At 70.4% G+C, this 56,254-nt stretch carries 52 protein-coding genes, 2 tRNA genes, 1 pseudogene and 2 riboswitches (1 of these 57 cut by a window edge); of the genes and pseudogenes, 38 read left to right on the top strand and 17 right to left on the bottom strand.

Features of this window, described 5'->3' with window-relative positions; translation table 11 throughout:
* From CU044_RS15070 to CU044_RS15045, 6 genes are all read left to right on the top strand, one after another.
* A protein-coding gene (locus CU044_RS15070; RefSeq protein WP_129769089.1) for an FAD binding domain-containing protein crosses the window boundary here: on the top strand, positions 1–477 show its 3' portion. The gene continues 420 nt to the left of window position 1, outside the view; 477 of the gene's 897 nt are visible here — the last part of the coding sequence; the start codon falls outside the window, past its left edge; it ends in the stop codon at positions 475–477.
* The gene (locus CU044_RS15065; protein WP_129769088.1) at positions 474–2,129 is read left to right on the top strand and encodes a 2Fe-2S iron-sulfur cluster-binding protein; all 1,656 of its coding nucleotides are present in this window, start codon (positions 474–476) and stop codon (positions 2,127–2,129) included. Before CU044_RS15070 ends, CU044_RS15065 begins: the two co-directional genes overlap by 4 nt.
* A complete protein-coding gene (locus CU044_RS15060; RefSeq protein ID WP_129769087.1) occupies positions 2,126–4,441 on the top strand; it encodes a molybdopterin cofactor-binding domain-containing protein in 2,316 nt (771 codons plus the stop codon). Before CU044_RS15065 ends, CU044_RS15060 begins: the two co-directional genes overlap by 4 nt.
* 252 nt (positions 4,442–4,693) lie before the next feature.
* Entirely contained in the window at positions 4,694–5,137 is a 444-nt protein-coding gene (locus CU044_RS15055) for a hypothetical protein (protein WP_129769086.1), read from the top strand.
* A 13-nt stretch (positions 5,138–5,150) separates the two neighbouring features.
* Positions 5,151–7,511, top strand: a complete 2,361-nt coding sequence (locus CU044_RS15050; protein ID WP_129769085.1) for a hypothetical protein — start codon at positions 5,151–5,153, stop codon at positions 7,509–7,511.
* 20 nt (positions 7,512–7,531) lie between these two features.
* Complete coding sequence (locus CU044_RS15045) at positions 7,532–8,239, top strand: hypothetical protein (protein ID WP_129769084.1); 708 nt, start codon at positions 7,532–7,534, stop codon at positions 8,237–8,239.
* Between the two features lie 60 nt (positions 8,240–8,299).
* On the opposite strand, the gene CU044_RS15040 is transcribed toward CU044_RS15045, so the two are convergent.
* Positions 8,300–8,374, bottom strand: a tRNA-Cys gene (locus CU044_RS15040).
* A 196-nt stretch (positions 8,375–8,570) separates the two neighbouring features.
* Here CU044_RS15040 and CU044_RS15035 point away from each other — a divergent pair.
* From CU044_RS15035 to CU044_RS15010, 5 genes are all read left to right on the top strand, one after another.
* Positions 8,571–10,070 carry an MFS transporter gene (locus tag CU044_RS15035; protein ID WP_129769083.1) on the top strand — a complete coding sequence of 500 codons (1,500 nt, stop codon included), beginning with the start codon at positions 8,571–8,573 and terminating at the stop codon, positions 10,068–10,070.
* 133 nt (positions 10,071–10,203) lie between these two features.
* On the top strand, positions 10,204–11,079 hold the full coding sequence (locus CU044_RS15030) for an aldo/keto reductase (RefSeq protein WP_129769082.1): 876 nt from the start codon (positions 10,204–10,206) through the stop codon (positions 11,077–11,079).
* Between the two features lie 478 nt (positions 11,080–11,557).
* Entirely contained in the window at positions 11,558–13,345 is a 1,788-nt protein-coding gene (locus CU044_RS15020) for a DEAD/DEAH box helicase (protein WP_129769081.1), read from the top strand.
* A gap of 387 nt (positions 13,346–13,732) precedes the next feature.
* Entirely contained in the window at positions 13,733–14,374 is a 642-nt protein-coding gene (locus CU044_RS15015) for a helix-turn-helix domain-containing protein (RefSeq protein ID WP_030355108.1), read from the top strand.
* A gap of 190 nt (positions 14,375–14,564) precedes the next feature.
* The gene (locus CU044_RS15010) at positions 14,565–15,359 is read left to right on the top strand and encodes a S16 family serine protease (RefSeq protein ID WP_129769080.1); all 795 of its coding nucleotides are present in this window, start codon (positions 14,565–14,567) and stop codon (positions 15,357–15,359) included.
* Here the strand turns inward: CU044_RS15010 and CU044_RS15005 are convergent.
* The 4 genes from CU044_RS15005 to CU044_RS14990 form a co-directional block, all read right to left on the bottom strand.
* Complete coding sequence (locus CU044_RS15005) at positions 15,313–16,641, bottom strand: MFS transporter (RefSeq protein WP_129769079.1); 1,329 nt, start codon at positions 16,639–16,641, stop codon at positions 15,313–15,315. The two genes, CU044_RS15010 and CU044_RS15005, sit on opposite strands and share 47 nt — an antisense overlap.
* Positions 16,638–16,847: a hypothetical protein gene (locus tag CU044_RS15000; protein ID WP_129769078.1), complete on the bottom strand. Its 210-nt coding sequence runs from the start codon at positions 16,845–16,847 to the stop codon at positions 16,638–16,640. Before CU044_RS15000 ends, CU044_RS15005 begins: the two co-directional genes overlap by 4 nt.
* A 12-nt stretch (positions 16,848–16,859) precedes the next feature.
* Positions 16,860–17,531 carry a winged helix-turn-helix domain-containing protein gene (locus CU044_RS14995; RefSeq protein WP_129769077.1) on the bottom strand — a complete coding sequence of 224 codons (672 nt, stop codon included), beginning with the start codon at positions 17,529–17,531 and terminating at the stop codon, positions 16,860–16,862.
* A gap of 150 nt (positions 17,532–17,681) precedes the next feature.
* Complete coding sequence (locus CU044_RS14990) at positions 17,682–18,518, bottom strand: NAD(P)-binding domain-containing protein (RefSeq protein ID WP_240045609.1); 837 nt, start codon at positions 18,516–18,518, stop codon at positions 17,682–17,684.
* A gap of 240 nt (positions 18,519–18,758) precedes the next feature.
* On the opposite strand from CU044_RS14990, the gene CU044_RS14985 reads away from it, so the two are divergent.
* On the top strand, positions 18,759–19,121 hold the full coding sequence (locus tag CU044_RS14985; RefSeq protein ID WP_129769075.1) for a helix-turn-helix domain-containing protein: 363 nt from the start codon (positions 18,759–18,761) through the stop codon (positions 19,119–19,121).
* A 51-nt stretch (positions 19,122–19,172) separates the two neighbouring features.
* On the opposite strand, the gene CU044_RS14980 is transcribed toward CU044_RS14985, so the two are convergent.
* Positions 19,173–19,664 (bottom strand): Lrp/AsnC family transcriptional regulator, encoded by a 492-nt coding sequence (locus CU044_RS14980; RefSeq protein WP_129769074.1) that lies wholly within the window; start codon positions 19,662–19,664, stop codon positions 19,173–19,175.
* 141 nt (positions 19,665–19,805) lie between these two features.
* Here CU044_RS14980 and hppD point away from each other — a divergent pair, with 141 nt between their 5' ends.
* Entirely contained in the window at positions 19,806–20,960 is a 1,155-nt protein-coding gene (gene hppD / locus CU044_RS14975) for a 4-hydroxyphenylpyruvate dioxygenase (protein WP_129769073.1), read from the top strand.
* Positions 20,961–21,104: 144 nt separating this feature from the next.
* On the opposite strand, the gene CU044_RS14970 is transcribed toward hppD, so the two are convergent.
* A complete protein-coding gene (locus CU044_RS14970; RefSeq protein WP_240045607.1) occupies positions 21,105–22,679 on the bottom strand; it encodes a tetratricopeptide repeat protein in 1,575 nt (524 codons plus the stop codon).
* 98 nt (positions 22,680–22,777) lie between these two features.
* Here CU044_RS14970 and CU044_RS14965 point away from each other — a divergent pair, with 98 nt between their 5' ends.
* Complete coding sequence (locus CU044_RS14965) at positions 22,778–24,145, top strand: FAD-linked oxidase C-terminal domain-containing protein (RefSeq protein WP_129769072.1); 1,368 nt, start codon at positions 22,778–22,780, stop codon at positions 24,143–24,145.
* On the opposite strand, the gene CU044_RS14960 is transcribed toward CU044_RS14965, so the two are convergent.
* Positions 24,142–24,618, bottom strand: coding sequence for an SsgA family sporulation/cell division regulator (locus CU044_RS14960; RefSeq protein WP_129769071.1), 477 nt, complete (start codon positions 24,616–24,618; stop codon positions 24,142–24,144). The genes CU044_RS14965 and CU044_RS14960 overlap by 4 nt on opposite strands.
* Before the next feature lie 369 nt (positions 24,619–24,987).
* On the opposite strand from CU044_RS14960, the gene CU044_RS14955 reads away from it, so the two are divergent.
* Together CU044_RS14955 and CU044_RS14950 are read left to right on the top strand one after the other, a co-directional pair.
* Positions 24,988–26,541 carry an RDD family protein gene (locus tag CU044_RS14955; protein WP_129769070.1) on the top strand — a complete coding sequence of 518 codons (1,554 nt, stop codon included), beginning with the start codon at positions 24,988–24,990 and terminating at the stop codon, positions 26,539–26,541.
* Positions 26,542–26,705: 164 nt separating this feature from the next.
* Positions 26,706–27,446, top strand: coding sequence for an RDD family protein (locus CU044_RS14950; RefSeq protein ID WP_129769069.1), 741 nt, complete (start codon positions 26,706–26,708; stop codon positions 27,444–27,446).
* Here the strand turns inward: CU044_RS14950 and CU044_RS14945 are convergent.
* Positions 27,432–27,758, bottom strand: coding sequence for a hypothetical protein (locus tag CU044_RS14945; RefSeq protein WP_129769068.1), 327 nt, complete (start codon positions 27,756–27,758; stop codon positions 27,432–27,434). The two genes, CU044_RS14950 and CU044_RS14945, sit on opposite strands and share 15 nt — an antisense overlap.
* A gap of 415 nt (positions 27,759–28,173) precedes the next feature.
* On the opposite strand from CU044_RS14945, the gene CU044_RS14940 reads away from it, so the two are divergent.
* Positions 28,174–30,588: an immune inhibitor A domain-containing protein gene (locus CU044_RS14940; RefSeq protein ID WP_129769067.1), complete on the top strand. Its 2,415-nt coding sequence runs from the start codon at positions 28,174–28,176 to the stop codon at positions 30,586–30,588.
* Positions 30,589–30,712: 124 nt separating this feature from the next.
* Positions 30,713–31,033: a hypothetical protein gene (locus CU044_RS14935; protein WP_129769066.1), complete on the top strand. Its 321-nt coding sequence runs from the start codon at positions 30,713–30,715 to the stop codon at positions 31,031–31,033.
* Between the two features lie 128 nt (positions 31,034–31,161).
* Here the strand turns inward: CU044_RS14935 and CU044_RS14930 are convergent, their stop codons facing one another.
* Positions 31,162–31,764: an isochorismatase family protein gene (locus tag CU044_RS14930; RefSeq protein WP_129769065.1), complete on the bottom strand. Its 603-nt coding sequence runs from the start codon at positions 31,762–31,764 to the stop codon at positions 31,162–31,164.
* 207 nt (positions 31,765–31,971) lie between these two features.
* Positions 31,972–33,225, bottom strand: a complete 1,254-nt coding sequence (locus CU044_RS14925) for a nicotinate phosphoribosyltransferase (protein WP_240045615.1) — start codon at positions 33,223–33,225, stop codon at positions 31,972–31,974.
* Between the two features lie 266 nt (positions 33,226–33,491).
* Between CU044_RS14925 and clpS the strand changes: the two genes are divergently transcribed.
* The 11 genes from clpS (at position 33,492) to CU044_RS14875 (ending at position 42,766) form a co-directional block, all read left to right on the top strand.
* On the top strand, positions 33,492–33,797 hold the full coding sequence (gene clpS / locus CU044_RS14920; RefSeq protein WP_030355090.1) for an ATP-dependent Clp protease adapter ClpS: 306 nt from the start codon (positions 33,492–33,494) through the stop codon (positions 33,795–33,797).
* Positions 33,797–34,375 carry a DUF2017 domain-containing protein gene (locus CU044_RS14915; RefSeq protein WP_129769063.1) on the top strand — a complete coding sequence of 193 codons (579 nt, stop codon included), beginning with the start codon at positions 33,797–33,799 and terminating at the stop codon, positions 34,373–34,375. Before clpS ends, CU044_RS14915 begins: the two co-directional genes overlap by 1 nt.
* A gap of 334 nt (positions 34,376–34,709) precedes the next feature.
* Positions 34,710–36,173 carry an amino acid permease gene (locus CU044_RS14910; protein ID WP_129769062.1) on the top strand — a complete coding sequence of 488 codons (1,464 nt, stop codon included), beginning with the start codon at positions 34,710–34,712 and terminating at the stop codon, positions 36,171–36,173.
* Positions 36,174–36,269: 96 nt separating this feature from the next.
* On the top strand, positions 36,270–36,683 hold the full coding sequence (locus CU044_RS14905) for a M67 family metallopeptidase (RefSeq protein ID WP_129769061.1): 414 nt from the start codon (positions 36,270–36,272) through the stop codon (positions 36,681–36,683).
* Between the two features lie 36 nt (positions 36,684–36,719).
* Positions 36,720–36,852: riboswitch (cobalamin riboswitch) on the top strand.
* Positions 36,853–36,900: 48 nt separating this feature from the next.
* Entirely contained in the window at positions 36,901–37,899 is a 999-nt protein-coding gene (locus tag CU044_RS14900; RefSeq protein WP_129769118.1) for an ABC transporter substrate-binding protein, read from the top strand.
* Positions 37,900–37,907: 8 nt separating this feature from the next.
* Complete coding sequence (locus CU044_RS14895) at positions 37,908–38,948, top strand: iron ABC transporter permease (protein ID WP_129769060.1); 1,041 nt, start codon at positions 37,908–37,910, stop codon at positions 38,946–38,948.
* Entirely contained in the window at positions 38,945–39,721 is a 777-nt protein-coding gene (locus CU044_RS14890) for an ABC transporter ATP-binding protein (protein WP_129769059.1), read from the top strand. Before CU044_RS14895 ends, CU044_RS14890 begins: the two co-directional genes overlap by 4 nt.
* Before the next feature lie 69 nt (positions 39,722–39,790).
* On the top strand, positions 39,791–39,904 hold the full coding sequence (locus tag CU044_RS40195) for a putative leader peptide (protein WP_345790136.1): 114 nt from the start codon (positions 39,791–39,793) through the stop codon (positions 39,902–39,904).
* A gap of 116 nt (positions 39,905–40,020) precedes the next feature.
* A complete protein-coding gene (locus CU044_RS14885; RefSeq protein WP_129769058.1) occupies positions 40,021–40,323 on the top strand; it encodes a MoaD/ThiS family protein in 303 nt (100 codons plus the stop codon).
* Positions 40,323–41,273, top strand: a complete 951-nt coding sequence (locus CU044_RS14880) for a cysteine synthase (protein WP_129769057.1) — start codon at positions 40,323–40,325, stop codon at positions 41,271–41,273. The genes CU044_RS14885 and CU044_RS14880 overlap by 1 nt, the downstream gene beginning before the upstream one ends.
* 740 nt (positions 41,274–42,013) lie before the next feature.
* Complete coding sequence (locus tag CU044_RS14875; RefSeq protein WP_129769056.1) at positions 42,014–42,766, top strand: MBL fold metallo-hydrolase; 753 nt, start codon at positions 42,014–42,016, stop codon at positions 42,764–42,766.
* Between the two features lie 76 nt (positions 42,767–42,842).
* On the opposite strand, the gene CU044_RS14870 is transcribed toward CU044_RS14875, so the two are convergent.
* On the bottom strand, positions 42,843–44,126 hold the full coding sequence (locus tag CU044_RS14870) for a PTS transporter subunit EIIC (protein ID WP_129769055.1): 1,284 nt from the start codon (positions 44,124–44,126) through the stop codon (positions 42,843–42,845).
* A gap of 180 nt (positions 44,127–44,306) precedes the next feature.
* Complete coding sequence (locus tag CU044_RS14865; RefSeq protein WP_129769054.1) at positions 44,307–45,590, bottom strand: PTS transporter subunit EIIC; 1,284 nt, start codon at positions 45,588–45,590, stop codon at positions 44,307–44,309.
* 216 nt (positions 45,591–45,806) lie between these two features.
* On the opposite strand from CU044_RS14865, the pseudogene CU044_RS14860 reads away from it, so the two are divergent.
* The 4 genes and pseudogenes from CU044_RS14860 to rdgB form a co-directional block, all read left to right on the top strand.
* A pseudogene (locus tag CU044_RS14860) lies at positions 45,807–46,049 on the top strand (PTS glucose/sucrose transporter subunit IIB); the annotation flags it as partial.
* Positions 46,050–46,136: 87 nt separating this feature from the next.
* Positions 46,137–46,868, top strand: a complete 732-nt coding sequence (rph, locus tag CU044_RS14855; protein WP_030355077.1) for a ribonuclease PH — start codon at positions 46,137–46,139, stop codon at positions 46,866–46,868.
* A 138-nt stretch (positions 46,869–47,006) separates the two neighbouring features.
* Positions 47,007–47,402 (top strand): hypothetical protein, encoded by a 396-nt coding sequence (locus tag CU044_RS14850; RefSeq protein ID WP_129769052.1) that lies wholly within the window; start codon positions 47,007–47,009, stop codon positions 47,400–47,402.
* A gap of 49 nt (positions 47,403–47,451) precedes the next feature.
* Complete coding sequence (rdgB, locus tag CU044_RS14845; RefSeq protein WP_129769051.1) at positions 47,452–48,054, top strand: RdgB/HAM1 family non-canonical purine NTP pyrophosphatase; 603 nt, start codon at positions 47,452–47,454, stop codon at positions 48,052–48,054.
* A 59-nt stretch (positions 48,055–48,113) separates the two neighbouring features.
* Here rdgB and CU044_RS14840 read toward each other — a convergent pair.
* The 3 genes from CU044_RS14840 to bcp all read right to left on the bottom strand — a co-directional run bounded on the left by CU044_RS14840 (position 48,114) and on the right by bcp (position 50,307).
* A tRNA-Leu gene (locus CU044_RS14840) sits at positions 48,114–48,188 on the bottom strand.
* Positions 48,189–48,219: 31 nt separating this feature from the next.
* Positions 48,220–49,716 carry a glycine betaine/L-proline transporter ProP gene (proP, locus tag CU044_RS14835; protein ID WP_129769050.1) on the bottom strand — a complete coding sequence of 499 codons (1,497 nt, stop codon included), beginning with the start codon at positions 49,714–49,716 and terminating at the stop codon, positions 48,220–48,222.
* A gap of 123 nt (positions 49,717–49,839) precedes the next feature.
* Positions 49,840–50,307 carry a thioredoxin-dependent thiol peroxidase gene (bcp, locus tag CU044_RS14830; protein WP_129769049.1) on the bottom strand — a complete coding sequence of 156 codons (468 nt, stop codon included), beginning with the start codon at positions 50,305–50,307 and terminating at the stop codon, positions 49,840–49,842.
* 137 nt (positions 50,308–50,444) lie between these two features.
* On the opposite strand from bcp, the gene CU044_RS14825 reads away from it, so the two are divergent.
* From CU044_RS14825 to CU044_RS14815, 3 genes are all read left to right on the top strand, one after another.
* Positions 50,445–50,765, top strand: a complete 321-nt coding sequence (locus CU044_RS14825; protein WP_129769048.1) for a DUF3618 domain-containing protein — start codon at positions 50,445–50,447, stop codon at positions 50,763–50,765.
* Between the two features lie 103 nt (positions 50,766–50,868).
* Positions 50,869–51,171 carry a co-chaperone GroES gene (locus CU044_RS14820; RefSeq protein ID WP_051746386.1) on the top strand — a complete coding sequence of 101 codons (303 nt, stop codon included), beginning with the start codon at positions 50,869–50,871 and terminating at the stop codon, positions 51,169–51,171.
* A gap of 31 nt (positions 51,172–51,202) precedes the next feature.
* A riboswitch (guanidine-III (ykkC-III) riboswitch) is annotated at positions 51,203–51,274 on the top strand.
* Between the two features lie 34 nt (positions 51,275–51,308).
* Positions 51,309–51,629 carry a multidrug efflux SMR transporter gene (locus CU044_RS14815; protein ID WP_129769047.1) on the top strand — a complete coding sequence of 107 codons (321 nt, stop codon included), beginning with the start codon at positions 51,309–51,311 and terminating at the stop codon, positions 51,627–51,629.
* 90 nt (positions 51,630–51,719) lie between these two features.
* Here the strand turns inward: CU044_RS14815 and CU044_RS14810 are convergent, their stop codons facing one another.
* Entirely contained in the window at positions 51,720–54,131 is a 2,412-nt protein-coding gene (locus CU044_RS14810) for a transglycosylase domain-containing protein (protein WP_129769046.1), read from the bottom strand.
* A gap of 271 nt (positions 54,132–54,402) precedes the next feature.
* On the opposite strand from CU044_RS14810, the gene CU044_RS14805 reads away from it, so the two are divergent.
* Both CU044_RS14805 and CU044_RS14800 read left to right on the top strand, forming a co-directional pair.
* The gene (locus CU044_RS14805; protein WP_129769045.1) at positions 54,403–55,203 is read left to right on the top strand and encodes an ABC-2 family transporter protein; all 801 of its coding nucleotides are present in this window, start codon (positions 54,403–54,405) and stop codon (positions 55,201–55,203) included.
* Between the two features lie 136 nt (positions 55,204–55,339).
* Positions 55,340–56,170 (top strand): ABC transporter permease, encoded by an 831-nt coding sequence (locus tag CU044_RS14800; protein ID WP_240045613.1) that lies wholly within the window; start codon positions 55,340–55,342, stop codon positions 56,168–56,170.
* Positions 56,171–56,254 lie beyond the last annotated feature (84 nt).

Raw genomic sequence — 56,254 nt, 5'->3', positions numbered from 1 at the left:
GGGGGGCCCGGCGGCGCGCGCCGCGAGATCCCCGTCTCGCATCTGCTGGCCGGCCGCGAGATGCTCGCGCCCGCCGAACTCATCGGCTTCGTACGGGTGCCGCTGCTGCACGCCCCCCAGGTCTTCCTCAAGGCGACCGGACGGACGGGGCCCGGCCGGGCCACCGCGTCCGTGGCCGTCGTGCTGGACCCGGCGCGGCGCGGGGTGCGGTGCGCGGTCGGCGCGATCGCGCCGATGCCGCTGCGCCCGCTGGAGGCGGAGCGCTGGATCGCCTCACTGATCGACTGGGACGGCGCGCGCGGGCTCGCGCAGGAGGCGCTCGCCGCCTTCGGCGAGTACGTCGCCGCGGCCTGTATCCCGGACCCGCCCGCGCCGGCCGACGGGGGCGAAGTACCCGCGCCGTCGCCCGCCGTACTGCATCTGCGGCGCACGGTCGCCGCACTGGCCCGACGAGCACTGGGGAGGGCGCTGTCGTGACCACCAACGAGAACTCCGGTACCGGCTCAGGGGTCCCCGAGGGCCAGGGCGGCTGGCAGCCGGTCCCGCAGGGCGGGGAGTACGACGGCGAGTCGACCGCCTTCGTGCACCTGCCCCCGGAGGACACCTTCGACGCGCCGCTGGCCGCGCCGGGGCACGGGTACGTACCGCCGCAGATCGTGCCGCCGGCGCAGCTGGACCCGTCGGCGGCCGACGCCCAGGGCGGGGTCCACTGGCCGGACCCGCAGCAGGGAGCGCAGGACCACGCGCCGTACGCGCAGGGCGGTTACGTCCAGGGCGGATACGCGCAGGGCGGCTACGACCACGGCGGCTACGGACCCGGCGGTGGCTACGACCCGCAGGGCACGGGCCAGTGGAACTTCAGCGACACGGGCGCGGGCGACGGCGGCGACCCCGGGGCGGTCGCGGGCGCGGAGCGGACCGCGGCGGGAGACACCGCGGGTGCGTCCGAGCTGACCGGTCAGTGGACGATCCCGATCGCCCAGGGTGATCTTCCGGACGAATCCGGCGAGTTCAGCAAATCGGTGCTGGCGTCACAGTGGAACGGCGGCAGCCCGCCGGCGACCCTGCCGGGCGGCGCCGCCGCGCCCTGGGCGACGGAACCGGCACCGCCCGGCGGGGACGCCGGCGGATTCGCCGCCCCGGAGAGCGCCGAGGCACCGGGGGTCCAGGGGATCCCGGGTATTCCGGAAGCCGTGGAGCCCGAGCCGTCCGCGCCCCTGCCGGACGCCGTACCGGACCTCGCGTACGAGCCCGGCCAGGGGACCGTGCGGGAGGCGACGCCCGAGGCCGCCCTTGAGGCCGCTCCGGAGATCCCCGCCGGGTCCGAGCACGCTCCCGAGCCCGTGGCGGAGACGGCGCCGGAGCCAGGACCGGAGACCGCGCCGGAGCACGGACCCGAATCCGGACCTGAATCCGGACCCGAATCCGGACCCGAATCCGGACCCGAATCCGCGACCGCGCCGGAACCGGAACCCGAGCCCGCGCCCCTCACCAGCAGCAACGACAGCGCCGAACACCCCTCCGGCTCCTACGTCCTGCGCGTCAACGGCGCCGACCGCCCCGTCACCGACGCCTGGATCGGCGAGTCGCTCCTGTACGTACTGCGCGAGCGCCTCGGCCTCGCGGGCGCCAAGGACGGCTGCTCCCAGGGCGAATGCGGCGCCTGCAACGTCCAGGTCGACGGGCGGCTCGTCGCCTCCTGCCTCGTCCCCGCCGCCACCGCGGCCGGCTCCGAGGTCCGTACGGTCGAGGGGCTGGCCGCCGACGGCGAACCCTCCGACGTCCAGCGGGCGCTGGCCAAGTGCGGGGCCGTGCAGTGCGGGTTCTGCGTCCCCGGCATGGCCATGACCGTCCACGACCTCCTGGAGGGCAACCACGCCCCCACCGAGCTGGAGACCCGCCAGGCGCTCTGCGGCAACCTCTGCCGCTGCTCGGGCTACCGCGGCGTGCTCGATGCGGTGAGCGAGGTCGTCGCCGGGCGCAGGGCGAGTGCGGAGGCCGCCGCCGCGGCCTCGGAAGAAGCCCGTATCCCGCACCAGGCACCCCCAGGGGCCGGTGGCGTCCAGCCCCCGCACGCCGGCCCGCACCCCACCTCGCACCCGCACTCGCCCGACGGAGGCATGGCGTGAGCAACGACGCGGCCACCGGGACACCGACGCTCGACGGCCCCCAGCAGGAGCCGCCCGCGCACGGCCTCGGCGCATCCCTCCCCCCGGCCGACGCGCGCGCGAAGACCGAGGGCACGTTCCCGTACGCCGCCGACCTGTGGGCCGAAGGTCTGCTGTGGGCGGCGATCCTGCGCTCGCCGCACCCGCACGCCCGTATCGTCTCGATCGACACCGCCGCGGCCGCCGAGATGCCGGGCGTGCGCGCCGTCGTCACGCACGAGGACGTCCCGGGCGACTCGGCGTACGGCAGGCGGATCGCCGACCGTCCCGTGTTCGCCTCGGAGGTCGTACGCCACCACGGCGAGGCGATCGCCGCCGTCGCCGCCGACCACCCCGACACGGCCCGGCTCGCCGCCGCCGCCATCGCCGTCGAGTACGAGGTCCTCGACCCGGTGACCGACCCCGAGAAGGCGTTCGCCGCCGAGCCGCTGCATCCCGACGGCAATCTGATCCGCCATATCCCGCTGCGCTACGGCGATCCGGAGATCACCGGCGAGGTCGTCGTGGAGGGGCTGTACCGCATCGGCCGCCAGGACCCGGCGCCCATCGGCGCCGAGGCGGGCCTCGCCGTACCGAGACCCGACGGCGGCGTGGAGATCTACACCGCCTCCACCGACCCGCACACCGACCGCGATCTGGCCGCCGCCTGCTTCGGCCTGGAGCCCGACCGGGTGAAGGTCGTCGTCACCGGCGTCCCCGGCGCCACCGGCGACCGCGAGGACCCGGGCTTCCAGATCCCGCTCGGCCTGCTCGCGCTGCGCACCGGCTGCCCGGTCAAGCTCGCCGCGACCCGCGAGGAGTCCTTCCTCGGCCACGCCCACCGCCACCCCACGCTGCTGCGCTACCGCCACCACGCGGACGCCGAGGGCCGGCTCGTCAAGGTCGAGGCCCAGATCCTGCTGGACGCGGGCGCGTACGCGGACGCCTCGTCCGAGTCCCTGGCGGCGGCGGTCGCCTTCGCCTGCGGCCCCTACGTCGTCCCGCACGCCTTCATCGAGGGCTGGGCCGTCCGCACCAACAACCCGCCCTCCGGCCATGTGCGGGGCGAAGGCGCGATGCAGGTGTGCGCGGCGTACGAGGGCCAGATGGACAAGCTGGCGGCCAAACTGGGCGTGGAACCGGCCGAACTGCGGCTGCGCAACGTCCTGGCCACCGGCGACATCCTGCCCACCAGCCAGACGGTGACCTGCCCGGCGCCCGTGGCCGAACTGCTCCGCTCCGTACGCGACTTCCCGCTGCCCCCGCTCCCCAAGGACACCCCCGAGGCGGCCTGGCTGCTGCCCGGCGGCCCCGAGGGCGCCGGCGAGCCGGGAGCCGTACGCCGGGGCGTCGGCTACGCGCTCGGCATGGTCCACATGCTCGGCGCGGAGGGCGCGGACGAGGTCTCCACGGCCACCGTCAAGGTCCACGACGGCGTGGCCACGGTCATCTGCGCGGCCGTCGAGACCGGCCAGGGCTTCGCCACTCTCGCCCGGCAGATCGTGCAGGAGACGCTGGGCATCGAGGAGGTCCATGTCGCCTCCGTCGACACGGACCAGCCCCCGGCGGGCCCGGCCGCCCACGGCCGGCACACCTGGGTCTCGGGCGGCGCGGTCGAGCGGGCGGCGAAGATGGTCCGTACGCAGCTGCTCCAGCCGCTGGCCCACAAGTTCGGGATGTCCACCGAGCTGCTCCAGATCACGGACGGCAAGATCACGTCGTACGACGGTGTGCTGTCCACGACGGTCACGGAGGCGATGGACGGCAAGGAACTCTGGGCGACGGCCCAGTGCCGCCCCCACCCCACCGAACCCCTCGACGCCTCGGGCCAGGGCGACGCCTTCGTGGGGCTGGCGTTCTGCGCGATCCGCGCGGTCGTCGACGTCGACATCGAGCTGGGTTCGGTCCGGGTCGTGGAGATGGCCGTGGCCCAGGACGTCGGGCGCGTCCTCAACCCGGCGCAGCTGGCCACCCGGATCGAGGCGGGCGTCACGCAGGGCATCGGCACGGCCCTGACGGAGAACCTCCGCACCACCCGCGGTGTCGTCCGCCGCCCCGACCTCACGGGATACGCGCTTCCGACGTCCCTGGACGCGCCGGACATCCGTATCGTCAAGCTGGTCGAGGAACGCGACGTGGTGGCCCCCTTCGGCGCCAAGCCCGCGAGCGCGGCCCCGGTGGTCACGTCCCCGGCGGCGGTCGCCTCGGCGGTCCGCGCGGCCACGGGCCGGCCCATCAGCCGCCTGCCGATCCGCCCCCAGGCGGCGGTGGCGGCGGTGCCGGCGGGCTCCTAGCGGGTTCGGCGGCGGGGATTCGTCAGCGCGATGGCGCACCGCGGGAGTCCACCGTCGCCCGGCACCCGCCCGCTGACGCCCGTCCAGTGCCGGCACAGTACGTGACGCCGCCGGTCCAGTCGGTGATCGCGGCAGCCGGACCGGAGAGCAACTCGACTCGCCGGTCAACGAGTTGACTTCCACTTTCTCCGCTGACTTGGATGGCTGTTGACTTGGACGAATGATCCGGTCGGCAGGGGAGGGAGCTCGCCCGTGGTCTGGGAAGAGTGGGAGAATCTCAAGGGCGAGGTTTCCGGGGAGAGTTCGGCGCGCATGCGACTGAACCAGCTGCCGGGTGATCCAGGGCCGACGGGCGGCGGCAGCGGCGGAGGCGCCGCCGATCTCAGCGTGAACCGGGACAGTCTTGGGCGGATAGGCAGCGCGGCCTATGACCTGCACGGCAGGCTCACGGCGGATGGCGGCCATGCCCGCACCAGTACGTCCGGCGCGGCGGCGGCGCTGTCGGTCAGCGGCTTCGAAACAGGTCCGGCGATGCGGAAGGTGCACGACACCTGGAACTCGCAGCTGAAGACACTGGTCGACGCCTGCGCGCATATTTCCAACCACCTCGACTACAGCGCCGCGCAGCATGCCAAGGACGACCAGGACATCAGGACCAGCCTCGGTGTGTCCCGGATCTCCGAGTATTTCAAGTAGTGGTGGAGCGCTCATGCCGACCTTTTATGACGTCTACCACGCCCCGCTGGACAAGCTGAAGACGGCGGCGGACGACTGGGCCGAGATGACCGCCAAGCTGGAGAGGCTCGCCGAGGACGCGCGCACGACGATGGCGGAAAAATCCAAGGACGAATACTGGCGGGGCGCCAATGCCTCGGTCACCAAACCGTTCATCGTCAAGACGGCCAAGGAGTTCGATGACGCGGCGAAGGCGGCCAAGGGGATCGGACTGATCCTGGAAGACGGGTACGCGGCCTTCAAGAAGGCGAAGGACGACCTCGCGAGGATCGTGGACACGGACGCACCGGCACAATCATGTGTGGTCACCGCTTACGGGATGGTGGAGGCGCTGTATCCGCTGGACGACGAGGTTCGTGCCCGCTTCGAAACGGACTACGCGAAGAACTCACGTGAGCAGCAGGCCAGGATCGAGTCCTTGCAGCGGCGTATCAACGCCATCGTGGAGACGTGCGACGACGCGGATGTGGCGACGGCCAACGCGCTCAGGGCCAACATCACCGGCGATCAGCACAACTTCAGCGCACCCAAGTACAGGAGCCTGGACGCGGAGGAGGCTCAGCGCGCCCTCGACCTGGCGAAGAAGGGCACCGACCTCACGCACACGGAGCTTCTGCGGCTCAACGAACTGCTGAACGACAATCACTCGTCCCGGGAGTTCTCCCGGACGTTCTACGACGGTCTTGGCGGCCCGAAGAAGTCACTGGAGTTCTTCGGGCAATTGGCCGGTGATACGTACGAGGGAACCCGGCAGGACAAGGAACGTCTCAAGGACATGCAGAGTCTGCAGAAAAACCTGGGACTCAACCTGGCCACAGCGACCGACCCGGCCGGGAAGAACGATACGTGGTCGAAGACCTGGTCGGACGAGATGCGCAAGCTCGGCGCCGAGCGCGTCCCGGTGACCAAGTACGACATGAACCCGCCGTACGGCTATCAGCTGCTCGGCGGAATCATGCGGTACGGGAACTATGACCCGAAGTTCCTCAACCCGATCGCCGAGCACGCGATTCAGCTTCAGCACAAGAACCCCGGCATGTTCGCCGAGACGAAGCCCACGGGCGGCTGGCAGACGAACGGACTGAACCCGTCGGGCGTGAACGGGGCCGGATACGACCCGGTCGTCAGCATGCTGGAGGCGCTGGGGCACAGCCCGGAGGCGTCGAAGGAGTTCTTCACCGCCAGGCCGACGGCGTACAACGAGGACGGTTCCGTGAGCGGCGCGTTCGGTCCGGACTTGGGTAAGAAGGACGGCCGCGCCATCTTGGGCTATCTCGACTACTTCGCGAATCAGGACTACACGTCGTTCCCGGATACCGACGGTTCCTACGATCCGGACAAGGACGCCAAAACCGCTGCTTATATGCCGGATGCGCTGGGGCACGCTTTGGAGTCGGCGACGCTCGGTTATGCGTGGGACGCCCCGACTCCCAACGCGGTCCGTGATGCTACCACTGCGGGAATCATGCAGGATGTCGTGGAGAAATATGGAGCCGATGCTAAATTGCTAAAGCATCAAGAGGTGCTGACGGATAGTCTCGGCCGTATGGGTGCTGGATATATCGACGACATCAACTGGGCATTGCAGGAGAACCATCGCGGGGGTGTTTTCGCACCGACCGTAAACCCCGACGCGCATGCTCTGTTCAAGTCTGGGGACGCTCGGGATTTCCTCAGTGCGCTGGGTCAGCACCCTGATGCCTACGCTTCGATCACGGCCGCGGAACGGATTTACACCAGTAGCGTGCTGGAGGCTCAGGCTGGCCCTGACGGCAGGGTTGACGAGGGGGCGGCGCGCAAGGCCGTAGGGATCGGAGCCGAGGTGCAGGGCATTCTCGATCAGTCGCGGGGTGACCAGATCGAGGCCGAGGGTCTGAAGAGACATGAAGATTTCGAGACGGCGCAGGAAAAGCGGTCCAGTTGGCTGGAGTTCGGTGCGACCTCAGTGATTGGTGCCGGGGCCGTGGCCGCTGGTGTGGCGTTCTTGCCGGCCACGGCCGCGGCAGCCGGGGCGGCAGCCATTCTGGTTCCTCTTGCTGTCGATACGGGCGGCGGAACACTGGAACAGATCGCCGGACAGGTTGTCGGTGACTGGTCGGATAATTCGATCGAAAAGAATAAGGAAAAGATCGAAGAACTGACCGGGGAGGAGAAGTCGGCCGTGTTCGAGTCCGGTGAGGCCAGTGCGCTGGCGCCGACGCTGGATTTTATCTGCCGCCACGAACTCGATCCAGAACATGAATTTAGTGTGGAACTGGAACAATCTGCAAATCTTGGCTACTTGCGTGGCAATAGTCGAGCGATGCAGCAAGGGCATGGCCCTGAGACCGGCTGAGTGAGAGTGGAGCGGGATCCGTGAAGATATGGAATGCGACGAGGGCGGCAGGTGCGGTGCTTGCTCTCAGCCTTGGTGTCTCGGCGTGCGGTGGTGGCAGTGAGGATGAGAGGCCCGCGTTCGCCGGTGCCGAGAAGGTGTGCGATGGCATTCTCTCGGACGGTACGGCACGTGCCGTGGAGACCGTGGTGGGTGACAAGACCTTCCACGGGACCGGTGACGATGCACTGGAAAATACGGCCTCGGCGGTCAAAGAATTTTATGCAGAGGATCCCGGCGGACGGAAGTATGTTGGGTCCAAGAAATTCTGTGCGTTCTCGGGGCGTATGCGCGAAGCCGGCAGCCTGGAAATCTCCTTCGGTATCTACAGGCCGGACGATGCGCTGGGTACTGATCATGCGGAAGATCAGCGTCTGTACCGGCTGGGAAAGCGAGCTTTGGCCGGATCCGAGCGCTCGTCTCTGTACTTCGAGTGTGTGAGTCCTCAAATCGACGGTTCGGACGGGCAGCCGACGCGAATCTATGCCAACTCAAGACTTGCGAACATCGGCAGCTGGGAAGTGGAAGACACCCGCGCCACGCGGGAAGCCCATCTCACCGTCCTGCACGCCGCCGCCCTCGCCGTGGCGAAGGAGCTGGGGTGCGAGAACAATGGAGGGCTGCCGGAGAAGGTAGTTCTGGAGCCGCTCGCCGACCCAGTCGAACCGTCGGGCGCGCCCGCGACGTAGCGGTTGAAAGCGGGAAGCGGCCGCCCCCGGAATCCCCGGGGGCGGCCGCTTCCGTGTTCCTGGAGGCCGTGGCGGGAATCGAACCCGCGTAACTCGCTTTGCAGGCGAGTCCCTGAACCACTCGGGCACACGGCCGTGCCTTGCTTTCCTGTTCATGACCGTAGGCCCGTGCCGCGCGGGGCTCAAGGTGTCCGGGCGGGCCGCAACGCGACTGCCACACTCCGTTCATGGTGGGCGTGGGGCGGGCCCGAGGTGGCGTACGTCCAAGGGACCAGATCCGATCAGCCCTACGACAGGGCCGAATCAGGGCTGTGCCCCTTACGCTGAGTCCATGACCGCCCTGGACCCACGCGACGCCGATGTCGCCCCCGCCGACATATCCGCCGTAGCGGACCCCATCACCGAATCCCCGGCCCGCGATCAGGGCGGTGCCCCCGGCCAGGGTGGTGTGCTGGGGCCCGAGCACCGGGCGCTCAGTATCGGCATCGTCTCCGTCGTCCTGCTCATCGCCTTCGAGGCGACCGCCGTCGGTACCGCGATGCCGGTCGCCGCGCGGGAGCTGAACGGGATTCCGCTGTACGCCTTCGCCTTCTCCGCGTACTTCACCACCAGCCTCTTCGCCATGGTGCTCTCCGGCCAGTGGGCCGACCGCAGCGGGCCGCTCGCGCCGCTCGCCACCGGGATCAGCGCCTTCGGCGTCGGGCTGCTGCTGTCGGGCACGGCGGGCTCCATGTGGCTGTTCATCCTCGGCCGCGCCGTCCAGGGCCTCGGTGGCGGGCTGGTCATCGTCGCGCTCTATGTCGTCGTCAGCCGGGCCTACCCGGAGCGGCTGCGGCCCTCGATCATGGCCGCGTTCGCCGCGAGCTGGGTGATCCCCTCCGTTGTCGGGCCGCTCGCCTCCGGCACCGTCACCGAACACCTCGGCTGGCGCTGGGTCTTCATCGGTATCCCGGTCCTGGTCGTGCTGCCGCTGGCGCTCGCGCTGCCCGCGATACGCCGCAAGGCGTCGGGACCCGCCGATGCCGAGGGGCCCGTTCCTGTCTTCGACCGGCGCCGGATCCGGCTCGCGCTCGGGATCTCGCTGGGCGCGGGGCTGCTCCAGTACGCGGGCCAGGATCTGCGCTGGCTCTCGCTCCTCCCGGCGCTGGCCGGCGTCGCGTTCCTCGTCCCCGCCGTCCTCGGGCTGCTGCCGCACGGCACCTGGCGCGCGGCGCGCGGGCTGCCGTCCGTGGTGCTGCTGCGCGGGGTCGCCGCCGGGGCCTTCATCGCCGCCGAGAGCTTCGTCCCGCTGATGCTCGTCACCCAGCGCGGGCTGTCGCCGACGATGGCCGGCCTCTCGCTCGCGGCGGGCGGCGCGACCTGGGCGCTCGGTTCGTACGTCCAGTCCAGGCCGCGCCTGGAGCCGTACCGCGAGCGGCTGATGGCGGGCGGGATGGTGTTGGTCGCCCTGTCGATCGCGACCGCGCCGAGCGTGCTCATCGAGGCCGTACCGGTGTGGATCGTCGCGGTCGCCTGGGCCTTCGGCTGTCTCGGCATGGGCGCCGTGATCGCCTCCACCAGCGTGCTGCTGCTCAAGCTCTCGGCGCCGGAGGAGGCGGGCGCGAACTCCGCCGCGCTCCAGATCTCCGACGGGCTGTCGAACGTACTGCTGCTGGCGGCGGGCGGGGCGGCGTTCGCGGCCCTGGGCGGCGGCGCGGTGGGCGGCCACGCCGTCTCGGCCGCGTCCGGCGCCGCGGGATCCCACCCTGCGGCCTTCGCCGCGGTCTTCCTGCCGATGGCGGCGGTGGCGCTGGCCGGGGTGTGGGTGGCGACGCGGATACGGACCCGCTGAGAATCGATACGGACCCGCTGAGCGCGGATACGGAGCCCTGAGCGCCGATACGGACCCGATGAGGAATGCCCTCTGCCGCGTTCAACTGCCCTGTTAGCGTGGGGCCCTTGACCGAGGGGGCGGAGACAGAGCGATGACAGCGACCATGTTTCGTATCGGCGGAGACCTGAGCGTACGGCGGCTCGGATTCGGAGCGATGCGGCTGCCGACCGAGCCGGGCCCGGACCGCGAGGCCTCCCTCGGCGTGGCCCGGCGGGCCGTCGAGCTGGGCGTCACACTGATCGACACCGCCCATCTGTACGGCGGGGGAGCCAACGAGGAACTGCTCGCCGAGGCCCTGTACCCCTACGCGGACGGGCTGCTCGTCACGACCAAGGTCGGCGTCGCGCGGTCGGCGGAGACGGGCGAGTGGGGGCTCGACGGGCGGCCGGACGTCCTGCGCGACCAGGTCGGGAACGCCCTTCGCCGGCTGCGGGTCGAGCGGCTCGAACTGCTCCAGCTGCACCGCATCGATCCGGAGGTGCCCCTCGCCGACCAGCTCGGCGCGCTGAGGGAGTTGCAGACCGCGGGCAAGGTCGGCCGGCTCGGGCTCTCCGAGATCACCGTCGCCGAACTCGAACAGGCACGGGAGATCATCGACGTCGTGTCTGTACAGAACCGCTACAGCCTGGTCGACCGCGAGCACGAGCCGGTGCTCGTCGCCTGCGAGGCGGCGGGGATCGCGTTCCTGCCGTGGCGGCCCGTCGCAGGAGCCGCGTCGGGCGCGACCGCCGGGTACGACGCGATCGCGGGCGTGGCGGACGAACTCGGCGCCACCCCCGCGCAGATCTCCCTCGCCTGGCTCCTCGACCGCTCGCCGGTCATCCTCCCGATCCCGGGGACGGCCCGGATCGACCACCTGGAGGAGAACGTCGCCGCGGCGGACCTCCGCCTGAGCCCGGCCCACCACGAGCGCCTCGGCGGTCTCGGAGATCCCGGCGCTCTCGACCGGCCGGCCGCGCAGGCCTAGGCCTGTCCGACAAATCCCGCCTGGCTCGCGACGCCTGGCACGCACGCTCGCGGCGTTGTCGGGCTCTCCCCAGTACGCCCAGTACTGGGGAGACCCTCCGCCTTGCGATCGCCGCTCGGCATCCAAAGGCGGAATCAGGCGCCGAGACGGAGAGAGCGCAGCGAACGTAGTGCACCAGACGCCGCGAGCCCCGCCCTCCGGGCGGACGGCGCTATGTGTCAGACAGGGCCTAGCAAGCACCCGGTCCCGGCCGGACAGGCGGTAGCAGCCGGCCCTGCCTCCGCCGGACGGGCGGCAGCCGCGGGTGCCGCAGGACAGGCACAGCGCCCCGTCCCCGCCGTACGGAATGTGGCGCCCGTCGCACCTGGCCGTTCCCCGCCCCATTTGTTATGAGGCGCGCGCCGGGCCACCGGTAGGGTGGCCCGGTTGTCGTACGTACCCCTGCCCGACCCGTCAACCCGCGCCCGAACCGGAGACCGTGACTACTACCGCCTCCTCCCACCACCTCTCACCCGCCTTCCCGGGCCGCGCCCCCTGGGGCACCGCCAACAAGCTGCGTGCCTGGCAGGAGGGTGCGCTCGGCCGCTATCTGGAGCAGCAGCCGCGTGACTTCCTCGCCGTCGCCACCCCCGGAGCGGGGAAGACGACCTTCGCGCTGACGCTCGCCTCCTGGCTGCTGCATCACCATGTCGTCCAGCAGGTGACCGTCGTCGCGCCGACCGAGCACCTCAAGAAGCAGTGGGCGGAGGCCGCCGCGCGGATAGGCATCAAGCTCGACCCCGACTACTCCGCGGGTCCGGTGAGCAAGGAGTACGACGGCGTCGCCATCACCTACGCCGGCGTCGGGGTGCGGCCCATGCTGCACCGCAACCGGTGCGAGCAGCGCAAGACCCTCGTCATCCTCGACGAGATCCACCACGCGGGCGACTCCAAGTCCTGGGGCGAGGCCTGTCTTGAGGCGTTCGAGCCCGCGACCCGGCGGCTCGCGCTGACCGGCACGCCGTTCAGGTCCGACACCAACCCCATCCCCTTCGTGGCGTACGAGGAGGGCAACGACGGCATCCGCCGCTCGGCCGCCGACTACACCTACGGGTACGGCAACGCCCTCGGCGACGGCGTGGTCCGGCCTGTCATCTTCCTCAGCTACAGCGGCAACATGCGCTGGCGCACCAAGGCCGGTGACGAGATCGCGGCCAAGCTCGGCGAGCCCATGACGAAGGACGCCGTCTCGCAGGCGTGGCGCACCGCGCTCGACCCGCGCGGCGACTGGATGCCCAATGTGCTGCGCGCCGCGGACCAGCGGCTGACCGAGGTACGCAAGGGCATCCCGGACGCCGGCGGTCTGGTCATCGCGACCGACCAGGACTCGGCGCGCGCGTACGCCAAGCTCATCCGCGAGATCACCGGTTCGAAGGCGACGGTCGTCCTCTCCGACGACACCGGCGCGTCGAAGCGGATCGACGAGTTCAGTGAGAGCGACGACCGCTGGATGGTCGCGGTCCGGATGGTGTCGGAGGGCGTCGACGTACCGCGCCTGGCCGTCGGCGTGTACGCCACCACCATCTCGACCCCGCTCTTCTTCGCGCAGGCCGTCGGCCGTTTCGTCCGGTCACGGCGGCGCGGCGAGACCGCGTCCGTCTTCCTCCCCACCATCCCGGGCCTGCTCGGCTTCGCCGCCGAGATGGAGGTCGAGCGCGACCACGTACTCGACAAGCCGAAGAAGAACGGCGAGGAGGACCCGTACGCCGAGTCCGAGAAGGAGATGGCGGAGGCCGAGAAGCAGCAGGACGAGGACACCGGCGAGCAGGACATGCTGCCCTTCGAGGCGCTGGAGTCCGACGCCGTCTTCGACCGCGTGCTCTACGACGGCGCCGAATTCGGCATGCAGGCCCACCCGGGCAGTGAGGAGGAGCGGGACTACCTCGGTATCCCCGGGCTGCTGGAGCCCGACCAGGTGCAACTGCTCCTCCAGAAGCGGCAGGCGAGGCAGATCGCGCACAGCCGCAAGAAGCCGGACGCCGAGGCGGATCTGCTGGAACTGCCGGCCGAACGCCGGCCCGTCGTCTCCCACAAGGAACTGCTGGAGCTGCGCAAGCAGCTGAACACGATGGTCGGCGCGTACGTCCACCAGAGCGGCAAGCCGCACGGCGTGATCCACACGGAGCTGCGCCGGGTGTGCGGCGGGCCGCCGAGCGCCGAGGCGACGGCGGGGCAGATCCGGGAGCGGATCGCGAAGGTCCAGGAGTGGGCCACCCGGATGCGGTGATCCCGGATGCGGTAATGCCGTGGAGGTTTCCGGCGGGCACCGTAGCGGAGATCGAAAGAGGTCGTAGCGGTTTTCGTGCGCCGTGGCCGCTGAGGGGTGCCGCGGTGGGGCCGCCGGGCGCGGTGGTGGGGCCTTCGGCGGCCGTTTTTGTCTCCGAAGCCGTCCGATATGGCACGAATGATCGATCCAGTTCCTCGTTCTGTCGGATTTTGTCCGCGAATAGGGATCAACTCTCTTTCTGTGCCCGGATTCTGGACGAGGTCTTCCGCTGAGCGGTGTCCATGGTTACTGTCCCCGCAATGTAAACGCTCCGTGGCAACTCCGCCGCGTAGTGCAGTCGGTGGTGCCGATGCCCGTCGGCGGCCTCACTCCGAAGGAGAAGGCGTCGTGACCGCGGAGACCTCCCAGACGCTCGACCGGGGACTGCGCGTCCTCAAGCTGCTCGCCGATACGGATCACGGCCTGACCGTCACCGAGTTGTCCAACAAACTCGGTGTGAACAGGACGGTGGTCTACCGGCTGCTCGCCACCCTCGAACAGCACGCCCTGGTCCGCCGCGACCTGGGCGGCCGGGCCCGGGTGGGTCTCGGCGTGCTGCGCCTGGGCCGGCAGGTGCATCCGCTGGTACGGGAGGCCGCCCTGCCCGCCCTGCGCTCGCTCGCCGAGGACATCGGCGCCACCGCGCATCTCACGCTCGTGGACGGGGCGGAGGCGCTGGCCGTCGCGGTCGTCGAACCGACCTGGACCGACTACCACGTCGCCTACCGGGCCGGATTCCGCCATCCGCTGGACCGGGGCGCGGCGGGCAAGGCCATACTCGCCGCCCGTCAGGCCGCCCTCACCGAACCCCGCTGCACCCTCACCCACGGCGAGCTGGAGGCCGGTGCCAGCGGCGCCGCCGCCGCTCTGATCGGGGTGACCGGGATAGAGGGCAGCGTGGGAGTGGTGATGCTCGCGGACGCCGTACCCGAACGGGTGGGGCCGCGGGTCGTGGACGCCGCCCGGGAAGTGGCGGACGCGCTGCGCTGAGGCCAAGGCCAAGGCCGAGGCCGTGGCCGACCGGGCGGCGCCGTGCCCGAGCGGGCGGCCCGGGAGGGACGGTAGGTACGCCCGGCCCCGCGGTCCTGTGGACCGGTCCTGTGGACCGGAGCTGCGGACCGGACCGGCAGCCGGGACGCAGCGTCCCGGGCGGTGGATCGCGCCAGATAGATTGACACCCGTGTTCTCTCGCTTCTCGCGCCCCGGCGCCCTCGCCCTCTGCGCCGTCCCGATCGTCGTGCTGTTCGCCGTGGTCGGGGCCGCTCCGCTGCCGTACTCCGTCGCACAGCCCGGGATGACCGCGGATGTCCTCGGCGCGGACCGGGGCCGGCAGATCATCACGATCAGCGGGGCTCCCACCAGGAAGACCGAGGGGCAGCTGCGGATGACGACCATCGTGGCGACCGGCCCCTCCGCCGATGTCGACTTCGGCGATGTCGTCGAGGGCTGGTTCCGTACGGACCGCGCCGTGCTGCCGCGCGAAGCGGTCTACCCGTCGGGGCAGTCCGACAAGGAGATCGAGCGGCACAACACCCACGACATGGTGGAGTCCCAGAACTCCGCGACCGAGGCGGCCCTGGGCCTGCTCGGCAAAGACCCGAAGACCGTCGACGTCAGCCTCCATCTCGCCGACGTCGGCGGCCCCAGCGCCGGGCTGCTCTTCGCCCTCGGCATCGTCGACAAACTCGACGGCGACGGCTCGGGCGGCGATCTGACCGGCGGCCGCAAGATCGCGGGTACGGGCACGATCAGCGCCGACGGCAAGGTCGGCGCGGTCGGCGGGGTGTCCCTGAAGACCCAGGCCGCGGGGCGCGACGGGGCTACGGTCTTCCTCGTCCCGGAGGCGGAGTGCGGGGACGCCGGGACCGAGCTGCCGAAGGGGATGCGGCTGATCCCGGTCACCACGCTGAACGGCGCGGTGTCGGCGCTCAGGGCGCTGGAGCGGGGCGAGACGGGTCGGGTGCCGAGCTGCTGAGGTCGGTGGCCGCGGCGGCTTTCGCCTTCTCCGGGATCCGTTCCATGGTGCGCCAGGCAGGGAAGACCAGCGGGCTCAGCGTCGCCAGGAGATAGACGCCGCCGACGGCCAGCAGTGTGCTGCTCAGCCCCGCGCGCTCGACCAGGAGGCCCGCGACCAGACCGCCGAGCGGCATGGTCAGTTCGACTCCCGCCGTGGTCACACTGGACACCCGGCTGCGCAGCCCGTCCGGCACGCGCTCGTACATGACCGTGGTGAGGATCGGGTTCAGCACGCCGGCCGCCAGCCCGCCCGCGGCCATCGTCACGGCCAGTGGGACGGTCCCGTCCGTGAGCGCGGCCACGGTGAACTTCGGTGCCCCGCAGAGCAGGAAGGCGCCCGCGAACACGACGCGGCGCGGGAAGCGTTCGCCGTACGCCCCGTACAGCAGGGCCCCCAGCAGCGCCGCCCCGCCGAACAGCGCGGTGAGCAGTCCGAGACTGGCCGATCCGCCCAGCTCCTGCCGGGCATGGACCGGCAGCAGGACCGAACTCCAGCTCTGGTCCAGGCCGTTGGTGATCATCACCATCACCGTGATGCCGAGCAGCAGCCGCGTACGGAGCAGGAAGGCATAGCCCTCGCGGAGTTCGGTGCGGTACGTCGCGGGGGAGACCGGGCTCTGACGCTGCGGCTCAGCGGCGCGTACCCCCCGTACCCCGGCGGCTATCAGCGCCGCCGACGCCGCGAAGGTCACGGCGTCCAGCAGCAGGACCGCTTCCGCGCCCACGACCGCGATCAGCAGTCCGGCAAGCGCGGCGCCGATCATCCGCGCGCCGCGCGAGGCCGCGTCGTACAGACTCGCGGCGCGCGGCAGGGTCGTCCCGGCGCGTTCGGCGAGGTCCGGCAGCAGGACGTAGCGGGCGGTGATCCCCGGGGAGTGGACAAGGCCGCTGACGGCCATCAGCGCGCACAGCATCCAGAACTCCAGCACGCCCGCGAAGTGCAGGAGCGGGACCGCCGCCACGGCGAGTCCGCAGATCAGGTCGGAGGCGACGGAGATCCGCCGCCGTCCGAGCCGGTCGATGACCGGACCGCCGACGACGGCGGAGACGACGACCGGCAGCGTCGCGCAGAAGGCGACGACCCCGGCTTTGGCCGGGCTTCCGGTGGTCTGGAGAGCGAACCAGGGCACTCCGATCAGGGTGAGTGAACTCCCGGCGATGGAGATGGTGTTGGCGGCGAGGGTGGCGACGAAGGGCCGCCGGTCGTCAGTGCCGCGTCCGGTGTCGGCCGTCCGGGTCATGCGGCGTACGGCCGTACGAGCCGGCGCCGGGACATCGTCGGCCGGTCGACGAGGCGCAGCCCCAACTCGACCAGGGACCAGCCGAGTCGGGTACGGAGGTTCGCGCGCGGCGGGCGGAGCCGGAACGCGGCGGCCTCGTGGTGCAGTTCGGCGGCGCGCAGGGCGTGCAGCCGGAGATGTATGTCGGGGTGCGCGGCGGGGTGCACAGCGGGTCTCCTTCAGCTTCTGTCGGTGGAACCTGTGCGGGGGAAGGAATGCAGATGGACGCGGACCTGTGGGGCTTCCCCGTCGCCGGGACCGGCCGAGCGGTAACTCTCGACGACCTCGTGCAGCTTCTCGTTCATCTCGTGCAGCTGCTCGGCGGTCAGGCGCAGGGTGAAGTCGCTGAGGTCCGCGGAGTTCGACCACTCCCTGGGCCAGTCACTCGCGGTCCCCAGCCAGGTGGCGAGCTCCTGGGTGTGGATGTTGGCCACCTCGTGCAGGAAGAGGTCGACCGCGCCGCGTACCGCCGGGTTGCTGTCGGTGTGCAGGTCGGGGCTGAACGTCGTGCCCTCGTCGGTGGCCCTCCACCACCGCTCGCGGCCCTTTCCCCGCGTCGGGTCGTCCTCGACGAAACCGTGCGTGGCGAGCTGTCGCAGGTGATAGCTGGTGGCGCCGCTGGACTCGCCGAGCTGCTCGGCGAGCTGGGAGGCGGTGCCGGGGCCGTCGTGGCGGAGGGTGCTCAGCAGCCGCATCCGCAAGGGGTGGGCCAGACCGCGGAGCGAGCGCGCGTCGAGGGTGCGCTGCTTGGGGTTCGTGGGCCACGGCCGCGGCCGGGTTTCTGCCGGCTCAACAGGCTCAACAGGTTCTACGGGTTCTACCGGCTCTTCGGGGTCTACAGGCTCGGGCATGCCTCTAACGTAGTCACGCAAAGGCTTCTTTGCAACACATTCTTTGCAAGGAAGTCTTTGCATGACTACGTTCGTGATCCCGATCCGGCCCTGTTCGTCCGGCGGGAGGCGTCAGCCGTTGGGTCAGGTGTCAGGTGTCAGGTGTCAGCGTCAGGCGTCAGGCGTCAGCAGATCGACGATCCCCGTGACGCCCTCCGCCCCATGACCACCCTCCAGCCGCCGCTTCATCAGGTCGAAGTACGGGGTCAGCAGCTCGGGGCTCACCCCCTGCTCGTGCGCCGTCCCCACGAAGGCCGGGATCCCGGCGACCTGCATCGCCAGGCTGGAGGCGACGTCCGACGCGTAGTCGCCGCTCGCCAGCTGGTCGGCGACCTGCTCGATCACCGGGGCCATCGACGTCAGCCAATCGCTCAGCAGCGGTGTGAACTCCTTGAGTGAGATGTCCGCCTCCCCGCGCACCAGAGCGAAGGCGTGCGTGATGCCCGCGAGCATGCCGTACATCCCGCTCAGCAGCGCCACGTCCTGGAGGGCGGCGTGGCCGGCGTTCTCGCTGACGTAACGCGTGCCGGCCGGGACCGCCAGAGCCGCTCCGTGCGTCTCGAAGAGCTCGTGCGAGCCACTGTAGAAGACATAGCCGCCCGCCTCGGGAACCCCGATCATCGGCGGTACGGCCATGATCCCGCCGCTGAGGAAGCGGGCCCCGCGCGCCCCGGCCCATTCGCCGCGCGCCCGTGCCTGGGCCGGTGTTCCGGTGGTGACGTCCACCAGGTCCTTGCCGGTCAGGTCGGTACCCTCCAGCGCCGCCCCGACCGAGGCGTCGTCCAGCAGGCAGGTGACGACCAGCGCGTTCGCGGCCACCGCCTCGGCGGCGCTCGCGGCGGCCGTGGCGCCCTCGGCCACCAGGGCGTCGGCCCGGCCCGGCGTCCGGTTCCAGACGGTCACGGAGTATCCGGCGGCGAGCCAGGCACGGGCGAAGGCCGTCCCCATGGCTCCGAGCCCGAGCAGCGAGAGGGAACGGGGAGAAGAGGACGACGAAAAGGCGGGGGCGGGGGAGGGGGAAAGGGAAGAGGAAGAGGAAGAGGAAGAGGAAAGAGCGTCAGAAACGTTGTCGGTCATGACGAATAAGCTGGTCGATGGCGCGGGGACCAACAAGTACGCACTCCGAAGTGGGCGGTTCCCCCGAGGTATGTGACCAGGTCGGAGAGTCGGAGAGGGGGACCGAGGACGATGGCGACCGTGGGCAGGCCGGGCGCGCCCGACGCGTATCACTGCGGGATCGACGCGGCCATGGATGTGATCGGCGGAAAGTGGAAGGTGCTGATCCTCTGGGCGCTGGACGAGAGCCCGCGCCGCTTCGGCGAGCTTCGCCGGATGCTCCCCGGTGTCACGGAGAAGGTCCTCACCAGCCAGCTGCGTGAGCTGGAGACGCACGGCATCGTCTCCCGTGAGGTGTACGACGAGATCCCGCCGCGCGTCGAGTACGCGCTGACCGAGCGCGGTGTCGCCCTGGGGGTCGCCCTCCAGCCGCTCGGTCTGTGGGGGCGGGAACACGTCCTGGGGAAGGCCCCGCGAAGCGCTGCGCCTTCTTGACGCACCGTTCCCCGGAGGCGGCCCCGGCCGACCCCCGACCGAACCCCCGGCTCACCCTCCGGCGGCGTCGCCTGCGGAGTCCTCGGCCGCCTGCTCCACCAGCGGGATGATCCGCAGCGGTACGGGGTTCTCCATGACGATCGCCGTGGCGGCCCGCACGATGCCGTCGAAACCGACGACCCGGTCGATCACCCGTTGCAGATCGGCGTTGGAACGGGCCACGAGACGGCAGAGCATGTCTCCCTGACCCGTGATGGTGTGCAGTTCGAGCACCTCGGGGACGGTGGTCAGATGGGCCCGTACATCGGCGCCCTGCCCCTGCTTGATCTCCAGCGTGGCGAAGGCGGTGACGGGGTAGCCGAGCGCGGCCGGATCCACGGTCGGGCCGAAACCCCTGATCACCCCGTTCGACTGAAGCCGGTCGAGCCGTGCCTGCACCGTGCCGCGGGCCACCCCGAGCCGGCGCGATGCCTCCAGCACCCCAATCCTGGGCTCCCGCGCGAGCAGCACGATCAGCCGGCCGTCGAGTCCGTCGATGCTCATGGTCCGCTCCCCAAGACGTTGCCGAATCAAACGTAGTCATACTGTGCAGATAGCCTCGCCATTCTGGTCATCCGGTCTACATATTGCCCAGTGAATCAGCGAACTGTTGCGCACCTTGTGGAACGGCGGGAGGGTGAGCCCATGGCTGACACCTCGATGCACATCGACACCGCTCCCCGCACCGCGCGCGAGGCCGACCCCTTCCCGGTCAAGGGAATGGACGCGGTCGTCTTCGCCGTCGGCAACGCCAAGCAGGCCGCGCACTACTACTCCACGGCCTTCGGCATGAAGCTCGTCGCCTACTCCGGACCGGAGAACGGCAGCCGCGAGACCGCGAGTTACGTGCTCACCAACGGCGCGGCCCGCTTCGTCCTGACGTCCGTCATCAAGCCGTCCACCGAGTGGGGCCGCTTCCTCACGGACCATGTCGCCGAGCACGGCGACGGCGTGGTCGACCTCGCGATCGAGGTGCCGGACGCGCGGGCTGCCTACGCTTACGCCACCGAGCACGGCGCCCGCGGCCTCCAGGAGCCGTACGAGATCAAGGACGAGCACGGCACGGTCGTCCTCGCCGCGATCGCCACGTACGGCAGGACCCGCCACACCCTCGTCGAACGCTCCGGCTACGACGGGCCGTACCTGCCGGGCTTCACCGCCGCGACCCCGATCGTCGAGCCCGCCGCCAAGCGCACCTTCCAGGCCATCGACCACTGCGTGGGCAATGTCGAGCTCGGGAAGATGAACGAGTGGGTCGGCTTCTACAACAAGGTCATGGGCTTCACGAACATGAAGGAGTTCGTGGGCGACGACATCGCCACCGAGTACTCCGCGCTCATGTCGAAGGTCGTCGCCGACGGCACGCTCAAGGTGAAGTTCCCGATCAACGAGCCCGCGATCGCCAAGAAGAAGTCGCAGATCGACGAGTATCTGGAGTTCTACGGCGGGGCCGGCGTCCAGCACATCGCGCTCGCCACGAACGACATCGTCGGGTCCGTACGGGCCATGCGGGCGGCGGGCGTGCAGTTCCTCGACACCCCCGACTCGTACTACGACACGCTCGGCGAGTGGGCGGGCGAGACGCGGGTGCCCGTGGAGACGCTGCGTGAGCTGAAGATCCTGGTGGACCGCGACGAGGACGGGTATCTGCTCCAGATCTTCACCAAGCCCGTCCAGGACCGGCCGACCGTCTTCTTCGAGATGATCGAGCGCCATGGCTCGATGGGCTTCGGCAAGGGCAACTTCAAGGCGCTCTTCGAGGCGATCGAGCGCGAGCAGGAGAAGCGCGGCAACCTCTGATCCGACGGATCGATCTGTCCGACGGGCCGATCCGACGGAGTGCGTGACGCGTGGCGCGTGCCGGGGAGCGGGAAGCCCCCGGCACGCGCCCTGACTCTCGGATCCGCGTGCTCCCGGATCCGCGTGCTCGCGGACCCGCGGATCTCAGACCTGCGGCGGGGGCGCCAACTCTCTGCGCTCCAGCGTGGGCTTCTCGGGCCCCGAGCCGTAGAAGTCCTTCGGCCCGCCCTCCTCCGGTTCGCCGAGCGCGTCCAGCGCCTCCCGGGCCTGCGGCGCCAGCAGCGGCGAGAAGTGCGGATCGGTCCGCAGAGCCTCCTCGATATGGCGGCGGGCCGCGCCGTACATCCCCAGCGACCGCTCGATCTCCCCGCGGTGGTACGAGAACAGCGCGCTCCGCCGTCCCGGCTCGGTCGCCTTCGTCGCGTACGCCAGCGCCTCGCGCCCCTGGCCCGCCCGGTACAGCGCCCAGCCCAGCGCGTCCGCGACCTCCATGTTCCGGTGCGACTGCGCCCACTCCGCACGCAGCCGCGCGACCGCCGCCTGCGGATCGCCGTGGTCGGCCTCGAAGCGGCCGAGGACCAGCTCCTCGTTCACCCCGTGCCCCTGGGCACGCTCGGCCCGTTCCCGCAGCGTCTCGTACTGCGTCTGCGCATCCCCGTCCAGCCCCAGCGAGTCGTACAACTCGCCCAGGTCCAGGGCGTATTCGGGCCGGGGCAGCTTGGCGAGCGCCGTCTGGTACTCGCGCGTCGCCTCGTCCGCCCTGCCCATCGCGGCGAGCGCCCTCGCGCGCCCGGCCAGTGACTGGGCCCGGCCGCGCGCCGCCGTCAGCGCCGCCTCGTAATGGCCCAGTGCCTCGGTCGGCTCGCCCCGTTCCAGGGCCAGCTCGCCCAGCGTGTCCAGCGCCTTCGCGCGCTCCGCGGGCGATCCGGCGCGCGCCGCCGCGTCGGTGGCCTTGGCCACCGCGTCCTCGCTCCGGCCGCGGTCGCGGTACACCTCGGCGGCGCGGATCAGTACCGGCGCCCCCGAGTGCAGTTCGCGCAGCTTCTCCAGCGCCCTGCCCGCCGCCTTGTAGTCGCCCACGCCGGTGTACGCGTCGATCAGCACCGGATACGACGTCCACGCCCCGGGCCGCTGCGCCCGCAACGACTCGCCCCACCGCCTGGCGGCCACGTAGTCATGGCGCGCGTTGGCCAGTGAGGCCAGCCCCACGAGCGCCTCCGGGTTGCCCGCCCTGCTGCCCTTGCCGGGCTTGCCGTCCTCCGCGCCCCTGCCGTCCTTGCCTGACCCGGACCCGGACCCGGCCCCTGACCCGGACGCGGATCCGGAACCGGCGCCCCGCGCCTGCCCCTCGCCCGGCCCGCCCGGCTGCACCGCCAGCGACCGCTGGAGCGCCCGGTCGGCCTTCGGGTAGTAGGCCGGATCCGCCGCCGCGACCCCGCGCTCCACATACGCCGAGCCGAGCACCGCCCACGCCTGTCCGTCCTCGGGGTGCGTCCGCAGCCAGTTCTCCCGCTCGCGGATGAGCGCGGTCAGATCCGACAGCGCGGCCGGTGCCCCCACGCCCACCGCGGCCCGCGCCCGCGCCTCGGGGCCCTGCGGGGGCGCCGCGTCCTCGTCGGGGACGAACAGCAGTACGCCCCCGACCAGCATCGCCCCCACGCCGACGGCCAGCGCCGCCCTTCTGACCTGTCTGACCTGCTCCGTTTTCATGGCGTTCATGGCGATTACTGTGCGTCAATATGAAGAGCACACCCCGACTTGCCGTGGTGGATCGCAGACGGGTTCACACCGATGGCCCCGGATGCGAGTCTGGGATCATGGACGATCTCCTCGCACAGCTGCGGGCGGGGCTCCCCGCTGAAGCCCTGATCACCGACCCCGACGTCACGGCCTCCTACGCCAACGACATGGCGAGCTTCTGCGAGGCGGGCACGCCCTCCGTGGTGGTGCTGCCGCGCACGGTCGAACACGTCCAGCACGTGATGCGCACGGCGACCGCGCTGCGCGTCCCCGTCGTGCCGCAGGGGGCCCGTACGGGGCTGTCGGGCGCCGCGAACGCCTCGGACGGGTGCATCGTCCTCTCCCTGACGAAAATGGACCGGATCCTGGAGATCAACCCCGTCGACCGGATCGCCGTCGTCGAGCCGGGTGTCATCAACGCGACGCTCTCCCGCGCCGTCGGCGAGCAGGGCCTCTACTACCCGCCGGACCCGTCCAGCTGGGAGATGTGCACCATCGGCGGGAACATCGGCACCGCCTCCGGCGGACTGTGCTGCGTCAAGTACGGCGTCACCGCGGAGTACGTCCTCGGCCTGGATGTCGTCCTCGCCGACGGCCGGCTCCTGACCACCGGCCGTCGCACCGCCAAGGGCGTCGCCGGCTACGACCTGACCCGGCTCTTCGTCGGCTCGGAGGGCAGTCTCGGCATCGTCGTCAAGGCCGTACTCGCCCTCAGGCCGCAGCCGCCCCAGCAACTCGTACTGGCCGCCGAGTTCGCCTCCGCTGCCGCCGCCTGCGACGCCGTCTGCCGGATCATGGAGCGCGGCCACACCCCGTCCCTCCTCGAACTCATGGACCGTACGACCATCCGCGCCGTCAACGCGATGGCCAACATGGGCCTCCCCGACACCACCGAGGCGCTGCTGCTCGCGGCCTTCGACACCCCCGACCCCGCGGCCGATCTGGCCGCCGTCGGCGAGCTGTGCACGGCGGCCGGTGCCACCGATGTGGTCCCCGCCGAGGACGCCGCCGAGTCGGAACTGCTGCTCCAGGCCCGGCGCCTGTCGCTCACCGCGCTGGAGACCGTCAAGTCGGCCACGATGATCGATGATGTCTGCGTGCCCCGCTCGCGTCTCGCCGAGATGCTGGACGGCACGTCGGCCATCGCCGAGAAGTACGGCCTGACCATCGGCGTCTGCGCCCACGCGGGCGACGGCAACACCCATCCCGTCGTCTGCTTCGACCAGGCCGACCCGGACGAGTCACGGCGGGCCCGGGAATCCTTCGACGAGATCATGGCGCTCGGTCTCGAACTCGGCGGCACGATCACCGGCGAACACGGCGTGGGCACCCTCAAGAAGGAGTGGCTGTCGCGCGAGCTGGGGCCGGTGGGCCTGGAGTTGCAGCGGGGCATCAAGCGGACGTTCGACCCGCTGGGCCTGCTCAACCCGGGGAAGCTCTTCTAGGCCTCGTCGTCCACCGACCCGTCCGAGGGCCATGGGTCCCGCAGCCACAGATCGTCGGCCGGTGTCGGGGTCAGCAGCGCGGCCAGCCCGTCGTCGAGGCCGAGCTGCTCGGACTCCGTACCCGGTGGCACGATCCGCAGCGTCCGCTCCAGCCACGCGGACACCGCCCCGCAGGGCGCCTCGAGCAGGGCGTCGCCGTCGGGCGAGGAGAGGGCGACACACAGGACGGTGCGCCCGCCGACCTTCGTCGGCCAGATCCGTACATCGCCGTGCCCGCAGGGCCTGAACACCCCTTCCACCAGCAGCTCGCGGGCGAAGGTCCAGTGCACGGGGGTGTCCGAACCGATGTGGAAGGTGATGTGCACTGCGTACGGATCGTCCGTGCGGTAGGTCAGCCGGGCCGGGACGGGGACGCCGCGCTCGGGCGACAGCACCAGATTCAGTTCCAGTTCGCGTTCCACCACGGTGTGCATGAGCGGCACTTCCTTTCCTGGCGAGTGGCCCGATGCGGGGGCCGTACCAGTCGAGAGGCGCCACCACGCCGACTATGACGCGACTTTCGGCGATGAGTTTCCGGGACTTCCGGCACACGCGTCCCGGGCAGGACCGGACGGTGGCGGGACGGTGACCGGACGGGGGGCTCGCCACGCGGGCGGGCACGTGCGTACGGTGTTCCGTACGCCCTGGCGAACGAATCCCACCCCGTAGCCTCACGCTTCGCATCGGCGTCCGCGGTCCGCCGCTCGAACGCGGCCGTTTCTGCCGGTCTCCTTCCTCAGGGCCTCGTGTTCTTCGTTACTGTCCTCCTTGGACAATGGTGTGAGTGAACGGAGTTGGGGTCAGTGGCTACTCCTCCTGGTGACGGCGGGAACGTACCCCGGGAAGGGTTTTACCCGGATCCGTCCATCCCTGGATATGTCCGGTACTGGAACGGCGCGGCCTGGGTGCCCGGCACGAGCCGGCCCGCGCCGCAGGACGGGGAGGCGGCGCCCGGTGCCACCCCCGCGGGTCCGGCCGCCTCCACTCCGCCCGCCGCCGTCGAGGAGACCGGGCCGGTCTTCTTCGACGAGGACCCTCCCGAGGGGCCCCGCCAGGAACCGGCGTCCGCGTGGCAGGCCGACGCCTCGCGGCAGACCGGCTTCGGCGGTGAGCGCGACGCCCGGGTGTCCTGGGGAGCGGCCCGGCCGGATCCGCGCGTTCCGGGCCAGGCGCCCGAGCCCGCCCGTGAACTGCCCGCGCCCACGCCGGGCGATCCGACCGGCGGCGCCTTGCCCGGTGTACGCGCGCTGGGTCCCGGTGCGGGCTCCGGATCCGATTCCGGGCCGGGGTCAGGCGACGGTCCGCCGCTCACCGACGGTACGGTCGCGATCCGCGGCCTGCGACGTGGCGTCAGGCCCGGCTCCGGCCAAGGCATCGGCTCCGGCTCGGGCATCGGTTCCGCGTCCGGTTCCGCGTCCGCGTCCGGTTCCGGAGAGGGCGCGGGCGCGGGAGAGACGCCCGCTCCCCGCGAGAGCGGGCAGCCATCGGTCGACAGCACGATGGCCATCCGCGCCCTGCGCGCCGCCCGCCGCGCGAAGGACGAGGACGCCCCGGCCGGCGGTACGGCGCGGCCCGACGGCACCATGACGCTCGGCGCGCTGACCCAGGGCGTCGCCGGTACGGGCCGGGCGGCGGAGCCGTCGCCGCTTCCCGTGCCGCAGCAGTCCTCGCCCGCGGCCGGCCAGAACGCGCCCGTCAGCCCCGGCACCGGCGGTGGCGCGGCGTCCTGGGCCCAGCAGGCGCACCCGCTCGCGCAGCAGGGCCACCCCGGTCAGCCGGGTCAGCACGGCCGTTCCGACCAGCCGGACCAGCCCGTCGTGCCCTGGAAGCCCCCGGTCAACGACCCGTTCCTGCAAGCCGCGCAGGCCCAGGCGAACGCCAGGCCCGCGGCTCTCGGCAAGCGCTTCGCGGCCCGGCTGATCGACACCGTGGTGTTGGGCGCGATCGTCGGCGCCCTCGCCTTCCCGCTGGTGTCCAAGGCCCTCGCCCATATCGACGACAAGATCGCGGCGGCCGAACAGACCGGCGAGACCGTCACCGTCTGGCTGCTCGACGGCACGACCGGGGCCTGTCTGGGCGGCGCGCTCGTCGCGCTGCTGATCGTCGGGGTGCTCTACGAGGCGCTGCCGACCGCCAAGTGGGGCCGCACACTGGGCAAGAAGCTGTGCGGTCTCGACGTACGGGACATCGAGACCCACGAGGCCCCGGCGTTCGGCGCCGCGCTGCGCCGCTGGCTGGTCTACGGCGTACTGGGGGTGCTCGTGGTGGGCGTCCTCAATGTGCTCTGGTGTCTGATCGACCGGCCCTGGCGGCAGTGCTGGCACGACAAGGCGGCCCATACGTTCGTGTCGGGCTGAGGGCCGGGCGGCAGCCGGTGATCCGGCAGCCGGAGGTCTGACGTCCGGGCCGGTGATCTGACGTCAGGCCGTCGATCCGACGGCCGGGCCGTCCTCGGCCGGGCGTTCCTCCGAACGGCGGGCAAGCCGTTGCGGGCCCCTGCCCGGCGCGGTGCACTGCCCACATGAGCCATGATCAGCCGCCGCCCGGCGAGCCCCCCGAGGAAGACCCGTTCCTCAAGAAGCCGCAGGGGCCCTCGTCCGAGGGGCCCTCGCACGAGGGGCCTCCACCAGGGGAGCCTCCGCCGTCGCAGGGCCCGCCGCCGGGATCTCCGTACGACTCCCCGTACGGTGCCCCCTACGGCGGCGCCGGCGGGCAGCCGCCCCCCGGCTCCCCGTACGGTTCCGACGCCTATGGCCAGGGGCCGTACGGCGGCACGGATCCGCTCGCCGGGATGCCGCCGCTCGCGCCGTTCGGTACGCGCTTCCTGGCCCGGGTCATCGACGCCCTGATCATCTTCATCCCGCTGGGGATCGTGTCGCTGTTCGTCGGGGGCTGGAACACCGCGAACAGCACCGGCGCGTGGGACGAGGTCACCGATCAGGTGAATACCGGCACGCAGTGGATCTGGTCGGTCATCTCGATCGTGCTGTTCGTCTCGTACGACACTCTGCTGAACCGCAGGCACGGGCAGACCCTCGGCAAACGCTGGCTGAAGCTGCGCGTCGCGATGCTCAACGACGGAGCGGTCCCCGACACCGGCTCCGCGCTGCTGCGCGCGGTGGTCCTCTGGGTGCCGGCGCTGCTGTGCTGCCTCTGTATCTGGTGGGCCATCATCATCGTGTCGATCGTGGCCAGCAGGCCCTACCGGCAGGGCCTGCACGACAAGGCCGCCAGAACGGTCGTGGTGTCAGCGGCGCAGTGAGGGCTGGCCCATCCGGGCCTCGGCCCGCTGTCCCGCCCGCTGTCCCGCCGGCTCTCCTGCCCGCTGTCCCGGCAGCTGTGCGCTCGACGCCGGGGGCGTGGCGGGCCGCGGCGCGGGGGCCGTACGCGCCGTCGCGGCGCGGCTGTTGGCCGGGAGGGTCAGGGCGACCAGCAGTCCCAGGCTCAGAGCGGCGATTCCGATCACCGCGATGCCGAGACCGGCGGTGGTGCCGGAGAGCAGAAGCATGACGAGGGTGGAACAGACGACGGTGGCGGTGCCGTAGGCGAGCTGTGCGGCAGTCGGACGCGGCATGGCGGAATCCGTCCTAGGGGCGTCATATTCGGGGGTGTTGGGGGTGCTTCGTCGGTCTCGCACGTACGTCGCAGGGCGGGTCGCACTCCCAAGCGACTCTACGACGGTGGATGCCCGAGCGGAGCGAGTAGTAAGCGTGACCTCACCCACGGTGCCGGTGCACGGGGGGCGCATCGAGTCACGCCCCGTGCCGACTGGCCGTATCGGTGCGCCGGTTGTCCGAAATCGTCCGGCTCTGGAGTCATGTCCGCATAACGGAACCGGAAGGCCGCATAGTGCAGTTGACCGGTCCAAGTCAAGGTCTGTCTTTTCTTCCTTAACTCCGGTCCAATGTCGTCACTTATGACGCGCATACGCGCGCGGATCCATCACTCCCGGTCCGCGGATCGCGTGCGCCGGGGAGGACAAGCATCAAGTGATCAGCAATCGACGGGCGAGAAGACTGTCCGCGGTGATCGTGGCTCTGGCCGCGACCGCTGCCACGGCCTCAGCCTTCACCACGGCTCAGGCCCAGGGCAACCCCGCGTCCGGCTCCGCGGACATCGAGCGCCGTGACCCGGCGCCCCAGAAGGGCCATGTCGAACACGACTTGGACGGCCCGTTCAGCAAGCAGCAGGCGCAGCAGCGCGAGGCGGCTCTCCAGCAGGTCATCGCCGGTGACGCCAGCGTGCAGAAGCGCGGCGGCTCCCAGGTGGTCAAGCTCGGCGACAAGAAGTACGTCGAGCTGGGCCGGGAGAAGACCGACAAGATCTTCACCATCCTCGTGGAGTTCGGCGACAAGGTCGACGACACCACGATGTACGACCCGGACGGCCCCGACGGGCCGCAGCCGCCCGTCAAGAAGTTCGGCGGCGAGCCCGGCCCCCAGCACAACGAGATAGCCGAGCCCGACCGCAAGGTCGACAACTCCACCGCCTGGCAGGCCGATTACAACCAGGCCCACTTCCAGGACCTCTACTTCGGTGAGGGCAAGGACGCGAGCGGCAAGCAGAAGGAGTCGCTCAAGACCTACTACGAGAAGACCTCTTCCGGCCGTTACTCGGTCGAGGGCGAGGTCTCCGACTGGGTCAAGGTCGACTACAACGAGGCCCGTTACGGCTCGAACTACTGCGGCAGCAGCAACTGCGCCAACGTCTGGGACGCGGTGCGCGACGGTGTCACCGCCTGGACCGCGGACCAGAAGGCGCAGGGCAAGTCGGACGCCGAGATCAAGGCGGACCTCGCCCAGTACGACCAGTGGGACCGCTACGACTTCGACAACGACGGCAACTTCAACGAGCCCGACGGCTACATCGACCACTTCCAGATCGTGCACGCGGGCGAGGACGAGTCGGCCGGCGGCGGCGCCGAGGGCGAGAACGCCCTGTGGGCGCACCGCTGGTACGCGTACGGCACGAACGCGGGCAGCACGGGCCCGGCCGACAACAAGGCCGGCGGCACGCAGATCGGCGACTCCGGCATCTGGGTCGGCGACTACACGATGCAGCCGGAGAACGGCGGCCTCGGCGTCTTCGCCCACGAGTACGGCCACGACCTGGGCCTGCCCGACCTGTACGACACCGCGGGCGGCGAGAACTCCACCGCCTTCTGGACCCTGATGTCGTCGGGTTCCTGGCTGGGCACCGGCAAGAACGAGATCGGCGACCTGCCGGGCGACATGACCGCCTGGGACAAGCTCCAGCTCGGCTGGCTCAACTACGCCAAGGCCAAGGCCGCGACGAACTCGGTCCACAAGCTGGGCGTCTCCGAGTACAACACCAAGAACCCGCAGGCGCTCATCGTCGACCTGCCCAAGAAGTCCACGACCACCACCGTGGTGAAGCCCACCGAGGGCTCCAAGCAGTGGTGGAGCGACATGGGTGACGACCTCAAGAACACCCTCACCCGCTCGGTCGATCTGACCGGCAAGTCCACGGCGTCGCTGGAGCTCCAGGGCTGGTGGGACATCGAGGCCGACTACGACTACCTCTACACCGAGGTGTCGACGGACGGCGGCGCCAGCTTCACGCCGGTCGACGGCACGGCCGACGGCAAGTCGATCCCCCGTGACGCCGCCGACAAGCCGACGCTGACCGGTGTCTCGGGCGCGTACAAGAAGCTCGTGTACTCGCTGGACGCCTACGCGGGCAAGAAGATCGACCTCCGCTTCCGCTACCAGACGGACGGCGGCGCGGGCGGCAAGGGCTTCACCGCGGACGAGATCAACCTGGTCGCCGACGGCGCGCCGGTGTTCACGGACAACGCCGAGGGCGACGACGCGGGCTGGACCGCGAAGGGCTTCTCGCGCATCGGTGAGTCGTTCACCCAGGACTACGACCAGTACTACATCGCCGAGAACCGTCAGTACGTCTCGTACGACAAGACCCTCAAGGTCGGCCCGTACAACTTCGGCTTCACCGCGCCGAACGACGGCAAGGTCGAGCACTTCGCGTACCAGCCCGGTCTGCTGATCTGGCAGTGGGACACCTCGCAGAAGAACAACAACACCAGCGAGCACCCCGGCCAGGGTCTGATCCTGCCGGTCGACGCGCACGCCAAGCCGCTGAAGTGGGCGGACGGCACGCTGATGCGCAACAGGATCCAGGCGTACGACTCGACGTTCAGCTGGTGGCCGACCTCCGGTCTGTCGCTGCACAAGGCGGACAAGCTGACGCGGATCGCTCCGCAGCTCGGTGCCCCGGTCTTCGACGACCGCAAGGGCACCTACTGGAACGAGGAGAACAAGGGCGGAAGCGTCCGGGTAACTGACACGAACACCAGGATCAGCATCGTCAGCCAGCCCCTGGACGGGCAGACGATGACGGTCAAGGTGGGACCTTCCGGTAAGTAACCTCAAGTAACCGCAGGTCAAGTGCATGATCGGCCGTCGCCCTCTAGCGGGCGGCGGCCGTTCGTGTTTAGGTGCGTCCTACGATCCTTTATTGACACGATGTCTCACGGGGGAGATGAAGGACATGGCAGGCGGAGGCTTCAGCAAGCTCCCGAACGGCACGGTGGTGGTGGCACTGACCCTGCCCAGCCCGGCGGCCGAGGGCGGCACGGTGCGCGTTCTGGTGCACGCCGCGAACCGGGCCCGCGCCCTGACCAGGCTGCGGAACCTGGGGCTGCGGGCGGTCTATCTGCGGGGCAACGCGGAGCCCCCGACACCGGACGAGATCACCGCGGTGCTCCACCACCCGGACGGCCTGCTGTGGCGGACCACACCGGAGTGCCTGGAGCAGCTCTGGCAGCCGATACGGGCGCTGCTGAGGCCCGCGGCGAGGGCGGGGTACTGAGGGGCCTCCTGAAGGTCCGAGGAGAGCCGGAGGAGGCGAGGAGAGGGTCCGCAGAGGGCCCTCAGTACCAGCTTGAGGACGGCTGAGGACGGCTGAGGGCGGTTGAGGGCGGATCCGGGCGAACCGCCTCAGGCGGCCTGGACGACCGGCTTGCCGGTCAGCTCCGCACCCGCCTCGCGCAGCTCCTCCATGGCCCGCTCCGTGGTCTCCCGGGCCACGCCGGCTGTCAGGTCGAGCAGTACGCGCGTGACGAAGCCCTCACGGACCGCGTCCAGCGCCGTGGCGCGTACGCAGTGGTCCATGGCGATCCCGACCACGTCGACCTCGGCGACCGCACGCGCCCGCAGCCAGTCCGCCAGCCCGACGCCGTTCTCGTCGGCGCCCTCGAAGCCGCTGTAGGCCGCCGAGTACGCGCCCTTGTCGAAGACCGCGTCGATCGCGCCGGAGGCGACGGCCGGGGCGAAGTTCGGGTGGAAACCCACACCCTCCGTGCCCGCCACGCAGTGCACCGGCCAGCTGTGGACGAAGTCGGGGACGGCCGGCGGCGCCGCGAAGTGATCACCGGGGTCGATGTGGTGATCGCGGGTGGCGACCACATAGCGGTATCCGGGGGTCGCGCGGCCGATCAGGTCGGTGACGGCGGCGGCCACCTCGGAGCCACCCGCCACCGGGACGCTGCCGCCCTCACAGAAATCGTTCTGCACGTCTACGACGATCAATGCGCGGTGCATGGCGGTCATCCTTCGATGGGGAGCGGGTGGTGCCGGGGGAGGGGAAGTACCGGGGCGCGTGACGGGGGCTGTTCGGGGACGTTTTCGAGCCTAGAGACTCCGCCGCCGTCGCGGGAGGTCTAGGCCCTGTCCGGTACGGTCCCGTTCCCCCACCGCTACCACGGCCCCCTCCGCCTCGCACGTACGCCTTCCTCCACCCGCCCGGTCTCACACGTACTCGGTCGGGATCACGGGCTCGCCCCGCGACAGCTGTATCGCCGACATCGGCAGCCCCGCGCGCGCCGCGATATGCCGGTCGCGCACGGCGTCCAGCGGCTCGCGCGCGACGATCTCGCCGCCCTTGACCAGCTCGACCAGCAGCTGCCGGTCCAGCAGCTCCGGCGGTACGGGGCCGGTGCCGATCACCTCGGCCTCGGCGTACCCCTCGGCGTCCCGCCGCCGCGCGGCCCACTTGCGGCCGCCGATGGAGGTCTTGCCGCCCAGCGACTTCTTCGCCACGGGGTGCAGCGGGGCCTTCGGGTCGGCGGAGGTCGCGCGGGCGACGATCTTGTAGACCATGGAGCAGGTCGGATGCCCGCTGCCGGTGACCAGCTGCGTGCCGACGCCGTACGCGTCCACCGGCGCCGCCGCCAGCGAGGCGATCGCGTACTCGTCCAGGTCCGAGGTCACCACGATCTTGGTGTTCACCGCGCCCAGCTCGTCCAGCTGCTGCCGTACCCGGTGCGCGACCAGCAGCAGATCGCCGGAGTCGATCCGGACGGCGCCCAGCTCGGGGCCCGCGATCTCCACGGCCGTCCGTACGGCCTCGGCCACGTCGAACGTGTCGACGAGCAGCGTCGTCCCCCGGCCGAGCGAGTCGACCTGCGCCCGGAAGGCGTCACGTTCGCTGTCGTGCAGCAGGGTGAACGCGTGCGCGCTGGTGCCCACCGTCGGGATGCCGTAGCGGAACCCGGCCGCCAGGTCCGAGGTGGTGTCGAAGCCGCCGACGTACGCGGCGCGCGCGGCGGCGACCGCGGCCAGCTCGTGCGTACGGCGCGCCCCCATCTCGATCAGCCCGCGCCCGCTCGCCGCCGACGCCATCCGGGAGGCCGCCGCGGCGATCGCCGAGTCATGGTTGAGGATCGACAGGATCACGGTCTCCAGCAGCACGCACTCGGCGAAGGAGCCCTCGACCCGCAGGATCGGCGAGCCCGGGAAGTACACCTCGCCCTCCGGGTAACCCCAGATGTCCCCGCTGAAGCGGTACGAGGCCAGCCACTGAAGCGTCGCCCCGTCCACGATCCCCTGCTCCCGGAGGAAGCCCAGGACATCCGCGTCGAACCGGAAGTTCTCCACGGCGTCCAGGACGCGTCCGGTGCCGGCCACCACCCCGTACCTGCGTCCCTCGGGCAGCCGCCGGGTGAAGACCTCGAAGACCGAGCGCCGGTCGGCCGTGCCCGCCTGGAGCGCCGCCCGGAGCATCGTCAGCTCGTACTGGTCAGTGAAGAGCGCGGTCGACGGAACGCCCACCCGTCGCCCGCCGCCACCCTTGTCCGGATGCGCTTCGCGCGCTTCCTCTTCTGGCAGCCCAAGGTCCGCAGTGTTCATACGACGATGCTACCCAATACTCGTCACCTTGACGATTTCTCGTGGCCGTTTGTGCGACACGCCGCGACGGGTGGCAGCATGGGTCAGGTGAGGCTGTGAATTCCGGCACGCCCCCGCAGAGAAGAAGGTCGTCCCGAACCGTGAGTGTTGCCCCGACTGAGATCGAACGCCCCGAATCGGCCGAGGAGACTTTCGCCGTCCCCGAACCCGATGTGCCATGGGTGACGATCGTGCACAACGACCCGGTCAACCTGATGAGTTATGTGGCGTACGTCTTCCAGACCTATTTCGGCTATCCGAAGGACAAGGCACACAAGCTGATGCTCGACGTCCACCACAAGGGCCGCGCGATCGTCTCCAGCGGCAGCCGCGAGGAGATGGAGCGCGACGTACAGGCGATGCACGGATTCGGGCTGTGGGCCACCCTCTCGCAGGACCGCGCCTGATGGCCGGGCAGTTCGAGGCGATCCCGGGCGGCGGCGCGGCCGTCGCGCTCGACGAGGTCGAGGTCTCGATCCTGCGCTCGCTCGCCGTACAGCTCCTGGAGCTGATAGGGCCGGGTGACGAGCCGGCCCAGGGCGAGGACCCGCTCGCCTCGCTCTTCAGCGAGGGGCCGAGCGAGCCGCCCGCCGACCCGGCGCTGGCCCGGCTCTTCCCGGACGCGTACGGCGATGACGACGACGAACTCCGCGAATTCTCCTCGGAGTTCAGACGGTTCACGGAGAACGACCTGCGTGGCCGCAAGCGCGAGGACGGCCTCGCGCTCGTCCGTACGCTGGACGCGCTCGCCGTGGAGGGCGGGGGCGCCGCCGTACTCAAGCTGACCCCCGACGACTGCCGGCACTGGCTCGGCGCGCTCAACGACCTGCGGCTGACGATCGGCACCCGCCTGGAGGTCACCGACGAGGACGAGGGCGGCGAGCTGTACCGGCTGCCCGACTCCGACCCGCGCAAGCCGATGGTGATGGCGTACCTCTGGCTCGGCGCGCTCCAGGAATCGCTTGTCGAGACACTCATGCCGTGACTCCCGCGTGTCATATGCCGATCACCGGCAGTTCCCCTTCCGTACGCTCAGGTGACGCTCAATTCGGCGTAACGATCCCGTCACCGCTCCGGCGACCTTTGCGGTTCGCGGTGTGATTCGTCCGCTTCTCCCTGTGGCCTGCGCCACAGCGCGCTCCGCCGGACGCCCGGTTCGCCGTGATAGATCTGCACGACCCCCCGGGGACGCCACCCCTGTCCCCGGGGGTGCTTCGGCCGGCCGACCGCCGGCGGCACTCCATCCATATCCGGGGGGATCAGGAACTGGTCCGCGGCCGAGCACGGCGCGGATCTGTATGGAGAAAGGGCGCACGACCATGACCTCAGCGCAGGTCGACAAGGAGTACGGCGGCGACGGGACCGCCGGACCGGCCGACGGCGGCACCTCGGAAGAGGGCTACGAGCGCGGACTCGGCAGCCGTCAGGTACAGATGATCGCCATCGGCGGCGCCATCGGCGTCGGGCTCTTCATGGGCGCCGGAGCGAACATCGCCAAGGCCGGCCCCAGCATCATCCTCATGTACGCCCTCGCCGGCGTCGTGATCTTCTTCATCATGCGGGCGCTCGGCGAGCTGCTCCTCTACCGGCCGGTCTCGGGCTCCTTCGCGGAGTACGCCAGAGAGTTCCTCGGCCCGTTCTTCGGCTTCGCCACCGGCTGGACGTACTGGCTGATGTGGGTCGTCACCGGGATGGCGGAACTGACCGCCGCGGCCATCTACATCCACTTCTGGTTCCCCCAGATCCCCCAGTGGGTCAGCGCCCTGGTCTTCCTGGTGGTGCTCTTCGGCGTCAACCTGATCTCGGTGAAGATCTTCGGCGAGGTCGAGTTCTGGTTCTCGATGATCAAGGTCACCGCGATCATCGGAATGATCGTCATCGGTCTCGGCGTGCTCACCCTCGGCTTCTCCGACGCCGGTGACACCGCCACCGCCTCCAACCTCTGGGCCCACGACGGGATCTTCCCCAACGGCATCGGCTCCAGCCTGATGACCCTCCAGGGCGTCATGTTCGCCTACCTCGCCGTCGAACTGGTCGGCGTCACCGCGGGCGAGTCCGAGAACCCGGAGAAGACCCTCCCCAAGGCGATCAACACGCTGCCCTGGCGCATCATCGTCTTCTACGTGGGCGCGCTGTCCGTCATCCTCGCGGTCGTCAAGTGGACCGAGTTCTCGGCGGGCGCCAGCCCCTTCGTCCACGCCTTCGAGACGATGGGCATCCCCCTCGCGGCCGGCATCGTCAACTTCGTCGTGCTGACCGCCGCACTCTCCTCCTGCAACTCGGGGATGTACTCCACCGGCCGGATGCTGCGCGACCTCGCCGCCAACAGCGAGGCGCCGAAGCTCTTCGGCAAGCTCAACTCCCGCAAGACCCCGGCCTTCGGCATCACCCTCTCCGTCGCCCTCATGGGCATCGGTGTGGTCCTCAACTACATCGTCCCGGAGAAGGCCTTCGGCTATGTGACGTCCGTGGCCACCGCCGCCGGTATCTGGACCTGGATGATGATCCTCATCAGCCATATCCGCTACCGCCGCGGCGTACGGGCGGGCCTGCTGCCCGCCTCGTCGTTCCCCGCCCCCGGCGGTTCGGTGTTCAGCTGGGTCGCGGTGGGCTTCCTCGCCCTCGTCACCTGCCTGATCGCGTACGACAAGGACGCGCGGGTCTCCCTCTACGTGGGGGCGGTCTGGGCGGTCTGCCTCCTCATCGGCTGGCAGTACCTCAAGCGCCGCGTCCCGCGGACCGCGGCGGGCGACTCCACCCCGGAGTACGCCTCCGCGGAGTAACCACGCCGAGCCCCGCCGAGACCCCGACGGCCCCTGGAAAACCGGGAAACTCCCTCCCGGATCCAGGGGCCGTACTCGTCCCTTTATATTTTCTCCATGCTCACCATCACCCAGGCCCTGCACGACAAGATCGTCGAGCACGCGCGCGCCGACCATCCCGACGAGGCGTGCGGCGTGGTCGCGGGTCCCGCCGGGACCGGCCGGGCCGAGCGGTTCATCCCCATGCTCAACGCCGCTCGCTCGCCCACGTTCTACGAGTTCGACTCGGCGGATCTGCTCAAGCTCTACCGGGAGATGGACGACCGCGACGAAGAGCCGGTGATCATCTACCACTCGCACACCGCGACCGAGGCGTATCCGTCCCGTACGGACATCACGTACGCCAACGAGCCGGGCGCCCACTACGTCCTCGTCTCCACCGCCGACCACGACGACTCGGGCCCCTTCCAGTTCCGCTCGTACCGCATCGTCGAGGGCGAGGTCACGGAAGAGGACGTCGAGATCGTCTGAGGCCGGGACCTGCGGGAGGCGCCCGTCGCGGCGCTCACCAGGTCTGACACACTGAGCGCCGAACCGAGGCGGCGGGGATCAGGAAGCCGGTGTGAATCCGGCGCGGTCCCGCCACTGTGACCAAGCCCAGCTTGGCAGCCAGGAACTGACCTGCCGCCCTTCTCCCACCAGCCAGGGGACGCGGAAATCCCCCGGAGGAGGCCCTGCCGTGTCTGTGCTGTCCCGGCGCCGCCGTGCGCTCACGTCCGCCGTCATATCCGCCGTACTGCTCCCGCTCACCGCCTGCGGCGGCGCCGCCTCCACGGACGCGGAGGACGGCACGCCGGCCGCGGCGACCGCGCCCGGCTTCCCGTACACCGTCACCAACTGCGGGGTGGAAACCACCTATCAGGCGCCGCCGGAGCGCGTCGTCACCATGAACCAGCACGTCACCGAAGTGATGCTGGCGCTCGGCCTGGAGAAGTCCCTCGTCGGCACCGCCTGGCTGGACGACCGGATCCTCCCCGCCTACGAGAAGGCGTACAAGAGCGTCCCGGTGCTCGCCGAGGAGTACCCCTCCAAGGAGCGGCTGCTCGCCGCCAACCCCGACTTCGTCTACGGCGGCTACGCCAGCGCCTTCGCCGCCAAGGACGGCCGCGGCCGCGACGAACTCCAGTCCGCGGGCATCCACACCCGGCTCAACGTGGAGAACTGCCCCAAGGGCAAGGCGACCCTCGACGACGTCTACCGGGAGGTCCGCGAAACGGGCCGCACCTTCGGCGTCCCCGACCGCGCCGAGAAGTGGATCGCCGCCGCACGCACCACCGTCACGGACACCGCCGCCCTGCTCAAGGGCGTCGAGCCGCTCTCCGTCTTCGTCTACGACAGCGGCGACAAGACCGCCTTCACCGCGGGCGGCACGGGCATCGGCAACGAACTGATCACCCGCGCAGGCGGCCGCAACGTCTTCGCCGACCTCGGCAAGTCCTTCGGCGACGCCACCTGGGAACAGGTCGTCGCCCGCAAGCCCGACGTCATCGTCATCTACGACTACGGCTCCACCACCGTCGCCCAGAAGAAGAAGCGGCTGCTGGAGGACCCCGTCCTCAAGGACGTACCGGCCGTCAGGAACAAGCGGTTCGCCGTCATGCCGCTCTCGGACGTGGTCCTCGGCGTACGCGCGCCCGACGCCATCGAACGGCTCGCCGCACAACTCCACCCCGAGTCCGTCAAGTAACCCCGGCCATGACCCGGACCACCCCGCCCGGCCACGGGCGGCTGCGCTACACCCTGGTGCTCGGCTGCCTCGCCGCCGCGCTCGCCACCGCCGTCGTCGCGGGACTCGCCCTCGGCTCCGTACGCATCCCGCCCGGCCAGGTCATCACCATCCTCACCGGCGGCGCCGACCCCAGCCCCTTCCGCACCATCGTGCTCGACGTACGGCTGCCCCGCGTGCTGCTCGGTGTGATCGTCGGCGCCGGGCTCGCCGTCGTCGGCGCCGTCCTCCAGGCGCTCGTACGCAACCGGCTCGCCGACCCCTTCCTCCTCGGCATCTCCTCCGGAGCGTCCGTCGGCGCCGTGCTCGTCATGGTCCTCGGCATCGGCGGCGGGATCACCACCACCGTCACCATGCCCGCCGCGGCCTTCGCCGGCTCGCTCCTCGCACTGGCGCTGGTGTACGGGCTCGCCCGCTGGCGCTCCACGATGACCGGCGGCCGGCTCGTCCTCGCCGGGGTCGCCGTCTCGTACATCCTCTCCGCGCTCACCACCCTCATCCTGATCGTCTCGGCACGCCCCGAGCACTTCCAGGAAGCCGTCTACTGGACCTTCGGCGGCCTCGGCAGCGCCCGCTGGTCCACCCTGCTCCTGCCCGCCGTCGTCCTCACCCTCGGCACCGCCCTGCTCATGGCCCTGGCCCGGCCGCTCGATCTGCTGCTGGCGGGCGAGGAGGGCGCGACCGCGCTCGGCCTGGACACCTCGCGCTTCCGCGCCGCGGTCTTCGTCCTCGCCTCCCTGGTCACCGGCGTGATGGTGGCCGCGAGCGGCGCCGTCGGCTTCATCGGACTGCTCGTCCCGCACGCCGCCAGAATGGCCGTCGGCGCGGGCCACCGCGCCCTGCTGCCCGTCGCGGCACTGGGCGGAGCCGTCCTCCTCGTCGTCGCCGACCTCGCGGCCCGTACCGTCGCCGCGCCCCAGGACGTGCCCGTCGGCGTACTCACCGCGCTCACCGGCGGCCCCGCCCTCCTGTGGCTGATGCGCCGCCGCCCAGAAGGAGCCCCCGTATGACGGCGACACTCCGGCTCGAAGGACTCTCCTTCACCACCGACGGCCGCCTGCTCGTCGACAGCGCCGACCTGACCGCCGCCCCCGGCGAGACCGTCGGACTCGTCGGCCCCAACGGCAGCGGCAAGACCACCCTCCTGCGCTGCGTCTACGGAACGCTCCGCCCCAGCCACGGACGGGCCCTGCTCGACGGCGACGACCTGCTCACCATGACCCCCAAGGCCAGGGCGCGCCGCGTCGCCACCGTCCCGCAGGACGGACAGCTGGACTTCGAGCTGACCGTCCGCGAGGTGGTCGCGATGGGCCGCTCCCCGCACAAACGCTTCTGGGAGGCCGACACCGCCGCCGACGCCGCCCTCGCGGAAGCCGCACTCGGCCGCGTCGGGATCGCCGGCCTCGCGGACCGCGCGTTCCCCTCCCTCTCCGGCGGCGAACGCCAGCGCGCGCTGGTCGCCCGCGCCCTGGTCCAGCGGCCCGCCCTGCTCGTACTCGACGAGCCGACCAACCACCTCGACATCCGCTACCAGCTCGACATCCTCACCCTGATCAGGCAGTCCGGGACCACCAACCTGCTCGCCCTGCACGATCTGAACCTCGCCGCGTACTACTGCGACCGCGTCTACGTCCTCCAGGAAGGGCGGATCGTCGCCTCCGGCACCCCGCACGAGGTCTTCACCGCCGAACTGCTCGCCACCGTCTACGGGGTGACCGCCGAGGTCAGCACGCACCCCGCCACCGGCGCGCCGACCGTCGTCTATCTGCCCCCGTCCGCCTGACGGATAGGGGCCGTCCGGGATACGAGATCACATGCCGGACCGCCGACCGGGAATCGTTACGATGACCGCATGGTTTCCCACGACGTGAGCGACAAGACGCCGAGCACCCCGCTGCTCGTGGCGCGGCTGCACGTCGATCTGTGCCGCCTCGCCAGTGCCATCTGTCCCGGCGCCGCGGGCTGAGCGACGCCCCCGAGCGACGCCTGCCGCGATCCGGCTGCCCGGACGCACGTATCCCCTCGCGCGGGGGCCCGAGCCGCGCCCCCGTCACGCCCTCTCCCGATACAGGAGCCCATGCCATGGCCATCGAGGTCCGCATCCCGACCATCCTCCGCACCTACACCGACGGGGCCAAGGCCGTCGAGGGCAGTGGCGACACGCTCTCCGCGCTCTTCGACGACCTCGAAACCCGGCACGCCGGCATCCGGGAGCGGCTCATCGACCCGGCCAAGGACAACCAGCTCCGCCGCTTCGTGAACGTCTACCTCAACGACGAGGACGTCCGCTTCCTCGACGGCATCTCCACCAAGCTCGCCGACGGCGACAGCGTCACCATCCTCCCGGCCGTGGCCGGCGGCGCGCTCGACACGTACACGGTCTGATGCGGTACGACTCCCCGCTGGCGGCGGTCGGCAACACGCCCCTGGTCCGGCTCCCACGGCTCTCGCCGTCGGACGACGTCCGGATCTGGGCCAAGCTGGAGGACCGCAACCCGACCGGCTCGATCAAGGACCGGCCCGCCCTGCACATGGTCGAACAGGCCGAGAAGGACGGCCGGCTCACCCCGGGCTGCACGATCCTGGAGCCCACCAGCGGCAACACCGGTATCTCCCTCGCCATGGCGGCCCGGCTCAAGGGCTACCGCATCGTCTGCGTGATGCCGGAGAACACCTCCCAGGAGCGGCGCGACCTGCTCGCCATGTGGGGGGCGGAGATCGTCTCGTCCCCCGCGGCGGGCGGCTCCAACACAGCCGTACGGGTCGCCAAGGAGCTGGCGGCCGAGAACCCGTCCTGGGTGATGCTCTACCAGTACGGCAACCCGGACAACGCGGGCGCCCACTACGCCACCACCGGCCCGGAGATCCTGGCCGACCTGCCCTCCATCACGCACTTCGTGGCGGGCCTGGGCACGACGGGCACGCTGATGGGCGTGGGGCGCTACCTCCGCGAGAACGTCGAGGGCATCCGGATCGTCGCCGCGGAGCCGCGCTACGACGACCTGGTCTACGGCCTGCGCAACCTGGACGAGGGCTTCGTCCCGGAGCTGTACGACGAGTCCGTCCTCACGACCCGCTTCTCCGTCGGCTCCGCCGACGCGGTCACACGCACCCGTGAACTGCTCCAGCAGGAAGGTATCTTCGCGGGCATCTCGACGGGCGCGGCACTGCACGCGGCGATCGGTGTCGGCCGCAAGGCGGTGAAGGCGGGCGACAGCGCGGACATCGTGTTCGTGGTGGCGGACGGGGGCTGGAAGTACGTGTCGACGGGCGTCTACACGGCGGCGACGACGGAAGAGGCGATCGAAAGGCTTCAGGGCCAGCTCTGGGCGTAGCGCCTTCCGGCGGTGCGCCTCCGGCGGGGGGTTCGTCTTGGCGGGGGCCGGTTTCGGTGTGCGGGTTGTGGCCGGGGCTCGTGTCCGGGACTGCATGATGTACGGCGCGTAGCAGCCCTGACGATGGTTCGGGCGTCCGCGCGCCACACAGCGCGCTCCCCTTCACCGCCCGCACAAGCCACGGGGACCATGCGCGAGGGCACGAACCATCCCGCACCGGCCCACTCACCCCCAGCCGGGCGGGCAGTGGGGGCCGACCACCGGGGGAGGGGGTCGGGGGCGTAGGAGGTGCGTGTTCGGACACTAAAGCGTGATGTGTGGCGCACGGACGCCCGAACCATCGACTGGGCAGAGTCGCGCCGTACGGGGGGTCCGGGGGTGCCCCCGGGAAAACACAGCATGCCGTCCGGACATGCGCCTCCGGAGGCCCCGGCCCCCGGCACCAGCGCGCGCACCCGCACCCCCCGCCGGAGGCGCACCGCCCCGGACCCCGGCACCCGCACGCGCACCCGCACCCCCCGCCGGAGGCGCACCGCCCCGGCCCCCGGCACCAGCCGTACGAAACCGCAACCGGCACACCGCGACCGCGGACGGCGCACCCCATCCGAACCGGTGACAGGCCAGGTGAGTTCCCCCACAACGGCCCACTGTGGAGGAGCGACCCGCCCTTTCGCGCCTTACGCTCGACGAACCGCACGACCCCCGTCGCCCCCCTTCCATGCCACGGAGGTTCCCGCTCCATGAAGCTCACCGTCGTCGGCTGTTCAGGCTCGTTCCCCTCCGCGGGATCGGCCTGCTCCAGCTACCTCGTAGAGGCCGACGGCTTCCGGCTGCTCCTCGACATGGGTAACGGCGCCCTCGGCGAGCTGCAGCGCCACATTGGTCTCTACGACCTCGACGCCGTTTTCCTCAGCCATCTCCACGCCGACCACTGCATCGACATGTGTGCCTACTTCGTCGCCCGTTACTACCGGTTCGACGGCGGCCGCTGTGACGCCATCCCCGTCTACGGCCCCGAGGGCACCGAGCAGCGTCTCACCACGGCGTACGCGGACACCCCCTCGGACAAGTCCATGAGCGAGGTCTTCGACTTCCACACGCTCAAGCCGGGCTCCTTCGACATCGGCCCCTTCTCGGTACGGACGGAGAAGGTCGCGCACCCCGTCGACACCTTCGGTATCCGGGTCGAGCACGGCGGCCGGTCGCTCACGTACTCGGGGGACACCGGGGTCTGCGAGCCGCTGGTGGAACTGGCGGAGGACACGGATCTGTTCCTCTGCGAGGCAGCCTTCACGCACGGCAAGGAGGATGTCGTCGGGCTCCATCTGAACGGCCGTGAGGCCGGCGCCCATGCCGCGCGGGCGCGGGCGCGCAGGCTGGTGCTCACGCATATCCCGCCCTGGACGGACGCCGAGCGGAACCTGTCCGACGCGCGTGATGTGTACGCGGGCCCGGCGGAGCTGGCCGTTCCCGGCACGGTGTACGAGATCTGACCGGCCGCGGGACCACGTACAGCCGTGGGCCCGGCCGTTCCTGACGACGACCGGGCCCACGGAGCGTGCGGAGAGGCTACTTCGCCTCCGCCTTCTGCAACTCGGCGAGTTCCTCGTCGCTCTCGCGGCCTGGCGTCGGGATATTGAACTTGGTGATCGCGAAGCGGAAGATCACGTAGTAGAGCGCCGCGAAGCAGAGGCCGACCAGCGCGAGCCCCCATGGGTTGGTCGCGATGCCCAGGTTGAGCGCGAAGTCCACCGCACCGGCCGAGAAGCCGAAGCCGTCCTTCATGCCGAGGGCCCAGGTCAGCGCCATGGAGACACCGGTCAGCACGGCGTGCACCGCGTACAGGGCCGGGGCGATGAACATGAAGGTGAACTCGATCGGCTCCGTCACGCCCGTGACGAACGCGGTGAGCGCGAGCGACAGCATCATGCCGCCGACGACCTTGCGGCGCTCGGGGCGGGCGCAGTGGACGATCGCCAGACAGGCCGCGGGGAGGGCGAACATCATGATCGGGAAGAAGCCGGTCATGAACTGTCCGGCCGTCGGGTCGCCCGCCAGGAAGCGGTTGATGTCGCCGCTCTTGCCCTCGAACGTACCGGCCTGGAACCACGGGAACGAGTTCAGCAGGTGGTGCATGCCCACGGGGATCAGCGCGCGGTTGGCGACACCGAAGATGCCCGCGCCCACGGCGCCGGAGCCGACCAGCCACTCACCGAGGTTGTGCAGGCCCGCGCCCAGGACCGGCCAGATGTAGCCGAAGACGATGCCGATGATCAGGCCCGCGAAGGCCGAGAGGATCGGTACGAGGCGACGGCCGCCGAAGAAGCCCGCCCAGTCCGGCAGCTTCGTCCGGTAGAACTTCTGGTAGAGCAGCGCGACCACGATGCCCATGACGACACCGCCGAGCACCTTCGCGTCGACGGGCGCGCTGTTCATGACTATCTTGCCGTCGACGACCGTCGCGACCTTGGGCAGGTTCGAGTCGGTGAAGGTGGCCAGCACGTTCTTGAAGACCAGGTAGCCGGTGACGGCGGCGAGCGCGGTGGAGCCGTCCGCCTTCTTGGCGAAGCCGATCGCGATGCCGACGGCGAACAGCAGCGCCATGTTGTCGAGGATGGCGTTGCCGCCCGCGGCCATGAACGAGGCGATCTTGGTGATGAACGCCGGGAACGAGTCACGGCCGAGCATGTCGGTGTTGCCGAGGCGCACCAGCAGGGCGCCGGCGGGGAGGACGGCGACGGGGAGCATCAGGCTGCGGCCGATACGCTGCATCACGGCCATCGCGCCGCTGCCCTTGCTCGTGCCCGCCGGGGGCTTCTTGTCCGCCGAAGCGGCGGCGCTGGCCGTGGACATCAACTTCCTCCAGGGGGAACACGGCGCGCGGCCGTGTGGTCTACACCATCAGTGGTGTAGACCAGTTGTAGCACGGTGTGATTCATATAAGGAACCTGCGAAATCTGTGGCCTGGGCCATAGTCCGCGCCGGGCCGACTGTGGCCTGGGCCATGGTCCGCGCCGGGCCGCCCGGTCCCTTCTACGGCTGGGTGTTCTGCTTCTCGACGGCCTCTTCCAGCTCCTCGGGCTCACGCCCCGGCGTCGGGATGTCGAACGCCCTGATCGCGACGCGGAACAGCACGTAGTAGACGACCGCGAAGCAGAGGCCGATCGGAATGATCAGCCAGGGCTTGGTGTCAAGGTGCCAGTTGACCACGTAGTCGATCAAGCCGGCCGAGAAGCTGAAGCCCGCGTGCACGCCCAGCGCCCAGGTGATCGCCATCGAAGCGCCGGTCAGCAGCGCGTGAGCACCGTACAGCAGGGGCGCCGCGAACATGAAGGAGAACTCCAGCGGCTCGGTCACGCCCGTGACGAACGAGGTCAGCGCGAGGGAGGCCATCAGGCCCGTCACCCTCTTGCGGTGCTCGGGGCGCGCGCTGTGCGCGATGGCGAGCGCGGCGGCCGGCAGGCCGAACATCATGATCGGGAAGAACCCGGACATGAACTGGCCCGCCGAGGGGTCCCCGGCGAAGAACCGGGTCAGATCGCCCATCACGACGGTCCCGTCCGGCTCGGTGTACTCACCGGCCTGGAACCAGAAGAACGTGTTCAGGAACTGGTGCAGGCCGATGGGGATGAGCAGCCGGTTGGCGACCCCGAAGATGCCCGCACCCCACGCGCCCAGACCGATCAGCTGCTTGGCGAACGCGGTCAGCGCGTCCCCGACCGGCTGCCACAGCAGCCCGAAGGCCACACCGAGGAGGGTGCAGATGAAGGCCATCAGGATCGGCACCAGGCGGCGGCCGTTGAAGAAGCCCAGCCAGTCGACCAGTCTCGTACGGTGGAACCGCTGCCAGACGACCGCCGTGAGCAGCCCGATCAGAATGCCGCCCAGCACGCCGGGGTTCTGCGGGGTGCCGTCGGGCGTCGCCTTCGTCACCGAACCGCCGACCGGGAAGGCGGCCAGCACGCCGTGGTAGACGAGGAAGCCGGTGACCGCGGCGAGCGCGGTGGAGCCGTCCGCCTTCTTGGCGAAGCCGATCGCGACCCCGATGCAGAAGAGCAGCGGCAGTCCGAACGCGCCGTCCAGAACGGCGCCGCCGCCAAGGCTGAGCACCCTCGCCGTCCTGTCCCAGAAGGGACCGTGCAGATAGGCCGCGAAGAGGTTCCCGAGACTGACGAGCAGCCCCGCCGCGGGTAGTACGGCCACCGGGAGCTGGAGGCTGCGCCCGATCTTCTGAAGCCCCTGGAACAGCCCGTTCCACCAGCGCTTCCCCGGCCTCGCCGGCCCCCGCCGCGGCGCTGCCGTGCTGTCGGAGGTCATCGGCGCTCTCCCGTCCTTCCCGACTGGTGTAGACCAGTTGCGATAGGCTCCCGGGGGCCGGTCGCGGGCGGGGCGCCGTTGATCGTCATCATTGGGTACGTGGTGTACGCGCGCCCGTGAAGATGGTCCAACCGTGCGTTACCGTGGCGAAACGGTTCAGAAGGTCACGCGGAACAGGCCCGCGCCGGGCCGGTACAGCGCTTTTCGACAGTCAGGGAGAAAGACATGGCCACCAAGGCTGAGAAGATCGTCGCCGGGCTCGGCGGACTCGACAACATCGAAGAGGTCGAGGGCTGCATCACCCGCCTGCGCACCGAGGTCGTCAACCCGGACCTCGTCGACGAGACCGCCCTGAAGGCCGCCGGTGCCCACGGCGTCGTGAAGATGGGCACCGCGATCCAGGTCGTCATCGGCACCGACGCCGACCCCATCGCCAGTGAGATCGAAGACATGATGTGAAGCGCTGACAGTCGGCGGAACCACCCAGAGGGCCTGATCCGGACCACCGGAACAGGCCCTTCGCGCAGGCCCTATAGGCTCAAGCCCATGTCTCGTATCGACGGCCGAACCCCCGAACAGCTCCGTCCCGTCACCATCGAACGCGGATGGAGCAAGCACGCCGAGGGCTCCGTCCTCATCTCCTTCGGCGACACCAAGGTCTTCTGCACCGCCTCCGTCACCGAAGGCGTCCCCCGCTGGCGCAAGGGCAGCGGCGAAGGCTGGGTCACCGCCGAATACTCGATGCTGCCGCGCTCCACCAACACCCGCGGCGACCGCGAATCCGTACGCGGCAAGATCGGCGGTCGCACCCACGAGATCAGCCGCCTCATCGGCCGGTCCCTGCGCGCCGTCATCGACTACAAGGCGCTCGGCGAGAACACCATCGTCCTCGACTGCGACGTCCTCCAGGCCGACGGCGGCACCCGCACCGCCGCCATCACCGGCGCCTATGTCGCCCTCGCCGACGCCGTCGCCTGGGCGCAGGGCAAGAAGATCGTCAAGGCCGGCCGCCGCCCGCTGACCGGCACCGTCGCCGCCGTCAGCGTCGGCATCGTCGACGGCACCCCCCTCCTCGACCTCTGCTACGAGGAGGACGTCCGCGCCGAGACCGACATGAACGTCGTCTGCACCGGCGACGGCCGCTTCGTCGAGGTCCAGGGCACCGCCGAGGCCGAGCCCTTCGACCGCAAGGAACTGAACGCCCTCCTCGACCTCGCCACCGGCGGCTGCGCCGACCTCGCCGCGCTCCAGCGCACGGCGCTCGACCAGACCCTCTGACGCGGACTCTCCGAGCCGGACCCGCTGAGCGGGCCCGCCGGGTAAAGAAGCAACCAAGAAGACCCCCCGGGGCGTCTCCACACGCACGGGCGCACGGACCGAACCGTGCGCCCGTCCACCTCGGGGAGGAATCGCGCCATGTCCGCCGTGCCGACACGCCGACGCCGCATCACCCTGGCACTCGCCGCCACCGCCGTACTCGCCCTGCCCCTGACAGGCTGCGGCGCCCTCGACAAGGCGCTGGACTGCGTCAAGACCGCCGACGCCATCGCCGGCAGCGTCAACGACCTCCAGCAGGCCATCTCCAACGCCGGGGACAACCCGCTCCAGATCGACGAGACGCTCAACGACATCGACAACAAGCTCGACAAGCTCGGCGACCAGACCGACAACGCGGACCTCGGCAAGGCGGTCGACGACCTGGGCAAGGGCGTCGACAACGTCCGTACGTCCGTCAAGAACGGCGACAGCGCCCCCGACCTCACCCCTCTCACCGACGCCGCGTCCGAGATCGGCAAGATCTGCACACCCTGACCGGGCCCCTCCCGGCCCGGCCGGGCACCCCCGTCCGATACTGGGGGGCATGACCCGCCTGATCCTCGCCACCCGGAACGCCGGGAAGCTCATCGAACTCCAGGCCATCCTCGCCGACGCAGGTCTGCCCCACGACCTCGTCGGCGCGGACGCCTACCCCGACATCCCCGACGTCAAGGAGACCGGCGTCACCTTCGCCGAGAACGCGCTCCTCAAGGCCCACGCCCTCGCCGACGCCACCGGCCTCCCCGCCGTGGCCGACGACTCCGGCCTGTGCGTCGACGTCCTCGGCGGCGCCCCCGGCATCTTCTCCGCCCGCTGGGCCGGCACCCACGGCGACGACACCGCCAACCTGAACCTGCTCCTGGCCCAGCTCTCCGACATCGCCCCGCCCCACCGCGCCGCCCACTTCGCCTGCGCCGCGGCCCTGGCCCTCCCGGACGGCACGGAACGCGTGGTCGAAGGCCGCCTCCTGGGCACCCTCAGGGAATCCCCGTCCGGCACGGGCGGCTTCGGCTATGACCCGATCCTCCAGCCCTCCGGCGAAACCCGCACCTGCGCGGAACTGTCCCCGGCCGAGAAGAACGCGATCAGCCACCGGGGCAAGGCATTCCGCGCGCTGATCCCGCAGGTACGCGAACTACTGGGCTGACAGCGGCATCCTCACGTCGAGGGGCGCGGAGTCATTTCTGGCTCCGCGCCCCTTCGGCGTGGGCCCGGTGGGACTCGAACCCACGACACACCGGACCTAAACCGGCGCCCTCTGGCCAGCTGGGGTACGGACCCGCGGCGCATAGCTTACTGCGCCCGGCCGACGTCAGAACTTGGGCTCGGGGGACTGTGATTCCACCAGTCGCACCGCTTCCGCCTCCGTCGCGACCGACGGTGGCGAGCCCGCCAGCGGGCGCTGGGCGGTCTCCTTCATGCAGGCCACCGCGATCACGCCCACCAGCGCCGCCGCCATCGAGTAGTACGCCGGCATCAGGTTGTTGCCGGTCAGGCTGATCAGTCCGGTGATCACCAGGGGGGTCGTGCCGCCGAAGAGGGACGCCGAGAGGTTGTAGCCCACGGAGAGCGAGCCGTACCTGACCTCCGTCGGGAACAGCGCGGGGAGCGCGGCCGACATGGTGCCCAGGAGGCAGACCAGGGACAGCCCCAGCATCAGTACGCCCGCCGTGATCGCCAGGATGCCGCCCTGCCTGATCAGGAGGAACGAGGGCAGCGAGAGGAAGAAGAAGCCGAGCATGCCCGCCATCAGCAGCGGCTTGCGGCCGAAGCGGTCGTTGAGCTTGCCGACCTGGTTGATGATCAGCATGAGGAAGGCCATCACGGCCAGCAGGATGAGCAGCCCGTGCGTCTCGCTGTAGCCCAGCTCGTCCGAGAGATACGTCGGCATGTACGACAGCAGCATGTAGTCCGTGACGTTGTACGCGCCGACCAGCGCGATGCACAGGATCAGCGTGGGCCAGTACTGCCGGAAGATCTTGGCCAGGTCGTCCTTCGTGGTGATCTCCACCGAGTCCGCCGCCTCGGAGGCGTGCGCGCTGTCCGACTCCAGCTTCTGGAACGCGGGCGTCTCGTCGAGCCGCAGTCGCAGATACAGACCGACCAGTCCCAGCGGCCCCGCGATCAGGAACGGGACGCGCCAGCCCCATGCCTCCATACCGTCCGGGCCGAGCGCCGCGGTCAGCGCGGTGACCAGGCCCGCCGCGCCGATGTATCCGGCGAGGGTGCCGAACTCCAGGAAGCTGCCGAAGAATCCCCGGCGCTTGTCGGGGGCGTACTCCGCGATGAACGTGGACGCGCCGCCGTACTCGCCGCCGGTGGAGAAGCCCTGGACCAGCCGGAAGAAGATCAGCAGGACCGGGGCCCAGAACCCGATCGAGGCGAACGAGGGGATCAGCCCGATGGCGAAGGTGCCGATCGCCATCATGATCATCGTCAGTGCGAGGACCTTCTTGCGGCCGAGCCTGTCACCCATCGGGCCGAAGAACATGCCGCCGAGCGGGCGTACGAGAAAGGCCACGGCGAAGGTCGCGAAGGAGGACAGCAGTTCGACCGTGGAGTTCCCCGACGGGAAGAACACATGTCCGATGGTGACGGCGAGATAGCTGTAGATCCCGAAGTCGAACCACTCCATGGCGTTGCCCAGGGAGGCCGCCTTCACCGCCCGCCTGACCGCCGCCTCGTCGGTGACGGTGATGTCGGACCGCCGCAGCTTGGGGTTCTTGCGCTGTCTGATGGTGCGGAAGAGGGCCGGGTGGCGCTTGACCGCGGCGGGGTCGGCCTGCTCTTCGTGCTCCTGGCCGGCCATGGCGTGGTCCTTTCCTCGGGTGAGTCAGTCCAAGGGAACCTTCTGCACGGTCATGGCGATCGCAAACCGAGGTCCCACCCAAGTGGGACCTCGGTCACAGCGAATCGTCGTACGCCGGGATCCTCAGATGCCGAGGTCCTTGATGATCTTCGCCACATGGCCGGTGGCCCGCACGTTGTAGAGGGCCTGCTCGACCTTGCCGTCCTCGTCGACGATGATCGTCGAGCGGATCACGCCGGTCACGGTCTTGCCGTACATCTTCTTCTCGCCGAAGGCCCCGTATGTCTCCAGGACGGCCTTGGAGGGGTCGCCGACCAGGGTGACCTTGAGGTTCTCCTTGTCACGGAACTTCGCGAGCTTCTCCGGCTTGTCGGGGGACACGCCGATGACGTCGTAGCCCGCGCCGGCCAGCAGGTCGAGGTTGTCCGTGAAGTCGCAGGCCTGCTTGGTGCAGCCCGGGGTGAGCGCCGCCGGGTAGAAGTAGACGATGACCTTGCGGCCCTTGTGGTCGGCGAGCGATACGTCGTTGCCGTCGGCGTCGGGCAGGGTGAAGGCGGGGGCGGTGTCGCCGGGCTGGAGGCGCTCGCTCATGGTTCTCCTCGGTGGAGCGGGGTGGACGTCGTGCTGTACGCCGCCGAGCGTAATCGGGGGTGCCGCCGGGTGCGGTGACGACGGAGCTGACAGACTGTCCGCGAAGGACTACCGGACACGACGACGGAGGCAGCGCGGTGTCGGATTCCAGGACCCCGGCGCAGATCGAGGCGGACATCGTCCGCAGGCGCGGGCAGCTCGCCGAGACGCTCGACGAGATCGGCGTGCGGGTGCACCCGAAGACGATCGTCGGCGACGCCAAGGCCAAGATGGTCTCCACGGTGGATCAGACGGCCGGGCGCGCGTTCGAGACCGTGAGAGTGACGCTGACGGGCGTACGGGCGCCGTTCGTCAAGGACGACGGCGCGCCGAGGCTGGAGCGGCTGGTGCCGGTGGCGCTGGTGGCGGTCGGGCTGGTGGGGCTGCTGGTGGTGTCGACGCGGCGCCGCAGGCTTTGATCCGCCCCTGTGGCGTGCGCCGGCGGCGTGGGCAGGTAGGTTCTGCGTCGTGAGCGACAACTCCCGCAGCCAACACGACCAGCACGACAAACTGCCCATCCGGATGCTCCATGACCGCGTGCTGGTCAGGACGGACATCCCGGAGGGCGAGCGGCGTTCGTCCGGCGGCATCCTCATCCCCGCGACGGCGGAGGTCGGCCGGCGGCTGGCCTGGGCCGAGGTGGTGGCCGTGGGCCAGAACGTACGGACGGTGACGCCGGGCGACCGGGTGCTGTACGACCCCGAGGACCGCGCCGAGGTCGAGGTGCGCGGGGTGGCGTACGTACTGATGCGTGAGCGTGATCTGCACGCCGTCGCGGCGGACCGTTTCGAGGGCTCCGAGGACTCCACCGGGCTCTATCTGTAGCCGTCCCTGGCAGGGGTCTCCGGCAGAGGGTTTCGCCTCTTTGCTACCTTGGGGAGACCCCGACGAGACGCGCCGTACCGGGTCAAACGAAAGACGACGCACCTGTTGTCCGTGTTTTTCGTGCCGGAGGTGCCGTCATGGCGTGGGTTCTGTTGATTGTCGCCGGTCTGCTCGAGGTCGGCTGGTCGATCGGGATGAAGTACACCGAGGGGTTCACCCGGCTGTGGCCGAGCGTCTTCACGGGCGCCGGGATCGTCGCGAGCATGCTGTTGCTGTCGCATGCGGCGAAGACGCTGCCGATCGGTACGGCGTACGGCGTGTGGGTCGGTATCGGCGCGGCCGGTGCGGCGGTGCTCGGCATGGTGGTGCTCGGGGAGCCGGCGACCGCCGCCCGGATCTTCTTCGTCTGTCTGCTGCTCGTCGCCGTGGTGGGGCTGAAGGCGACGTCGGGTCACTGACGGGAGCCGGCGGGCCCGCCGCTGTCAGGCGGGTCCTGCCGGTCCGCCGCTGTCAGGCGGGTGCTGCCGGGCCCGTCGCTGTCAGGTGCGTCAGCTGTCGGGCGCGTCGGACAGGGAGGTGCGGGCGCCCTGATCGTCGTCCGCGTCTCCCTTCCCGCCTCGGCCCCCGCCGTCCGTAACGCCGGCGGCCGGCTTTCCACCGGTGCCACTGCCACTCGTGGCCGCGCCGCCCTCGGACTGTCCGGGTGACCGGCCGGCCGGCTGTCCCACCGGCTGTTTCCTGCTCTCACCGTGCTCGGAGCCCCGCGTCCGGTCGGGGGCCGGGCCGTCATGCGCGCCGGCCCCGGGCCGGACCTCGCCCCGACCCGGGGCCTGGCCCTTCTCCGTGCCTTCGGGGCCGGGCCGGTGCGATCCGTTCGGCTTGCCGGGCGGGCCCGCCTGCTCCTCGTCGCTGGACGAATCCTCGTCCGAGCTGTCCTCCAGCCGCAGATCGAACTCCCGCACTTCGGTGTTCCGGAGAGCGGCGGCCGTGAACCGGCCCCAGATCTCGGCCGGCACCCCGCCGCCGTTGACGCGATCCTGGCCGAGGGCCCCGTACAGCGGTTTCTGCGCGGCGGTCACCGGGTCGGCGCCCATGACCGCGACGACCGTCGCCAGCTCCGGCGTGAAGCCCGCGAACCAGGCCGCCTTGTCCTCCTCCGCCGTGCCGGTCTTGCCCGCGGCGGGGCGGCCCGCGGACTGGGCGGCGGTGCCGGTGCCTTCGTCGACGACGCTCCGCAGCACGGAGGTGGTGGTGTCGGCCGCCTGGCGGCTGATGACCTGCTTGATGTCGGGCTTCGGCAGGGTGACCTCCGTACCGTTCTTCGTGATCTTGTCGACCGGCGTGTACATGCCGCGCTTGCCGTGGTTCGCGAGGGTCGCGTACGCCTTCGCCATGTCCAGTACGGAGGCGGTGGCCGGGCCGAGCGCGATGGAGGGTGTCGCGGTCAGGTCGGGGGTGTTCTCGGGGAGGCCGAGGGCGACGGCGGTCTTCCTGACCGTGCCGGGGCCGACGTCCTGGGCCATCTGCGCGTAGACGGCGTTGACGGAGTAGCCGGTGGCGGTCCGCACGGAGACGGGCCCGTAGTCGGTGTCGTCCTCGTTCGCCGGGGAGTAGCCGGTGGAGCCGTCGGGGCCCTCGACCATGTGCTGGTTGTCGCCGTCGTAGACGGTGTACGGGGTGATCGGCTCGCCGTACAGGGTCTCGGAGCCGTTCTCGACGGCGGCGGCGAAGACGAACGGCTTGAAGGTGGAGCCGACCTGGTAGTCGCGGCGGGTCGCGTTGTTGACGTACTGCCTGGTGTAGTCGATGCCGCCGTACATGGCGACGACCTTGCCGGTCCGCGGGTCGATGGAGACACCGCCGACCCGGACGTTGCGGTCGGGCTTGCGGTCGGCGTCGAGCCGCGAGGTGACCTGTTTCCTGACGGTGGCGACGAAGACGTCCTGCTTCTCGCGGTCGAGCGTCGTGGTGATCCGGTAGCCGCCGGCGGCCAGGGTCTTCTCATCGATGATCTTGTTGCTGGTGAGGTGCTCCTCGACGGCCTGGACGATATAGCCGCGCTGTCCGGCGAGCCCGCTGCTGGAGTGTCTGACCTGGCCCGGCTTCGGGAACTTCATCGCGCGGCGGTCGGCGGGGCTGAGCCAGTCCTCCTTGACCATGCCGTCGAGGACGTAGTTCCAGCGGGCGAGGGCGGCCGGTTTGTTCTCGGGGTGGACGACGACGTCGAACTCGCTGGGGGCGTTGAGCAGGGAGGCCAGATAGGCGCCCTCCGCCGTGTTGATGTCCTCCACGTCCTTGCCGTAGTACGCCTGGGCCGCGGCCTGGACGCCGTACGCGTTGCGCCCGAAGTAGCTGGTGTTGAGATAGCCCCGGAGGATCTGTGCCTTGGTCGCCTCGCGGTTGAGCTTGATCGCGATGAAGAATTCCTTGGCCTTGCGGACGATCGTCTGTTCCTGGCCGAGGTAGTAGTTCTTGACGTACTGCTGGGTGATGGTCGAGCCGCCCTGGGTGCCCTTGCCGGTGAGGGTGTTCCAGGCGGCGCGGACCATGCCCTGCGGGTCGACGGCGGGCTCGTTGTAGAAGCCGCGGTCCTCGGCCGCCAGTACGGCCAGCCGCACGTGCTTGGGCACCTGCGAGAGCCTGACGTTCTCGCGGTTGACCTCGCCGTCGCGGGCGAGCTGGGTGCCGTCCGCGTACAGGTACACATTGGACTGGGCGGTGGCGGCGGCGTTGGCGGGCGGGATGCTGACGAGCTTGTAGCCCAGGACGAAGCCGCCCATGAGGACGAGCGCGAAGATCAGGAGCCCGGCGAACAGCGTGCGCCGGGTCGGGAGGGCTCTGCGCCGGCCGGTGCGGGGAGGCGCGGGAGGCCCGCCCTGCTTCCCCGGCCGGCCGGGGAAGGAACGGGGGGCCGAGGGGTCCCGGGGGGCCCAGCCGTACTGCTGTGGCTCGTCGCTCATATCAGTGGTGACTCCTCGGCCGCGGCCGGCGGTTCACTTACCGGCCTCACGGTGTCGTATCAGGCGATTCGCGGTGCAATCCCAGAAGAAGCCGTGCATTTCCGGGAAACGCTGCCTACTCCTATGAAACGCGGACAGAACGAGGGAGTAACGACAGCCGGATAACCGGTCGCGGTGGCCGGTCCCGTGGGCTAGGGTCGTTCGCTTTGGTGCCAGGAGGCCGACGACGCGCTGAGGGTGTGGGGGAAATGGCATGGGGGAGGGGGCTGTAGTGCGGCTGTACGCAGTAGTGGCCGCAGGTGGGTTCCGCCGCTATGCGACGTACCGGGTGGCCACCTTCGCGGGAGTGTTCACCAACACCGTCTTCGGCTTCATCATGGCGTACACCTATACGGCCCTCTGGGATGAGCGGCCGCACCTCGGTGGCTACGACCTCTCCCAGGCCGTCACCTATGTATGGCTCGGCCAAGCGTTGCTGATGACCTGCGCCATGATGGGCGGCGGCTTCGAGGACGAACTGGTCGAGCGGATCCGCACCGGTGACATCGCCGTCGACCTCTACCGGCCGGCCGATCTCCAGCTGTGGTGGCTGGCCGGGGACCTGGGCCGGGCGGCGTTCCATCTGCTGGGGCGCGGGATCGTACCGATGGTGCTCGGCGCGTTCGCCTTCGAACTGGCGCTGCCGGCGAATCCGCTGACCTGGCTGGCGTTCCTGTTCGCCGTCGCGCTGGGGGTGGTCGTCAGCTTCGCGATCCGCTTCCTGGTCGCGCTCTCCGCGTTCTGGCTGATGGACGGCGCGGGTGCGGCGCAGATGGCGATGCTGGCCGGGATGTTCTTCTCCGGGCTGCTGCTGCCGCTCAATCTCTTCCCGGGGGTACTGGGGGAGGTGGCGCGGGCGCTGCCCTGGTCGTCGCTGCTCCAGGTCCCGGCGGATGTCTTCCTCGGCAAGCACACCGGGTGGGACCTGGCCGGGGCGTACGCGTTCCAGGCCGGCTGGGCGCTGGCCCTGCTGGCGACGGGACGGCTGCTCCAGAGCGTCGCGACGCGGAGGGTGGTGGTCCAGGGTGGCTGAGGAGATCGCCGCGAGCGGGACGGTGGGGGTGGACGCGGGCGCGCTCGCGGAGGCGGCCGGGGACGCGGACGCATCGGCGGTGGCGGCCGGGGACGCGGCCGGGTGGGCGGCCGGGGACGCATCGGCGGAGGCGTGGATTCCGCGGCTGTCGCGGCGGGCCGCCCTGCGCGACGGGCTCCGGGTGTACGGCCTGGTCGTGGCGATGTGGATGCGGTCCACGATGGCGTACCGCGCGTCCTTCGTGATGACGGCGTTCGGGAACTTCGCGGCGACCGCCTTCGACTTCGTCGCGATCCTGCTGATGTTCACTCACGTGGACGCGCTGGGCGGCTACTCGCTGCCCGAGGTGGCCTTCCTGTACGGGACGTCCGCCACGGCCTTCGGCCTCTCCGACCTGGTGCTGGGCTCCATGGACCGGCTGGGCCGCCGGGTGCGGGACGGCACGCTCGACACGCTGCTGCTGCGGCCCGTGCCCGTACTGGCGCAGGTGGCGGCGGACCGGTTCGCGCTGCGCCGGCTCGGCCGGGTCGCCCAGGGGCTGCTCGTACTGGGCTACGCCCTGCTGACGGTCGACATCGACTGGACGGTGACGCGGGCGCTGATGCTTCCGATGATGGTGCTGAGCGGGGCGGCGATCTTCGCGGCGGTGTTCGTGGCGGGCGGCGCGTTCCAGTTCTGGGCGCAGGACGCCTCCGAGGTGCAGAACTCGTTCACGTACGGCGGGACGACGCTGTTGCAGTACCCGCCGACGGTCTTCGCGAAGGATCTGGTGCGCGGGGTGACGTTCGTGGTGCCGCTGGCCTTCGTCAACTGGATCCCGGCGCTGTATGTCCTGGGCAGGGAGGACCCGTTGGGGCTGCCGGATCTGGCCGCGTTCCTGCCGCCGCTGGTGGCGGTGGCGTGCTGTGCGCTGGCGGGGGTGGCGTGGCGGGCGGGGCTGCGGGCGTACCGGAGTACGGGGAGCTGAGCGGCGGGCGGGGAGCCGGTCGGAGCGTACCGGGGCAGCTCGTACGGGTGGGCAGGTCGTACCGGGGGTGGGCAGGTCGTACGG

The organism is Streptomyces sp. L-9-10, from assembly GCF_004151105.1.
Taxonomy (GTDB): Bacteria; Actinomycetota; Actinomycetes; order Streptomycetales; family Streptomycetaceae; genus Streptomyces.
The sequence above is the reverse complement of the archived record's forward strand: the minus strand, read 5'-3'. Positions and strand labels throughout refer to the sequence as shown.

What these genes read in the sequence shown, in the direction of transcription:
- CU044_RS14960 (WP_129769071.1), bottom strand. Translation starts at nt 24,618, where the DNA reads ATGCACACCGTGGTGGAACGCGAACTGGAACTGAATCTGGTGCTGTCG.
- hppD (WP_129769073.1), top strand. Translation starts at nt 19,806, where the DNA reads ATGGCTGACACCTCGATGCACATCGACACCGCTCCCCGCACCGCGCGC.
- CU044_RS15005 (WP_129769079.1), bottom strand. Translation starts at nt 16,641, where the DNA reads ATGACCCGGACGGCCGACACCGGACGCGGCACTGACGACCGGCGGCCC.
- CU044_RS14945 (WP_129769068.1), bottom strand. Translation starts at nt 27,758, where the DNA reads ATGCCGCGTCCGACTGCCGCACAGCTCGCCTACGGCACCGCCACCGTC.
- proP (WP_129769050.1), bottom strand. Translation starts at nt 49,716, where the DNA reads ATGGCCGGCCAGGAGCACGAAGAGCAGGCCGACCCCGCCGCGGTCAAG.
- CU044_RS14985 (WP_129769075.1), top strand. Translation starts at nt 18,759, where the DNA reads ATGGCGACCGTGGGCAGGCCGGGCGCGCCCGACGCGTATCACTGCGGG.
- CU044_RS14810 (WP_129769046.1), bottom strand. Translation starts at nt 54,131, where the DNA reads ATGAGCGACGAGCCACAGCAGTACGGCTGGGCCCCCCGGGACCCCTCG.
- CU044_RS14915 (WP_129769063.1), top strand. Translation starts at nt 33,797, where the DNA reads ATGGCCGGGCAGTTCGAGGCGATCCCGGGCGGCGGCGCGGCCGTCGCG.
- CU044_RS15035 (WP_129769083.1), top strand. Translation starts at nt 8,571, where the DNA reads ATGACCGCCCTGGACCCACGCGACGCCGATGTCGCCCCCGCCGACATA.
- CU044_RS14925 (WP_240045615.1), bottom strand. Translation starts at nt 33,225, where the DNA reads ATGCTCCGGGCGGCGCTCCAGGCGGGCACGGCCGACCGGCGCTCGGTC.
- bcp (WP_129769049.1), bottom strand. Translation starts at nt 50,307, where the DNA reads ATGAGCGAGCGCCTCCAGCCCGGCGACACCGCCCCCGCCTTCACCCTG.
- CU044_RS14950 (WP_129769069.1), top strand. Translation starts at nt 26,706, where the DNA reads ATGAGCCATGATCAGCCGCCGCCCGGCGAGCCCCCCGAGGAAGACCCG.
- CU044_RS15050 (WP_129769085.1), top strand. Translation starts at nt 5,151, where the DNA reads ATGCCGACCTTTTATGACGTCTACCACGCCCCGCTGGACAAGCTGAAG.
- CU044_RS14890 (WP_129769059.1), top strand. Translation starts at nt 38,945, where the DNA reads ATGACGGCGACACTCCGGCTCGAAGGACTCTCCTTCACCACCGACGGC.
- CU044_RS40195 (WP_345790136.1), top strand. Translation starts at nt 39,791, where the DNA reads ATGGTTTCCCACGACGTGAGCGACAAGACGCCGAGCACCCCGCTGCTC.
- CU044_RS14990 (WP_240045609.1), bottom strand. Translation starts at nt 18,518, where the DNA reads ATGGGGACGGCCTTCGCCCGTGCCTGGCTCGCCGCCGGATACTCCGTG.
- CU044_RS14885 (WP_129769058.1), top strand. Translation starts at nt 40,021, where the DNA reads ATGGCCATCGAGGTCCGCATCCCGACCATCCTCCGCACCTACACCGAC.
- CU044_RS15030 (WP_129769082.1), top strand. Translation starts at nt 10,204, where the DNA reads ATGACAGCGACCATGTTTCGTATCGGCGGAGACCTGAGCGTACGGCGG.
- CU044_RS14820 (WP_051746386.1), top strand. Translation starts at nt 50,869, where the DNA reads ATGCTCCATGACCGCGTGCTGGTCAGGACGGACATCCCGGAGGGCGAG.
- CU044_RS14895 (WP_129769060.1), top strand. Translation starts at nt 37,908, where the DNA reads ATGACCCGGACCACCCCGCCCGGCCACGGGCGGCTGCGCTACACCCTG.
- CU044_RS14880 (WP_129769057.1), top strand. Translation starts at nt 40,323, where the DNA reads ATGCGGTACGACTCCCCGCTGGCGGCGGTCGGCAACACGCCCCTGGTC.
- CU044_RS14965 (WP_129769072.1), top strand. Translation starts at nt 22,778, where the DNA reads ATGGACGATCTCCTCGCACAGCTGCGGGCGGGGCTCCCCGCTGAAGCC.
- CU044_RS14850 (WP_129769052.1), top strand. Translation starts at nt 47,007, where the DNA reads ATGTCCGCCGTGCCGACACGCCGACGCCGCATCACCCTGGCACTCGCC.
- CU044_RS14995 (WP_129769077.1), bottom strand. Translation starts at nt 17,531, where the DNA reads ATGCCCGAGCCTGTAGACCCCGAAGAGCCGGTAGAACCCGTAGAACCT.
- CU044_RS14930 (WP_129769065.1), bottom strand. Translation starts at nt 31,764, where the DNA reads ATGCACCGCGCATTGATCGTCGTAGACGTGCAGAACGATTTCTGTGAG.
- CU044_RS14935 (WP_129769066.1), top strand. Translation starts at nt 30,713, where the DNA reads ATGGCAGGCGGAGGCTTCAGCAAGCTCCCGAACGGCACGGTGGTGGTG.
- CU044_RS14980 (WP_129769074.1), bottom strand. Translation starts at nt 19,664, where the DNA reads ATGAGCATCGACGGACTCGACGGCCGGCTGATCGTGCTGCTCGCGCGG.
- CU044_RS14815 (WP_129769047.1), top strand. Translation starts at nt 51,309, where the DNA reads ATGGCGTGGGTTCTGTTGATTGTCGCCGGTCTGCTCGAGGTCGGCTGG.
- rph (WP_030355077.1), top strand. Translation starts at nt 46,137, where the DNA reads ATGTCTCGTATCGACGGCCGAACCCCCGAACAGCTCCGTCCCGTCACC.
- CU044_RS14970 (WP_240045607.1), bottom strand. Translation starts at nt 22,679, where the DNA reads ATGAACGCCATGAAAACGGAGCAGGTCAGACAGGTCAGAAGGGCGGCG.
- CU044_RS14875 (WP_129769056.1), top strand. Translation starts at nt 42,014, where the DNA reads ATGAAGCTCACCGTCGTCGGCTGTTCAGGCTCGTTCCCCTCCGCGGGA.
- CU044_RS14865 (WP_129769054.1), bottom strand. Translation starts at nt 45,590, where the DNA reads ATGACCTCCGACAGCACGGCAGCGCCGCGGCGGGGGCCGGCGAGGCCG.
- rdgB (WP_129769051.1), top strand. Translation starts at nt 47,452, where the DNA reads ATGACCCGCCTGATCCTCGCCACCCGGAACGCCGGGAAGCTCATCGAA.
- CU044_RS14870 (WP_129769055.1), bottom strand. Translation starts at nt 44,126, where the DNA reads ATGTCCACGGCCAGCGCCGCCGCTTCGGCGGACAAGAAGCCCCCGGCG.
- CU044_RS14905 (WP_129769061.1), top strand. Translation starts at nt 36,270, where the DNA reads ATGCTCACCATCACCCAGGCCCTGCACGACAAGATCGTCGAGCACGCG.
- CU044_RS14910 (WP_129769062.1), top strand. Translation starts at nt 34,710, where the DNA reads ATGACCTCAGCGCAGGTCGACAAGGAGTACGGCGGCGACGGGACCGCC.